The 57,671-nt window shown below is 40.3% G+C and carries 49 protein-coding genes and 1 tRNA gene (2 of these 50 cut by a window edge); 20 read left to right on the top strand and 30 right to left on the bottom strand.

Features of this window, described 5'->3' with window-relative positions; all coding sequences use genetic code 11:
* The 5 genes from CKW03_RS00780 to xseA all read right to left on the bottom strand — a co-directional run.
* On the bottom strand, positions 1 to 903 hold the 5' portion of the coding sequence (locus CKW03_RS00780; RefSeq protein WP_139185538.1) for a DUF6850 family outer membrane beta-barrel protein. Its footprint begins 606 nt before the window's first position; only the first 903 of its 1,509 coding nucleotides appear in the window; the start codon lies at positions 901 to 903; its stop codon lies off the left edge, out of view.
* 1 nt (position 904) lies between these two features.
* Positions 905 to 2,110, bottom strand: a complete 1,206-nt coding sequence (locus tag CKW03_RS00775) for a DUF4876 domain-containing protein (protein ID WP_093101283.1) — start codon at positions 2,108 to 2,110, stop codon at positions 905 to 907.
* A 15-nt stretch (positions 2,111 to 2,125) separates the two neighbouring features.
* Positions 2,126 to 4,900, bottom strand: coding sequence for a TonB-dependent receptor (locus tag CKW03_RS00770; RefSeq protein WP_093101281.1), 2,775 nt, complete (start codon positions 4,898 to 4,900; stop codon positions 2,126 to 2,128).
* A 135-nt stretch (positions 4,901 to 5,035) separates the two neighbouring features.
* Complete coding sequence (gene xseB / locus CKW03_RS00765; protein WP_093101279.1) at positions 5,036 to 5,263, bottom strand: exodeoxyribonuclease VII small subunit; 228 nt, start codon at positions 5,261 to 5,263, stop codon at positions 5,036 to 5,038.
* Positions 5,253 to 6,524 carry an exodeoxyribonuclease VII large subunit gene (gene xseA, locus CKW03_RS00760; RefSeq protein WP_093101277.1) on the bottom strand — a complete coding sequence of 424 codons (1,272 nt, stop codon included), beginning with the start codon at positions 6,522 to 6,524 and terminating at the stop codon, positions 5,253 to 5,255. Before xseA ends, xseB begins: the two co-directional genes overlap by 11 nt.
* A gap of 88 nt (positions 6,525 to 6,612) precedes the next feature.
* On the opposite strand from xseA, the gene CKW03_RS00755 reads away from it, so the two are divergent.
* Together CKW03_RS00755 and CKW03_RS00750 are read left to right on the top strand one after the other, a co-directional pair.
* Entirely contained in the window at positions 6,613 to 8,343 is a 1,731-nt protein-coding gene (locus CKW03_RS00755) for a serine hydrolase domain-containing protein (RefSeq protein ID WP_093101275.1), read from the top strand.
* The gene (locus CKW03_RS00750; RefSeq protein ID WP_093101273.1) at positions 8,343 to 9,503 is read left to right on the top strand and encodes a dipeptidase; all 1,161 of its coding nucleotides are present in this window, start codon (positions 8,343 to 8,345) and stop codon (positions 9,501 to 9,503) included. Before CKW03_RS00755 ends, CKW03_RS00750 begins: the two co-directional genes overlap by 1 nt.
* 157 nt (positions 9,504 to 9,660) lie before the next feature.
* Here CKW03_RS00750 and CKW03_RS00745 read toward each other — a convergent pair whose 3' ends face one another.
* Positions 9,661 to 10,200, bottom strand: coding sequence for a hypothetical protein (locus CKW03_RS00745; RefSeq protein ID WP_093101271.1), 540 nt, complete (start codon positions 10,198 to 10,200; stop codon positions 9,661 to 9,663).
* Between the two features lie 96 nt (positions 10,201 to 10,296).
* Here CKW03_RS00745 and ung point away from each other — a divergent pair, with 96 nt between their 5' ends.
* A complete protein-coding gene (ung, locus tag CKW03_RS00740; protein WP_093101269.1) occupies positions 10,297 to 10,968 on the top strand; it encodes a uracil-DNA glycosylase in 672 nt (223 codons plus the stop codon).
* A gap of 5 nt (positions 10,969 to 10,973) precedes the next feature.
* On the opposite strand, the gene CKW03_RS00735 is transcribed toward ung, so the two are convergent.
* Both CKW03_RS00735 and CKW03_RS00730 read right to left on the bottom strand, forming a co-directional pair.
* Positions 10,974 to 12,038 carry a DUF6695 family protein gene (locus CKW03_RS00735; RefSeq protein ID WP_093101267.1) on the bottom strand — a complete coding sequence of 355 codons (1,065 nt, stop codon included), beginning with the start codon at positions 12,036 to 12,038 and terminating at the stop codon, positions 10,974 to 10,976.
* Between the two features lie 9 nt (positions 12,039 to 12,047).
* Entirely contained in the window at positions 12,048 to 12,518 is a 471-nt protein-coding gene (locus tag CKW03_RS00730) for an Lrp/AsnC family transcriptional regulator (protein WP_093101265.1), read from the bottom strand.
* A gap of 327 nt (positions 12,519 to 12,845) precedes the next feature.
* Between CKW03_RS00730 and sufB the strand changes: the two genes are divergently transcribed.
* The 4 genes from sufB to CKW03_RS00710 all read left to right on the top strand — a co-directional run bounded on the left by sufB (position 12,846) and on the right by CKW03_RS00710 (position 17,945).
* On the top strand, positions 12,846 to 14,297 hold the full coding sequence (sufB, locus tag CKW03_RS00725; protein ID WP_093101263.1) for a Fe-S cluster assembly protein SufB: 1,452 nt from the start codon (positions 12,846 to 12,848) through the stop codon (positions 14,295 to 14,297).
* Positions 14,298 to 14,313: 16 nt separating this feature from the next.
* Positions 14,314 to 15,072: a Fe-S cluster assembly ATPase SufC gene (gene sufC, locus CKW03_RS00720; RefSeq protein ID WP_093101261.1), complete on the top strand. Its 759-nt coding sequence runs from the start codon at positions 14,314 to 14,316 to the stop codon at positions 15,070 to 15,072.
* A 48-nt stretch (positions 15,073 to 15,120) separates the two neighbouring features.
* On the top strand, positions 15,121 to 16,428 hold the full coding sequence (gene sufD, locus CKW03_RS00715; RefSeq protein ID WP_093101361.1) for a Fe-S cluster assembly protein SufD: 1,308 nt from the start codon (positions 15,121 to 15,123) through the stop codon (positions 16,426 to 16,428).
* 296 nt (positions 16,429 to 16,724) lie between these two features.
* Positions 16,725 to 17,945: an MFS transporter gene (locus tag CKW03_RS00710; RefSeq protein ID WP_093101259.1), complete on the top strand. Its 1,221-nt coding sequence runs from the start codon at positions 16,725 to 16,727 to the stop codon at positions 17,943 to 17,945.
* 1 nt (position 17,946) lies between these two features.
* Here CKW03_RS00710 and tnpA read toward each other — a convergent pair whose 3' ends face one another.
* The 4 genes from tnpA to CKW03_RS00690 form a co-directional block, all read right to left on the bottom strand.
* Positions 17,947 to 18,408, bottom strand: a complete 462-nt coding sequence (gene tnpA, locus CKW03_RS00705) for an IS200/IS605 family transposase (RefSeq protein WP_093101257.1) — start codon at positions 18,406 to 18,408, stop codon at positions 17,947 to 17,949.
* Between the two features lie 1,881 nt (positions 18,409 to 20,289).
* Positions 20,290 to 20,730, bottom strand: coding sequence for a PH domain-containing protein (locus CKW03_RS00700; RefSeq protein ID WP_093100174.1), 441 nt, complete (start codon positions 20,728 to 20,730; stop codon positions 20,290 to 20,292).
* A 43-nt stretch (positions 20,731 to 20,773) separates the two neighbouring features.
* Positions 20,774 to 20,849: transfer RNA gene (locus CKW03_RS00695), tRNA-Gly, on the bottom strand.
* A 77-nt stretch (positions 20,850 to 20,926) separates the two neighbouring features.
* Complete coding sequence (locus CKW03_RS00690) at positions 20,927 to 22,474, bottom strand: NAD(P)/FAD-dependent oxidoreductase (protein ID WP_093100172.1); 1,548 nt, start codon at positions 22,472 to 22,474, stop codon at positions 20,927 to 20,929.
* A gap of 150 nt (positions 22,475 to 22,624) precedes the next feature.
* On the opposite strand from CKW03_RS00690, the gene CKW03_RS00685 reads away from it, so the two are divergent.
* The 4 genes from CKW03_RS00685 to CKW03_RS00670 all read left to right on the top strand — a co-directional run bounded on the left by CKW03_RS00685 (position 22,625) and on the right by CKW03_RS00670 (position 25,727).
* The gene (locus CKW03_RS00685; protein WP_093100170.1) at positions 22,625 to 23,203 is read left to right on the top strand and encodes a LemA family protein; all 579 of its coding nucleotides are present in this window, start codon (positions 22,625 to 22,627) and stop codon (positions 23,201 to 23,203) included.
* Positions 23,204 to 23,288: 85 nt separating this feature from the next.
* Positions 23,289 to 23,723 carry a TPM domain-containing protein gene (locus tag CKW03_RS00680; RefSeq protein ID WP_093100169.1) on the top strand — a complete coding sequence of 145 codons (435 nt, stop codon included), beginning with the start codon at positions 23,289 to 23,291 and terminating at the stop codon, positions 23,721 to 23,723.
* A gap of 4 nt (positions 23,724 to 23,727) precedes the next feature.
* Entirely contained in the window at positions 23,728 to 24,555 is an 828-nt protein-coding gene (locus tag CKW03_RS00675; protein WP_093100168.1) for a TPM domain-containing protein, read from the top strand.
* Between the two features lie 44 nt (positions 24,556 to 24,599).
* Positions 24,600 to 25,727, top strand: coding sequence for a TlpA disulfide reductase family protein (locus CKW03_RS00670; protein WP_093100202.1), 1,128 nt, complete (start codon positions 24,600 to 24,602; stop codon positions 25,725 to 25,727).
* Between the two features lie 61 nt (positions 25,728 to 25,788).
* On the opposite strand, the gene radA is transcribed toward CKW03_RS00670, so the two are convergent.
* Positions 25,789 to 27,177, bottom strand: coding sequence for a DNA repair protein RadA (radA, locus tag CKW03_RS00665; protein WP_093100166.1), 1,389 nt, complete (start codon positions 27,175 to 27,177; stop codon positions 25,789 to 25,791).
* Between the two features lie 69 nt (positions 27,178 to 27,246).
* Between radA and CKW03_RS00660 the strand changes: the two genes are divergently transcribed.
* Together CKW03_RS00660 and CKW03_RS00655 are read left to right on the top strand one after the other, a co-directional pair.
* A complete protein-coding gene (locus tag CKW03_RS00660; RefSeq protein WP_093100165.1) occupies positions 27,247 to 27,753 on the top strand; it encodes an RNA polymerase sigma factor in 507 nt (168 codons plus the stop codon).
* Complete coding sequence (locus CKW03_RS00655; protein ID WP_093100164.1) at positions 27,753 to 28,382, top strand: DUF8845 family protein; 630 nt, start codon at positions 27,753 to 27,755, stop codon at positions 28,380 to 28,382. The genes CKW03_RS00660 and CKW03_RS00655 overlap by 1 nt, the downstream gene beginning before the upstream one ends.
* Positions 28,383 to 28,664: 282 nt before the next feature.
* Here CKW03_RS00655 and CKW03_RS00650 read toward each other — a convergent pair whose 3' ends face one another.
* From CKW03_RS00650 to CKW03_RS00635, 4 genes are all read right to left on the bottom strand, one after another.
* Positions 28,665 to 29,138 carry a hypothetical protein gene (locus CKW03_RS00650; RefSeq protein WP_093100163.1) on the bottom strand — a complete coding sequence of 158 codons (474 nt, stop codon included), beginning with the start codon at positions 29,136 to 29,138 and terminating at the stop codon, positions 28,665 to 28,667.
* 9 nt (positions 29,139 to 29,147) lie between these two features.
* Positions 29,148 to 29,621: a DUF4293 domain-containing protein gene (locus CKW03_RS00645; RefSeq protein WP_093100161.1), complete on the bottom strand. Its 474-nt coding sequence runs from the start codon at positions 29,619 to 29,621 to the stop codon at positions 29,148 to 29,150.
* 99 nt (positions 29,622 to 29,720) lie between these two features.
* Positions 29,721 to 31,718 (bottom strand): ATP-binding protein, encoded by a 1,998-nt coding sequence (locus CKW03_RS00640; RefSeq protein ID WP_093100160.1) that lies wholly within the window; start codon positions 31,716 to 31,718, stop codon positions 29,721 to 29,723.
* Between the two features lie 82 nt (positions 31,719 to 31,800).
* Complete coding sequence (locus CKW03_RS00635) at positions 31,801 to 32,256, bottom strand: hypothetical protein (protein WP_093100158.1); 456 nt, start codon at positions 32,254 to 32,256, stop codon at positions 31,801 to 31,803.
* Between the two features lie 196 nt (positions 32,257 to 32,452).
* On the opposite strand from CKW03_RS00635, the gene truA reads away from it, so the two are divergent.
* Both truA and CKW03_RS00625 read left to right on the top strand, forming a co-directional pair.
* Positions 32,453 to 33,214, top strand: coding sequence for a tRNA pseudouridine(38-40) synthase TruA (gene truA, locus CKW03_RS00630; protein WP_175486339.1), 762 nt, complete (start codon positions 32,453 to 32,455; stop codon positions 33,212 to 33,214).
* An 88-nt stretch (positions 33,215 to 33,302) separates the two neighbouring features.
* Complete coding sequence (locus tag CKW03_RS00625; RefSeq protein ID WP_373865674.1) at positions 33,303 to 34,988, top strand: ABC transporter ATP-binding protein; 1,686 nt, start codon at positions 33,303 to 33,305, stop codon at positions 34,986 to 34,988.
* Between the two features lie 804 nt (positions 34,989 to 35,792).
* On the opposite strand, the gene CKW03_RS00620 is transcribed toward CKW03_RS00625, so the two are convergent.
* The gene (locus CKW03_RS00620) at positions 35,793 to 36,536 is read right to left on the bottom strand and encodes a DUF6562 domain-containing protein (protein ID WP_139185514.1); all 744 of its coding nucleotides are present in this window, start codon (positions 36,534 to 36,536) and stop codon (positions 35,793 to 35,795) included.
* Between the two features lie 603 nt (positions 36,537 to 37,139).
* On the opposite strand from CKW03_RS00620, the gene typA reads away from it, so the two are divergent.
* Together typA and CKW03_RS00610 are read left to right on the top strand one after the other, a co-directional pair.
* Positions 37,140 to 38,945 (top strand): translational GTPase TypA, encoded by a 1,806-nt coding sequence (typA, locus tag CKW03_RS00615; protein ID WP_093100154.1) that lies wholly within the window; start codon positions 37,140 to 37,142, stop codon positions 38,943 to 38,945.
* A gap of 100 nt (positions 38,946 to 39,045) precedes the next feature.
* Entirely contained in the window at positions 39,046 to 39,402 is a 357-nt protein-coding gene (locus CKW03_RS00610) for a Rieske (2Fe-2S) protein (RefSeq protein ID WP_093100153.1), read from the top strand.
* On the opposite strand, the gene CKW03_RS00605 is transcribed toward CKW03_RS00610, so the two are convergent.
* The 6 genes from CKW03_RS00605 to CKW03_RS00580 form a co-directional block, all read right to left on the bottom strand.
* Positions 39,399 to 40,808 carry an aldehyde dehydrogenase family protein gene (locus CKW03_RS00605; RefSeq protein WP_093100151.1) on the bottom strand — a complete coding sequence of 470 codons (1,410 nt, stop codon included), beginning with the start codon at positions 40,806 to 40,808 and terminating at the stop codon, positions 39,399 to 39,401. The two genes, CKW03_RS00610 and CKW03_RS00605, sit on opposite strands and share 4 nt — an antisense overlap.
* Before the next feature lie 90 nt (positions 40,809 to 40,898).
* Complete coding sequence (locus CKW03_RS00600; RefSeq protein ID WP_236736545.1) at positions 40,899 to 41,408, bottom strand: ecotin family protein; 510 nt, start codon at positions 41,406 to 41,408, stop codon at positions 40,899 to 40,901.
* Between the two features lie 37 nt (positions 41,409 to 41,445).
* The gene (locus tag CKW03_RS00595; protein WP_093100150.1) at positions 41,446 to 42,204 is read right to left on the bottom strand and encodes an aspartate/glutamate racemase family protein; all 759 of its coding nucleotides are present in this window, start codon (positions 42,202 to 42,204) and stop codon (positions 41,446 to 41,448) included.
* Between the two features lie 13 nt (positions 42,205 to 42,217).
* The gene (locus CKW03_RS00590; protein ID WP_093100148.1) at positions 42,218 to 43,330 is read right to left on the bottom strand and encodes a serine hydrolase domain-containing protein; all 1,113 of its coding nucleotides are present in this window, start codon (positions 43,328 to 43,330) and stop codon (positions 42,218 to 42,220) included.
* Positions 43,299 to 44,474, bottom strand: coding sequence for a DmpA family aminopeptidase (locus tag CKW03_RS00585; protein WP_093100196.1), 1,176 nt, complete (start codon positions 44,472 to 44,474; stop codon positions 43,299 to 43,301). Before CKW03_RS00585 ends, CKW03_RS00590 begins: the two co-directional genes overlap by 32 nt.
* Before the next feature lie 129 nt (positions 44,475 to 44,603).
* The gene (locus CKW03_RS00580) at positions 44,604 to 45,692 is read right to left on the bottom strand and encodes a DUF4407 domain-containing protein (protein ID WP_093100146.1); all 1,089 of its coding nucleotides are present in this window, start codon (positions 45,690 to 45,692) and stop codon (positions 44,604 to 44,606) included.
* A 160-nt stretch (positions 45,693 to 45,852) separates the two neighbouring features.
* Here CKW03_RS00580 and CKW03_RS00575 point away from each other — a divergent pair, with 160 nt between their 5' ends.
* Complete coding sequence (locus CKW03_RS00575) at positions 45,853 to 47,979, top strand: M3 family metallopeptidase (RefSeq protein ID WP_093100144.1); 2,127 nt, start codon at positions 45,853 to 45,855, stop codon at positions 47,977 to 47,979.
* Positions 47,980 to 48,036: 57 nt separating this feature from the next.
* On the opposite strand, the gene kbl is transcribed toward CKW03_RS00575, so the two are convergent.
* Both kbl and CKW03_RS00565 read right to left on the bottom strand, forming a co-directional pair.
* A complete protein-coding gene (kbl, locus tag CKW03_RS00570; RefSeq protein ID WP_093100143.1) occupies positions 48,037 to 49,227 on the bottom strand; it encodes a glycine C-acetyltransferase in 1,191 nt (396 codons plus the stop codon).
* Positions 49,228 to 49,404: 177 nt separating this feature from the next.
* A complete protein-coding gene (locus CKW03_RS00565; protein WP_093100194.1) occupies positions 49,405 to 49,818 on the bottom strand; it encodes a DUF2147 domain-containing protein in 414 nt (137 codons plus the stop codon).
* Between the two features lie 151 nt (positions 49,819 to 49,969).
* On the opposite strand from CKW03_RS00565, the gene CKW03_RS00560 reads away from it, so the two are divergent.
* Positions 49,970 to 50,317, top strand: coding sequence for a phage holin family protein (locus tag CKW03_RS00560; RefSeq protein WP_093100141.1), 348 nt, complete (start codon positions 49,970 to 49,972; stop codon positions 50,315 to 50,317).
* A 131-nt stretch (positions 50,318 to 50,448) separates the two neighbouring features.
* Here the strand turns inward: CKW03_RS00560 and CKW03_RS00555 are convergent, their stop codons facing one another.
* From CKW03_RS00555 to CKW03_RS00545, 3 genes are all read right to left on the bottom strand, one after another.
* Positions 50,449 to 51,831, bottom strand: a complete 1,383-nt coding sequence (locus tag CKW03_RS00555; protein WP_093100140.1) for a PepSY-associated TM helix domain-containing protein — start codon at positions 51,829 to 51,831, stop codon at positions 50,449 to 50,451.
* 78 nt (positions 51,832 to 51,909) lie between these two features.
* Positions 51,910 to 53,256, bottom strand: a complete 1,347-nt coding sequence (locus CKW03_RS00550) for a hypothetical protein (RefSeq protein ID WP_093100138.1) — start codon at positions 53,254 to 53,256, stop codon at positions 51,910 to 51,912.
* 21 nt (positions 53,257 to 53,277) lie between these two features.
* The gene (locus CKW03_RS00545) at positions 53,278 to 55,701 is read right to left on the bottom strand and encodes a TonB-dependent receptor (RefSeq protein ID WP_093100137.1); all 2,424 of its coding nucleotides are present in this window, start codon (positions 55,699 to 55,701) and stop codon (positions 53,278 to 53,280) included.
* Positions 55,702 to 55,790: 89 nt separating this feature from the next.
* Here CKW03_RS00545 and CKW03_RS00540 point away from each other — a divergent pair, with 89 nt between their 5' ends.
* Positions 55,791 to 56,735, top strand: coding sequence for a helix-turn-helix transcriptional regulator (locus tag CKW03_RS00540; RefSeq protein ID WP_093100135.1), 945 nt, complete (start codon positions 55,791 to 55,793; stop codon positions 56,733 to 56,735).
* Positions 56,736 to 56,812: 77 nt separating this feature from the next.
* On the opposite strand, the gene CKW03_RS00535 is transcribed toward CKW03_RS00540, so the two are convergent.
* Positions 56,813 to 57,671, bottom strand: the end of a protein-coding gene (locus tag CKW03_RS00535; RefSeq protein ID WP_093100133.1) for a TonB-dependent siderophore receptor. It continues 1,559 nt past the right edge of the window; 859 of the gene's 2,418 nt are visible here — the last part of the coding sequence; its start codon lies off the right edge, out of view; its stop codon occupies positions 56,813 to 56,815.

The raw sequence follows: 57,671 nt of genomic DNA, 5'->3' as shown, positions 1-57,671 counted from the left end.
TTGATCCGTCCAATCATTGGCACTGGATCTAGAAGAGGATAAAGTGCGGGAACCGGTCTGTTGGGACAGACCTGCTTCAAAAAGAAATCCAGAATCTCCTTTGGGCAGAAATGAAATCTTTCCATCGAAACCATTCATCTCATAGAGAATCACATCACTTTCGCTGGATAAGCCTGAAAGCAGTGAATTATATGCCCCTAAACCGTTCATATAAAAAACGGGAGGTTTGCCCAATTGCCTAAGAAAGGTCAGTTTATTCCTATGCTTATAGAATTGGTATCCCAGGTTTGCACTGATGATATATTGAGGCAAGATTTGGTAAGATGCCCCAAAGCCAAGCTGCAGCGTGCTACTGTTGTTCTCTGGTCTTGGGTCAACCTTTCGATGGGAAAGATTGGCTTTATAGCCAGCTTCTCCCCCGATGACCCATTTTCCGATTTCTTTGGCTATACCTCCCGAGAACTGATAGCGCTCTGAATTTAAATCTCCGCCAACAGAATCTGCGGTGAAATAAGGAAACACAACCTCGAAATCAGAGTTTTCAATGAACTTAAGGTCTTGGATTTTCTTGTTCTCGTATTTTGCTTTTCCCCATAAGGTGATATTGGGGAAGGCGTCTTTTTGGTAAGACTCGGTATTGAATCTAAACCCTTGGTCTCCAGCGCCTCTTTGCAAGGTATAGCTATCCTTATTGTCGGAAAAATAGGATAGCTCAACAGGAGTTAACGATTGCTGGTATTGGAATGGTCTCAAAGCAGGACTTTCGTACATGGAATTACGGAAAGTCCTACTGATATCCATACGCTCTTTGACCCCCATAGCATTTACGCTTAGGGAATCCTGTGCTCTGCCTAAAGTGACAAAACAGCAGCAAACAACAACCGTGGATAAGAATCTTAACATGTTATGGTAGCAACAATGCCTTGGAAGAAGGTATAAAATCTTCAGTAGAGTTATTGGTATCCTTTAAATATGGCTTTCCATTCTCCAAGTTTCCGATTGATTTTCTAATCACAGACTTGCCGAAACGCGTGTCATCGCCAAGAGCTTGGCTTGCATAAGTCCAGCCCATATCCAATGAACTATCGGTTACCAACCATGCAAAGGTGGTTTTAGCAGAAACATTGACCGCATCCGTGATGTAAGAATTTGGGATTTTAAAGGAGTCAAATTTCATTTCTCTACCCGACTCCGCGATATAGCTATAGGAATAAGCATTTTCTGCTTTGAATTTCTCAATGGTTACTCCTTCTGGGAATCTTCCCATAACATAGGATTGATGACCATTGTTATGCATCAATAAGTTTCCTGAAACATTGATCGCATTTGGAACACTCGGGTTATCGATGTTGATGGTACCGATCAGCTCGATCTCAAAATCTGCTTTGGATAGATCGAATGATTTTGGATTGACCTGCGTATGGTCGATGGCATTGTTGGCAATGATCAAATCATCTCCAGGAGCTACTGGATGTTGTCTTCCTGTTCCTGGGATCATGATAATCTGCTTAGAAGTGAAAGCATCCTTCATCACATCAGGGGTATAATTCCTTCTATTAACAGTAAGAAAATCAGACTGGGCTATAAACAAGCCATCAGCATATAGCGTATCGGATGAGTTGTTGTGGAGTATGAAATACTTATCTCCATTGTATAGTTTGCCTGCTTCAGTAGAAGTTCCGGTGAAGAAAATCTCTTTGAAAACAAAGTTTGCAGTTGGATCTGAAAGGAAGGTTTCCAAGCTAATGCTAGTATTCGCAGCATTGACTACGATACCTTCTTTACGGGCCTTGATTTTCATGGCCTTATCCTTATCGCCAACTTTAATGACGATGTCACCATCCAAAGTAGCGGTATAAGTACCGTAAGCCAAGGTAGTCTTTGCCGTATCTGCTCCTTCCACTAATGTTGCTGCTGTAGTGACTTCCGTGTTGGTTTCTTGCAAAGTAATCCGCACATTGTTAAGCTTATATTCTCCTTGCAAACTGGACTTGTTGACTGCGATTAAAACTTCTGACCTAGACTCTAAAAAATCATCTTTCATGCAAGAGCTCATGCCTAAAAGCATCAAGCATAAAATCATCATTTTCAACTTTGTTAAATTTCTCATCGTTTATTCTATCTATTATATTTTAATATTTACTTCCATTCCAAAATAAGGACTGTCCTCTGCCCTATTCCTTCTGATAAATTGATTGCCGTACTGCGTATAATCAGGCTTGTAAATAAAGAGCCTGTTAACAAACATCGCTACCCTAACTCTATTTTTGATAACCTTGGTCGCCTTGAAATTGACAAGCAGATCAATAGGTTCTTTGAATTCATTGTATAAATAAGGGTCAATTTTCCGGTCAAAAAGACGCAGGACTGGATCAGTTCGGTCCGCCTCGGTATATTGGTGATAGGTTTGACTGATATCGTAATAGCCAATCGGAAGGTTATCCCTAAATAGTCGCTGGTTTGATTTGTACCAAAAACTTTGTACCGTCATGGATAGGTTCAAACCCAGTTTTGGCAGAAATGAATCGGCCGTAAGATTGGTATTGAAACTCTCATAATGCCCCCCAGTATTGCCATTGGCATAAACTCCAACATATTGCCTAACCTTGCCGTCAGTAATTTCCAGTGGACTGATTACCTCCGCTATGGGTTGGTTATTGGCATTGAATGTCTTAAACCAAGCCCCATTTACCGTAAATCTGGTGTTGATCCCTTGGATACGCCTGGAGCTAAAGTTGTATTCCAGCCCTGTTTTTTCGGTGATGCTTCCGTTTGAATTCTGATTGTAGGCATGGAATTCGGCTTGATCGACATAGCTGAAGTCCTCAATTGACGGCTTGGCGGTCAGGGTATTGGGATCGACAGAGGTCACATTGTATTTCCTTAAGGGAACGGCATTGAATAGGGATATATTCCTAAATCCATTATCCATCTTCTCATTGAAGTAGTTGATAGAGAAGGTATTTCCTTCAAAGTCCAACTGGGTTCCGATTTCCCATTTAATATTTTTCGCCGCCTGCAATTCATAATTAACAGGGTTGACAATGCTTGTTTTTGCCCATGCTAACCTGTATTCGGGGTTATTATGGTAATAGACCAGTTCCGGGATATCCCTATAAAAGTTTTCTGGGTATAGGAGATTCTGGTTAGGAGTAAGGGTTTGGATACCATAACCCGCAAAGATGTTGGATTTCAACTGCTTCCCAAAGACCTTCGTTTGCGGCAGGTGCAATCTTCCATTGTATCTCGGATCTACAAATACTTTGCCTGCAAGCGCATATTCCTTGTCTAGATTCGTCAAGCTAAAGGCTCTGACCCCTAAGCTATTCTCAAAAAGGAAATCTCCCATATTGATAAAGAATCTGTCTTCCGCAAAAATGGAGAGATTACTCATCGCAGGAATAGATCGCAAGGATCTCGGTCTGGAGTTGATCGAAGTGCTAATTGGGAAATCCAGGTCGTACTGTGGCCCTAAGCCTAGGTTCTTGGCATAGGCATATTCAATACCTGCTTTGAGCTGTTGCTTGAATAGCTTATGAAAGTTCCAGTTTCCAATTAGTTTCAGGTTAATATCCAAAGGTCTGCTATCAGACTTAAAGTCAGCAACATAAGTGGGCGTAAGAAATGTCGCTTCATGGCTTCCATCAACCAAGGAATTCATCAAAATGCTGGCAGATCTAGCCTGCACTAGCTTTTGCATATCGATCTGATTGGAAGATAGCCTAGCATTAATGCCTAGGGAAACACTCCTAAAGGTAGATTTAGGATTGGAAGAGAATAATTTGAAGGTATTATTGACTCCAAAGAACTGCACATTGTTTTTGTAATTGTCATTGAGTTTATAGTCATTATCAGGATCGAACCTTTCATTGTCGATCGTAGTATTGAAGTCCAAGCCATGGTTCCAAATGAACCTATATTTGGTTAAGCTATAAGTCTTTTCTCCTCTTATGGATGTGTTTACTCTCTTGAAAGTATTATAGATATCTGTGACGTTGCTTCTAGAGTTTAGATAACCAGCATCAATATTCAGTTTATAAGAGCCAAATTCAAAGCCTTTACCAAGTCCTACTAGTTTACTGAATCCATCAGCTTTAATTCGAGCGGTCCAAGGCTCATAGCCTTTTATTCTATCGATCAGCACTACCCCCGAAGTTAGGTTTCCATACTCCACAGATGGAATACCGCGGATGATTTCTACTTTTTCGATATTATCCGTGGCAATGGTTCGCATATCCACTCCTATATTGGAGCTAATGCGGCCATCATTCATACTCCCCTGACCTAATCCAAAGCCAGCGGTCGGATCAATCATGGACTGTGAATTCAGCTGCATGCCATCCACTGAAAACATGGTTCCTAAAGAACCGGTGGAATAGGCAGACATGGATGCACCATTGGCTGTCCTCAGATTGATTCCGTTGACCTGATCAAGATCGGGATTCTTGGTTTGACCTCCCGGTAATAATTCCAACAGGTCTGTAAAGCTCGAAGGTTGCAGATGCTGCATGGCATCTCGGGTGATAATCGAACTCGTTCCTATGTTTTTGGACTCCTTGGCTGTCACATATACTTCATCGATATTGACCTCATCTTGATTGAAAACAATATGGGTTTCACGGTTATTATCGAGTTTGATGGTCCTAGTAATCGGTTTGAAACCAATATGGGAAAACTTAAGTTGATAGGTGCCTTGGGGTAGATTTTGAATGATAAACAAACCTTGTTCATCACTTAAACTATTAAAATTAGGCTTCTCTGCGATCTCAATGTTTACATTGCTCAATGCCTGCCCTTTGCTGTCCCTCACGGAACCAGAAATAGAGAATAACTGAGCAGATGATACAAATGGAAGGCTCAGGAAGACTAGTAATATATAGATGTTTTTGAGCAAGGGCAATTAAGACTAATTCTAAACAGCGCAAAATAACGCAAAAATATTTGCTTTTAGAAATAGCTTTTCCTTTAACTCCAAGAAGTTATATGCTGATTGATTTAATTTAGATGGCGAAAAACCTAAAAAAGGTTACTGGGATTATTCAAAATCTGCTTCTCCAGCTTTGTTTTCATTCTCCAGTTTCTGCAATAGTTTTTCTACTTCTGCTTCTGAAGCTGTTAGTTTAGCCTTGCAGATAGTCAATAGTTCAGACGCCCTGTTGATCTTGGCAGTCAGTTCATCGACCGCAATATCTCCTGATTCAATATCGGAGACAATAAGCTGAAGCTCCTCGAATGCATCTTTATAGCTGTATTTATTTTCCATGCTTTGATTCTTTGTTAATTACTTTAGAAATGACCTTTCCGTCTTCCAATTGGATTTCCAATTCGGCCCCTATTTCGACCTGATCCAATTTATGAACAGATTTACCATCTATTCTAACGATGCTGAAGCCTCTTTTTAAAATATGGATGGGATTCACGATTCCCAGCATCCGTTCCAAATGCTGCAATTGCGCTTGATTTTCCTTGATGTTTTGCCTACTGAACCTGATTAGATGGGTTTGTAGGCCATTTAATTCTGACTTATCTTTTAATAATAAGGTCTTAGAGTTCCAGGAAATGGATGAAACGATATGTTTTAATTTGAGGTTTTCCTCTTCAAAGTTCCTTCTAACCGCCCTTAGCATTCTTTCCAGCGCATTATCTACAGGAATGGCAAAGTTGTGGAACTTCTGTAGCAGGAAGTCCGCCAATTCACTCGGTGTAATGGCATTCTTATAAGCAACCATCTCACTGACGGTTTCATTTGTCGAGTGACCAATTCCAGTAAGTACGGGAATCGGGAAAATGGCGATAGCTTTCGAAAGGAAATAATTATTATAGGAGCTCAATCCGACATCACCTCCACCACCACGAATGATCGCAACGGCATCAAAATCTTCCAGTTTATTGGCTATGACCTCCAATTGTTTAATAATGGAACTGATGGATTTATCCCCTTGCAACAAGGCGGGGAACAGTGTGCATTCTATTTTATAACCCCAAGGATTGCCATTGATGATCTTAAAGAAATCGGATAAGCCCTTGCTGGTTTCTACGGAGATAATCGCCAAGCGCTTTGGAATAAGGGGAAAAGGCAGTCTTTTATTGGCATCAAAAACACCTTCTTCTGTGAGTTTCTTAATGCTTTCTCGTTTCTCTTTCTCGAGTTCGCCAAGAACGAAAGTCGGGTCAATATCCACAATCTTAAGGCTGAACCCATAAAGTGGGTCGTAGGAAATACCAGCTTGGAAGAGCATGGTAATGCCTTCCCTTAAGGGTTCGCCAAGGACTTCCAAGAACTGCCTGTTTATGCGTTGGTAGTCCATCTTCCATAAAATAGACCGCATCTCAGCAACCACCTTACCTTCTTTTTTCTCTAATAATTCGGGATAGCAATGCCCTGAATGGGAATAATGGTTCAATTTATTCATCTCCGCCTTAATCCAATAAAGACTCTTGTATCGCTCAGCAATAGTCTTTTGAATGCTTCGAGATACCTCTAGGAGTGTGAAAACGGTTTTATTGTCCATCAATTCGGGCATTCTCAAATATACAGAATTATTACACGTCGGGAATGCGTGTTTGTGCGTTTTATTAGTACATTTACAATAAGAAATCCTAAAAACAATTATGATTCGTTTTTTTAACCTCCTTACAATATTCCTGTTATGCGGGTATTCCATCAGTCAAGCGCAGTATAAACAGGTCATCACTAATCAAACCGTTCTTCTAAACAACCAAAGGAACATCCTGCCTTTTAAGCGCTTGGATGAACGTAGGATTGCTGTGATCAGTGCAGACAGCGTAAAATATGGGCCTTTCATTCAGCAATTACAACGCTATGGAGAAGTGAAAAGCTTTGGTTTTGACCAATATGATGAGCATACAAAATACTACAATACCATCATCGTTGCAGGAACGGAAGAAGAGTTTAGACCAGGACAATTGGCTATGGTCATCCAATCAGCAGTTAATCGGAAGGATGTCATTCTTTGTAAATTCGGTAAGGATATCAATTACATCAATATTGGCTTGTCTGCTGCCAACTTAGGTCGCTTTGCAAGCATATTGACAGCGCCTAGTCTGGAAGAAGAAGCCCAAGAGAACGCAGCGATGTCGATCTTCGGGGGTTTAGGCATCACCGCAGGAACGAATAAAACGACCCAAACAAGATTACAGTACAGCAAAGGAAGACAATCGGGTCTAGATATAGCAAAAATGACCAACCAGATTGATGCCATCGCCAAAGATGCCGTTGAACAGCATGCCGCACCGGGCATGATGGTCATGGCTATAAAAGATGGACAGGTAATCTTTGAAAAGGCTTACGGTTATCATACGTACGAGAAAAAGCAGGCCAATAGCATATATGACATCTACGACCTAGCCTCTATCAGTAAGATAGCAGGAACAACGCCGGTCGTGATGCATCTGCAAGAAAACAATATTATCAACCTGGACAGTACCATGGGCCATTACCTGTGGCAAGCCAAACAGAGCAATAAAGCTAATATCACCCTGCGTACCGTCCTGTTGCATGAAGCAGGTTTCACTCCGTTTATCCCGTTTTATAAAAATCTAAAACCAGGCGATCTACAGAGCACAAAAGATGAAAACCATCAAGTCAAAGTTGCTGACAATGCTTATCTAAAAAATAACTACTACAGGGATGTCATGTGGCCAGAGATGTTGAATTCTCCGGTAAAACCGATTGGTAATTATGTCTATTCAGACATCAGCATGTATGTCATGAAGGAGGTTTCGGAACATGAGACCTCAACCCCGATGCAAGACTATGTACAAGATCTATTGTACAGACCAATTGGGATGAAAACCGCTGGCTATCTACCAAGAGATCGTTTCAGAAAAGATCAAATTATTCCTACCCAACAGGATACCGCCTTCCGAAAGGTTCTATTGCAAGGTTATGTGCATGATGAAGGCGCAGCAATGGCGGGCGGAGTGGCAGGACATGCGGGTTTGTTTGCCTCTGCGAACGACCTGGCTATCTACGGACAGCTCTTGCTGAATCGAGGCGAATACGGTGGTGTGAGATACTACAAACCGGAGACTATTGATTTATTTACTTCAAAGCAGTCCAAAACAAGCCGCAGAGGCTTGGGATTTGACCGATATGACCCTAAGAAAGGAGCAGACTATCCATCTAAACTGGCGAACCCCTCTGTATACGGCCATACCGGATACACAGGAACTTGTATATGGGTAGACCCGAATAACCAATTGATTTATATATTTTTGTCAAACAGAGTACATCCGCAAGTATCTACAAAAATCTATGATCTAAACGTACGAAGCCGTATACAGGATGTGATCTACGAAACCATTTTTAACGCTAAATAATGAAAAAGAAGTTTTTATTGACCATCCTTTTTGGAGGAGCTATTTTTGCCAGTATGGGGCAAGACTATAAACAGATACACCAAGACCTGATCGTTGTTGATGGCCACAATGACGTTATCGTGGAAAGCATATTGCCCGGCAAAGACATCGGCAAACGAATCAAAACCGGCCACACAGACTTACCAAGACTGAAGGAAGGTGGGGTGGATGTGCAGGTATTTGCCGTTTGGTCTGATGACAAGAAATGGAAGAAGAATGCCTATAAACATGCCAATGACCAAATAGACGCTTTGGAGAAATTGATTGCCAATAATCCCGACAAGATTGAACTGGCAAAAAGTTCAGCTGATATCGAACGAATCAACAAAAACGGAAAGATCGTTGCCCTGATCGGCATAGAAGGAGGTAATATGATCGAGGAGCGCTTGGACTATCTTGAAACGCTTTACAACCGTGGAGCCCGTTATTTAACCCTTACCTGGAACTATAACCTGCCTTGGGTCACTGCCGCAGCGATGGAGGTAAAGTCCAAGGACAAAAAAGGAAAGGGATTGACCGAACACGGAAAAGAAATCATTCGCAAGATGAATGAGCTCGGCATGATGGTCGACCTTTCCCATGCCGGCGAACAAACATTTTATGATGTATTAAGCATCACAAGCAAACCAGTGTTGGTGTCCCATAGCAATGCAGCAGCATTGACTCCGCATTACCGTAATTTGAAAGATGCCCAATTGGAAGCCCTAAAGAAGAATGGTGGAGTGGTTGGTGTTAATTTCTATTCGGAATTCCTGGATTCCAACTACCCGAAAAGAGTCAAAAAACTCTACTACAAAACTCACAAGAAAGATAGCACAAACAAAGAAATATCGGTAGGCAAGATGTACGGAGCACTTTCAGCAAAGCAAAAACATGAAGCCAACGCCCCATTTGAGAATGTGCTAAAGCATATTGACCATTTGGTCGCCAAGGCAGGCATTGATCATGTAGCGATTGGATCTGACTTTGATGGTATTGAATCCCCTCCCCAAGAACTAGAAGATGTAACGAAATTCCCAGTCCTGACCAAGGCTCTTTTAGAAAGAGGCTATAGCAAAGAAGATGTAGCCAAAATCATGGGATTAAACTTTCTGAGAGTCCTTAAGGAGAATGAGAAATAGGTTATAGATATAAGACAATACACAATAGACCTTTCTTGCTTCTTATTAGAAATAGTTTGAAATAGTTGGCAGTCCTACCCAATCTAATGACTGCTGTCTAAAAAAGAGAAGGGTGGATTTTTATAAAAATCCACCCTTCTCTTTTTTAGATATTTTGTTATCTCGAGTAACGGAACTGTTGTTTGTCCATCATACCCATTTGATTCTTCATCAATTTGATCTGCTCTTCCAGCAATTTGTTCTTATCGGCCTTCTTAGCTTCAGCCAGAAGCTTCTCAGCTTCGCGCTTATTACGTTTCGCCATGGCGATACCAGCTAAGCTTAACTTTGCTAATGCAACGTTATGGTCCATATGCAAGCCCATTGCCAAGGCTTTCTTGAAAAATTTCTCTGATTGTAAAGGTGCTCTTTGCGATTCGATCAAGCCCAAAAGCATGTGGTAGTAACCATATTGAGCAGAGATCAATTCAGTCTCGTAGTTCTTGATTTTCTTAAGCCAAACCTCAGCCTTGTCCATGCGTTCTTTGCGCAAGAACCATTGTGCGATAAGCATCTTCTCGTTGAAGAAAACGGTTACCCAAGCTAAAATAGTAATCAGGATTGCTAAAATCCCCCAGCCCCATTGACCAATCCAGAACAATGCAACCGTTCCGACTACCAACAAACTACAAATTATAATGCGAACTAGATTTGACATAATTATGCTTAATACTGTAAGTTTGCAAATATCCGTTAAATTGCTGTAGTATACAACTTGTTTACAGCAAAATAATGTAAAATTTTATATAAACATATGTCTGATCGTTTTGATTCATCTTGGGAACCTATCATTAAGCCCTTATTCAATAGCACTGTTTTACAGGACTTATCTGATTTTGTAATAAAGGAAAGAAGCTTGCACAAAGTGTTTCCCCCGAAAGATTTGGTTTTTAATGCTTTTAAGTTGACCCCTTTTCAAGATCTTAAGGTAGTGATCCTTGGCCAAGATCCTTACCACAACGATGGACAGGCGCATGGACTTTCTTTTTCTGTCCCAGCAGGAATTGCGATCCCGCCAAGTTTAAGGAATATCTATACCGAATTGGTCACCGACATCCCTGGCTTTACCTATCCTAGCCATGGAGACTTGACCAAATGGGCAAAACAGGGCGTATTGCTCCTGAACGCCACCTTAACGGTCAGAGCACATGAAGCCGGTTCGCACCAGAAGAAAGGTTGGGAATACTTTACGGATGAAATCATCAAGGCAATCTCAGATCAAAGTGAACATGTGGTCTTTGTATTATGGGGAAGCTATGCCATTAAAAAATCAGCGCTGATCGACAGCAGTAAGCACCTCATATTGACAGCAGTACACCCTTCACCACTATCGGTTTACCGGGGATTCTTTGGATGCGCACATTTCTCCCAAGCCAACAGCTACCTGCAACAACATGGTAAACAAGCTATTGACTGGCAGGTGTAAAGACCTTACGCATATCTCTCTAACAAATTCTTGAACTTATAGTCCTCTGTAGAAAGGACTTCAATATGATTGATCCGAATCTTTTGATTGTTCTGCAAGATATGGGTGAACTTCAGGTGGCTATCATAGGTTATTTCCCAATCCTCATGGAAATCCACCGGTTGAGTCGCTTCACCTAGCACCACGTATTCCAAATTTCCCAAAGTAGAATATCGGCTGATCTCGATCTGCGAATCTGGTCTTTCATAAAGATAATACCAAGCACCATCGCCCACACCACCAAGATATTTCGCATGCTTAGGAACAGAGATAGGCTTAGAGCCAAAATTCACCGCACCAATGATCAGATCGTTGGGTAATAAGTTCGCCTTGTTCCTGAACACATTATCCCCTAACTGCTTCACCAAGAAAAAGAAAGACTTCCAACGGTCCATCTTAAACGACTGAAAACCATCAGAAGGACTATAGCTGTTCACGACCCTGGTCTTGCTTACATTAACAATATTGCTGATTGGGCTCGCTTTTATGGTCTCCGGAAGATTGATTCCATGCCAGAAATGATATTTCTTGGAAGCCTTCATCAACATCCTGGTAATGAACCGCGAACAGTTGTTGTTGTTCTTTGCCACTGCGCCATAGGGGTAAGTACCCTCTTCTACGCATTTGTCACCATAATCTTTCGCGATTTCAAAATTGATATCGTTGGCCACACTAAAAAAGAGCCTTCCTTCGCCATACATCGCGCCTTTCAGGGGTTCGATGGCAGCAATGATCTCTTGGATGTTTTCGATATGGCCATGCTTGAACTTGGCCTTCACCTTGATCTCCAACATGGGGTCAGAATCCTTGGATCGCGCTCGTCCATAGCCGCGAGGGGTAATATATCGGCCAAAATCATAGAAAAGCAACTCGCCCGTCTGGTGATTGACCAGCACGACGCCCGTATGCCCAACCTTGAAGTTTAAATTTTTGACAATACCAATCTTTTTGAAAAACATCATCCATTTTTCATCCCCACGTATGGTAGCATCTGGCCATGTCAATATGATTGCAGAATCTTGATATGCCATCTTTAAATATTAATATTCTAATGGTACAATTGGTTCCTTTTTACTGGTGGACATGATCATCATGGTTTGGAAAGTCTTCACAAATGGGATCTTTGAAATCTTTTCCATAATCACAGCCTCGTATGCCTTAATGTCTTTAACATACACTTTCAGCATAAAGTCGCAATTCCCCGTAACGTGGTGGCATTCGGTCACTTCTGGAATGGCACGAACGGCTTCAACAAATTCCGGAATAGCATTATGGGTATGGAAATCAAGAGAGATCTGGATGAATGATTTTATCCCTAATCCTAGCTTCTCCTCATCAACAAAAGCATGGTAACTTTTGATGAAACCAGAGTTCTCCAATTTACGAACACGCTCCAATGTAGGGGCAGGCGAGAGACCAATATTGGTCGCCAATTGTAAATTAGTTATCCTTCCGTTCTCCTGAAGAAGCTTTAGGATCTTCAAGTCCGTTTTATCTGGTTGGTAAGACATAGGCTTTTCAATAAAATTAAAGAATAGTAAATATACAAAATAATATTTGGTTTAACACAAAATGTATTTCTGATTTATTGGCTAGGTTTAATATAGATTGACTCAATCTGAAAAGAGATATTCAATTGATTTTATTTATATCAATCATTCTATTGTCATAATATAATCATTCTAAATAGCCTTTAATGCAGAAGAAATGACATTTGTCATTTTTTTTGCGGTTTACTGTGTAGGTTGAACACAAAACAAGCTTTTTTCTGCATTATAAACCGTAACTTTGCAATTCAAAACCAATGGGAAAGAACCCATCATTAAAGTGAAAGAGATATGAGCACAAAAGACGACGATTTACTAAAAGAGTTAGAGCTCGAAGAATATAAGTACGGTTTTACCACCGACATTGAGATGGAGATCGCTCCAAAAGGTCTTAATGAAGATACCATCCGTTTGATTTCCAAGAAGAAAAACGAACCGGAATGGTTATTGGAATGGAGACTGAAAGCCTTCCAACATTTCTTGAAAATGAGCATGCCGACTTGGCAAAACTTCAAAAACCCTGAAGTAGATTTCCAGGACATTTCTTATTACGCTGCCCCTAAACCCAAAAAACAACTTGATAGTTTAGACGAAGTGGATCCCGAATTATTGGCAACCTTTGCCAAATTGGGCATTCCTTTGGACGAACAAAAGGTACTTGCCGGGGTAGTAGCCGTTGATGCAGTATTTGACTCTGTTTCAGTAAAAACCACATTCCGTGAAAAACTGAAAGAACAAGGGGTTATCTTCTGCTCTTTCGGGGAGGCAGTTCAAGAACATCCTGAACTTGTAAAACAATATTTAGGAACTGTAGTTCCACAAACCGACAACGTATATGCCGCCCTGAATTCCGCAGTTTTCTCGGACGGATCTTTCGTATACATTCCAAAAGGCGTTCGTTGCCCAATGGAACTTTCCACGTACTTCCGTATCAACGCAGAAAACACGGGGCAGTTCGAACGTACCTTGATCATTGCCGATGAGGATGCTTATGTATCTTACCTAGAGGGTTGTACAGCTCCAATGCGTGATGAGAACCAATTGCACGCTGCAGTGGTTGAACTAATTGCAATGCGCAATGCGGAGATCAAATACTCAACTGTACAAAACTGGTACCCTGGAGATAAAGACGGTAAAGGCGGAATCTACAATTTCGTAACCAAGCGTGGTATCTGTAAAGGCGACTACTCCAAGATCTCTTGGACCCAAGTGGAAACCGGATCTGCCATCACTTGGAAATACCCAGGGGTAATCCTGAAAGGTGACCACTCCGTAGGCGAGTTCTACTCGGTGGCGATGACCCGTAATATGCAACTTGCAGATACAGGCACAAAAATGATCCACCTAGGAAAAAACACCCGTTCTAAAATCATCTCCAAAGGTATCTCTGCTGGCAAGAGCCACAACAGTTACCGTGGATTGGTTAAGATCGGACCAAATGCAGACAACTCAAGGAACTTCACCCAATGTGACAGTTTGTTGATTGGCGACAGATGTGGAGCCCACACTTTCCCATATATCGAGAGCAAGAACAAAACAGCTACCCTAGAGCACGAAGCGACCACTTCTAAAATCGGGGAAGACCAAGTGTTCTACTTAAACCAACGCGGTATTGACTCTGAGAAAGCCGTAGGATTAATCGTAAACGGTTATGCGAAAGAAGTATTAAATCAATTACCAATGGAATTTGCCGTAGAGGCACAAAAATTATTAGCGATCTCATTAGAAGGATCGGTAGGATAGAAATATAGAATAGAATATGTTAAGCATTAAGAATTTGCATGCGTCTATCGACGACAAACAAATATTAAAAGGACTGAATTTAGAAGTTAAGGCCGGCGAAGTGCATGCCATCATGGGCCCTAACGGTGCTGGAAAGAGTACATTAGGAAATGTATTGGCAGGACGTGACTCCTACGAAGTGACCGAAGGCGAAGCTTTCCTTGACGGAGTAGATCTATTGGAGCTTTCTCCGGAAGACCGTGCTCGCGAAGGTTTGTTCTTGGCTTTTCAATATCCTGTTGAAATCCCAGGAGTTTCAAACATCAACTTCTTGAAGACAGCAGTAAATGATATCCGAGAATATAAAGGATTACCTCCGATGGAAGCCAAAGACTTCTTGAAGATGGTAAAAGAAAAACAACAATTGGTAGAGTTCTCCGCTAACTTGGCAAACCGTTCCTTGAACGAAGGTTTCTCAGGTGGTGAGAAAAAACGTAACGAGATCTTCCAACTGGCGATGTTGAACCCTAAGCTTTCCATCTTAGACGAAACAGATTCAGGTTTAGATATTGACGCATTGAGAATCGTGGCGAATGGTGTAAACCAATTACGCACAAAAGACAATGCATTCATCGTGATTACACACTACCAACGTTTGTTGGATTATATCGTGCCAGATTTTGTACACGTATTGCACAATGGCCGCATTGTAAAATCAGGCACAAAAGAATTAGCACTTGAATTAGAAGAAAAAGGTTACGACTGGTTAAAAGAATTAGATACGCAAAATGCCTAATCAGTTGTATTAAGAAACGAGGTAATGAGCGGATTGACAACAAATAACATGAGTACATTAGTAGCAAACTCCTTATTCCAACAGTTGACTTCAACTTTTCAGGAATTGGAAACAAGCAATGATACACCAGCGGTAAAGGCTCTTCGCGAAGAGGCTTATACCCGTTTTCATGAACTTGGATTCCCTACTGTAAAGAATGAGGACTGGAAATACACAAATATCCATTCGCTGATCAACAGAAACTATCTGTTGAACGAGGATGTGGATGTTTCAAATTTAGATCTTAGCGCTGCGGACATCCCCGGATTGGATGCTCACCGCATCGTATTGATCAATGGTCAATATGTATTGGCCTTCTCTTCCTTGGAAGATGAAATCGGCTTGATCGTAAAACCTATCGAAGAAGCTCAAAATGAGCCTAAATTCCAACAGCACTTTGCAAAACATGCAGATGCTACTGGAAGCACCACGGTAGCCCTGAACACGGCTTTTCACACTTCGGGAATATTCCTGCAGGTGAACCGCAATAAGGTGGTCTCAAAGCCTATCCAAATCGTACATGTCGCTACTGGAGATCAGGACTTCTTTGCACAAACTCGTAATCTATATATCCTTGAGCAGAACGCTGAGGCTGAAATCATCGAATCCTTTATCACATTGGATGGTTCGGCTTTCAACCTGAACAACAAGGTTACCGAGATTGTAGTAGAAGAAAACGCGAAGATGCAACACTATTATTTGCAGTTAGCTTCAAATAACAGCCATTACATCAATCATACCGAGGTCTACCAAACGAAACACAGCTTGTACAACAACTACAACTGTAATTTCCCTGGTGTAGCTTTTGTACGCAATGACTTGAACGTTCGTTTGGACGCTGAGCAGGTTGAATCACACCTTTACGGAATCAACCTATTGGCCGACAATCAATTTGTAGACAACCATACTATCGTAGATCACATGAAACCTCATTGTGAATCTTATGAATGGTACAAAAATATTCCACAGGACGAATCTACAGCTGTTTTCAACGGTAAGATTTTCGTTCGCGAAGATGCGCAGAAAACAAATGCCTTTCAACAGAACAACAATATGTTGATCGGTGACAAAGCTACCATCTATACCAAGCCACAGCTTGAGATCTTTGCAGATGATGTAAAATGTTCACATGGTTGTACCATGGGACAATTTGATGATGATGCATTGTTCTACTTACGCGCTCGTGGTATCGGCGAAGAGAGCGCACGTATCCTGTTGGTTCACGCCTTTGCTTTTGACGTTACATCCAGATTCTCAGATGAAAACGTAAGGAACTTTGTTGAAGCCTTAGTAGCAAAAGGATTAGAAAGAAAATAATAGTAGTGTAGTTTTAGTATAAAGGCGTCTTGGCGAAAGCTAAGACGCTTTTCTTTTATGTTCTTTCGTTTTCGAGAAGACCTCAGCCCTCATCCATTTCGCTCTCATAAGAAAGTATTTTTCTCAAAACATTTGAACTTCAAGCTCTTTGGTTTATATTTGCCCTATGAGCGCTCGCCAATTTGCACAATTCTTTATGGACCCTTGGATTTACTGAGTTAAGTAAATCTTCTGCGGTTTAATGAATCAGCTAAATTTCTTTTTAGCTGCAAGTACAAACAATTCAATTTTATTTCATGGAAAAGAAACATTGGTTTAAAACCTATATCTATATATGGGTAGGGCAATTTGTCTCCTTGATAAGTAGCTCTGCCGTCAACTTCGCAATGATTATCTGGCTAAGCCTTGAATTTCGGTCGGCTGAGGTCTTAGCCTTTGCTGCCATTTCGGGTCTATTGCCCCAGGCCATAATTGGCCCATTCGCCGGCGTGTATATCGACCGCTGGGACAGAAAGAAGGTCATGATTTTTGCAGATGCCTTCATTGCCTGCTGTACCCTGATGATGACTTTCGCTCTGCAGGATGGTCATATTAACCTCTCGCTGATCTATCTGTTGATGGTCTGCCGCTCCATAGGTTCCGCCTTCCATCAACCCGCCATGCAGGCCATTGCTCCACTACTGGTTCCAGAAGATCAGCTATTGCGCGTTTCAGGAGTCAACCAGATCTTGCATTCTGTGAGTGCCATAGCCGGCCCAGCATTAGGTGCATTGGCCATTGCCAACCTTCCGATCAATCAGGTATTATACCTTGATGTTATCGGTGCGGCATTCGCGATCAGCAGCCTAATGTTTATCAGCATTCCTTATTTTAAATCCGAAAGCAAAGCCTCCCTGAGGCAAGTCTGGGGTGATCTAAAACTGGGATTCTTGGCTATTCACAAGAACAAAGGCTTGAACAGGATGTTTCTTTACTCCATTATTGCCATGATGGGCATCCTCCCTGTTGCCATTATGTTCCCTTTATTGACCATCGAACATTTCAAAGGCGATAAATTTGAGATGAGCGTCATTGAGGTAATCTGGGGCGTAGGCATGTTGGTTGGAGGATCCGCATTAAGTGCATTTAAGCTGTCATTCAGAAAGATACTTTTGATCAATTACATGCATATCCTATTGGGCTTGACCTTTGTGTTTTCAGGGGTGCTGCCCGCGAATATGTTTATCATTTTTGTGGTATTGACAGGAATTGGCGGAGCGTCCATGTCCATCTTCAATGCGGTATTTATGACCATTATCCAGGAAGAGATCGCACCTGAGATGTTAGGCAGGGTATTTTCCCTGTATTTCAGTTTTGCGATCATCCCGAGTTTAATTGGACTGTTATTCGCCGGAAACATTGCAGACCATATTGGCGTAGCCAATGCCTTTATTATTGCAGGGGTGTTATGTGTGCTGTTGGGGATAGTTTCATTTATGACGCCTAGTTTAATGCGGTTGGGGATCAAGGAGGAGTAGGTTAGTCAATCCATTTGAATAGAAATTCATCACGATATTCTACATTGAATTTATTTAAAAATTCAGTGTATTCCTTTTGAAATGTTCTATTTAAATGGATTTTATCTTGGTTTTTGATATAATTATATACTTTATCAACTTGAGAATAAGAATAGGAAAAGGCGCCAAAACCACTTTGCCACGAGAATTTATATGAAAGCCAATTTTGTTTATTGATAAAAATAGTAGAGTGTTTTTTAATATCCCTAACCAAATCAGACAATGAACTTTCTGGTTTTAATTCTATTAGGATATGGATATGATCTTCCATTCCATTAATAATGATCGGTTTTATACCTTTGTTTTTTATTATTCCAGAAATGTATTTATAAACCTCTAGCCTCCAAGGCATTTTCAACAGAGTTTCTCTATTTTGAACCGAAAAAACAATTTGAATATAAATTTGCGAATAAGTGTTTGCCATTAATTATTGTTATGAGTTATCTATTGGCAAATTACATTTTGGGTTGTATTGATATCATTATTTTTGTATTAATTAATTTGATTAATAAATGTTTCCATAACCACGTGCCACAGGGACAAAATCGATATATTCACCAACATCAATAGCACTTAGATAACCCCGTTAGGGGTTCAATTATTTTAGCAATATCGGGACACATAGGATTACCCCTTTAGGGGTTTAAGAATTGAACGTTAACATTTTTGCAATTCAACATACTGCAACCCCTAAAGGGGTAGCACCGTTCTAATAACCAATCCTAAAATAATTTCACCCTTCTAGGGTGACATGGCGATCAGCCCCATATGTCCACCAACATCAATGGTACGCAGAAAATCCCTTTAAGGGTCCAATTATTTTAGCAATTACGGATTACATAGGATTATCCCTTTAGGGTGGCGTGACAATCAATACCTTTTATCCCTCAATATCAATGGCGCGTAGAAAACCCCGTTAGGGGTTCAATTATTTTAGCAATATCGGGACACATAGGATTACCCCTTTAGGGGTTTAAGAATTGAACGTTAACATTTTTGCAATTCAACATACTGCAACCCCTAAAGGGGTAGCACCGTTCTAATAACCAATCCTAAAATAATTTCACCCTTCTAGGGTGACATGGCGATCAGCCCCATATGTCCACCAACATCAATGGTACGCAGAAAATCCCTTTAAGGGTCCAATTATTTTAGCAATTACGGATTACATAGGATTATCCCTTTAGGGTGGCGTGACAATCAATACCTTTTATCCCTCAATATCAATGGCGCGTAGAAAACCCCGTTAGGGGTTCAATTATTTTAGCAATATCGGGACACCTAGGATTACCCCTTTAGGGGTTTTAGAATTGAACGTTAACATTTTTGCGATTCAACATACTGCAACCCCTAAAGGGGTAGCGCCGTTCTAATAACCAATCCTAAAATAATTTCACCCTTCTAGGGTGACATGGCGATCAGCCCCATATGTCCACCAACATCAATGGTACGCAGAAAATCCCTTTAAGGGTCCAATTATTTTAGCAATTACGGATTACATTGGATTATCCCTTTAGGGTGGCGTGACAATCAATACCTTTATCCCTCAATATCAATGGCGCGTAGAAAACCCCGTTAGGGGTTCAATTATTTTAGCAATATCGGGACACATAGGATTACCCCTTTAGGGGTTTAAGAATTGAACGTTAACATTTTTGCAATTTAACATACTGCAACCCCTAAAGGGGTAGCGCCGTTCTAATAACCAATCCTAAAATAATTTCACCCTTCTAGGGTGACATGGCGATCAGCCCCATATGTCCACCAACATCAATGGTACGCAGAAAATCCCTTCAGGGGTTAAATTATTTTAACAATTACGGATTACATAGGATTATCCCTTTAGGGTGGCGTGACAATCAATACCTTTTATCCCTCAATATCAATGGCGCGTAGAAAACCCCGTTAGGGGTTCAATTATTTTAGCAATATCGGGACACATAGGATTACCCCTTTAGGGGTTTAAGAATTGAACGTTAACATTTTTGCGATTCAACATACTGCAACCCCTAAAGGGGTAGTGCCATTCTAATAACCAATCCTAAAATAATTTCACCCTTCTAGGGTGACATGGCGATCAACCCCATATGTCCACCAACATCAATGGCACGCAGAAAATCCCTTTAAGGGTCCAATTATTTTAGCCAAAATTCCAACCATTCCTCCCACCCATCTTTTGCCCTTGTTCGAGGCATGTTCGGGAATTACCCAACTATCCATTCAATAAAATACTGACCACTTCGGGATTTTCCGAATGTGTCTCGAATAAGACCCAATAAAAACCGCCAAACTCTAGCTTCTATTTTTACTTTTTGTTATGATAGCTAACTTCAATCTCGGGGTTGATTTTCTGGAGGGCATTGATAACTTCCTCATTATCTACCGGCGAGATATAAACCTCTTCGTATTTATCATAATAGATAATCAGACCTTTCATGGCGGTTGCTGGTCGCATTCCGCTATATAAATTTTTGCCAACCTCAATCCTCCTTATCGATTCGATCTTGACCTTGCCAAAAAATATTAAGCAACGATATCTTAAATATTCCGAATTGATTTTATAGGAAGTTGTGAAATAAGTAATCAGATAAAAAACGAGAATACAGGCTACTAAGGTGGAAAGGACTGTCAAATACTTTGATAAAGGCGCTTTCGATATGGCCAAAATCCCCGTAAACACTGGTATTAAGATCGCATAAAGAATCAGGAGGTAAAAATTATCCCATTTGGATTTATAATTTGGCATACCCTAAAATAACAAAAGCTTCCAATATTTGGAAGCTTTTGCTTGGAGCGAAAGACGAGATTCGAACTCGCGACCCCAACCTTGGCAAGGTTGTGCTCTACCAACTGAGCTACTTTCGCTTGAAGTGCTACAAAAATACAATAATACTTGGTTCTTGTCAACCTTAAGCGTGATATTTTTGCAAATAATTGTGAAATTATAGCGTAGCCTTAATGGCATCCACACAATTCATTCCATCGATCGCCGCAGACACGATTCCACCCGCATAACCTGCTCCTTCTGCACAGGGGTATAAACCAGCAACTTGCGGATGTTGCAAGCTATCTTTATCTCTTGGGATACGTATCGGTGAGGAGGTCCTAGACTCCACTCCTACCAAAATTGCTTCATTGCTATAATAACCTTTCATCTTCTTTCCAAAGATCGGCAAGGCTCCTTGCAATGCAGAATACACGAATTTCGGCAATACTTCGCGCAGATCGACCGAACGGGTCCCTGGCTTATAGGAATTCTCAGGTAGATCGAAAGATACTTTATTCTGAACGAAATCTACCATTCGTTGTGCTGGAGCAACTAAATTACCACCGCCCAATTGAAAGGCCTTTTGTTCGATCTGTCGCTGAAATTCCAATAAGGCAAATGGATCTTGGTCCGAGCCTACTACATCTTCCAAGTTAATCTGGATTACGGTACCTGAATTGGCATGCGGATTATTTCTTTTTGATGGTGACCAACCATTCACCACGATCTCATCCTGATCGGTGGCACAAGGAGCGATAATCCCTCCGGGGCACATGCAGAAGGAAAAAACACCACGACCATCAACCTGTTCGACCAAACTATAATATGCTGGCGGCAGGTTCTCCGGACGAATGGAACAATGGTATTGCGCAGAGTCGATTACGGCTTGGGGATGCTCGATCCTAACACCTAAGGCGAAAGGTTTTGCTTCCAACAACCAATTTTTGGAACGGAACAGCTCAAAAATATCACGAGCGGAATGCCCCGTTGCCACGATCACATGATCGGCCTTTATGATTCCTTCACTTTCCGTCTTAACCCCTTCTACCTTTCCAAACTGCTCTAATATATCCGTAACCTTACAATCGAAATGCACTTCGCCGCCCATTTCGATTATCCTTTCACGGATACTTTCAATGATATGGGGCAATTTATTGGTTCCAATATGTGGTCTGGCATCTACTAGGATATCTTCCGTAGCGCCATGTTCCACAAAGATGGAAAGGACCTGTTGTACATCGCCACGTTTATTAGAGCGCGTATACAACTTACCATCCGAATAAGTCCCAGCACCCCCTTCTCCAAAACAATAATTGGATTCTGGGTTGACGAAGCCTTCTCTATTGATCTTGGCAAGATCCCTTCTTCTGTCCTGCACTTTCTTTCCACGTTCTAAAACGATGGGCTTCAATCCCAATTCTATGCATCGATATGCAGCAAACAATCCTGCAGGACCGGCACCGATGATAATCACGGGCTTAGCATCCTTGACATTTTTAAGAGCGGTATGGTAATCTGGGAGCTGTACAGGTTCGTCGATAAAGAAGACGACCCGCATCCGGAAGAGGACTTGTTTTCCACGAGCGTCAATAGAACGCTTACGGATATGGAAACCATTGATTTTACTTGTTGGAACACGGAGTTTCTTGGCTCCTTCAGCAAGGATTCGCTTATCATCCTGAACAAAATCAGGACTGATGGCAATTTCAATTTCTTTTTGCATAGTCTGTTGGGGATTTATCCCAAAAATCTTGGCAAAGATACCAAAAACTGACAGAATTTCGTGTTTAGCTAGTATTGGTATGTCATTTGATATTGCTTTTTTGTGAAAACAAATTCTTACTTTTAAATATTACTTGTAAAAACATTACACATGAAAAGATTATTAATCGTATTTGTAGGTTTATTAACTGCTCTTTCTTTCAGTTCTTGTGGGTATAACACCATGGTATCCAAGGACGAAAATGTAAAAGGAAAATGGGCACAAGTTGAAAACGCCTACCAACGTAGAGCGGACTTGATCCCTAACTTAGTAAACACTGTAAAAGGAGCTGCACAGCATGAACAAGGTACATTGACTGCCGTAACAGAAGCTCGTGCAAAGGCGACTTCAGTACAAGTAGACCCAAACAATTTGAGCGAGGAAGCGATCGCTAATTTCCAACAAAACCAAGATGGACTTTCACAAGCCATCGGACGATTATTGGTGAGTGTAGAAGCCTATCCAGACTTAAAAGCGAATTCGAATTTCCAGGAGTTACAGGCCCAGTTGGAAGGTACCGAAAACCGTATTTCAGTAGAGCGTAGAGCCTTCAACGAAGCGGTTCAGGATTATAATACCACTGTTCGTAGCTTCCCGAACAACATTATGGCAGGAATCTTCGGATTCAAGGCAAAAGGAACTTTTAAAGCTACTGAAGGATCTGACAAAGCGCCTACAGTTCAGTTTTAATGAATTTTTATTGTTGTTGACATAACGTAAAGATGAATGTTGGGGGCTTTCACTTCTGCATTCATCTTTTCTATTTTTAGACCCCATGGAGATATTCAATCAAGAAGAACAAGAGAAAATTGAGCATGCCATCAGCCTAGCGGAGAACCTGACATCCGGGGAGATCCGTTTGGTAGTAGAACGCAGGGTTCATGATAAGGAAGCGATTGATCTGGCAAAAGATTATTTTGAGAAACTCAAGATGCATCAGACGGCATTGCGCAATGGGGTATTGATATACCTGGCGACAGATGACCATCAATTTGCCATTATTGGCGATGCTGGGATTGACAGCAAAGTTCCAGAGGACTTTTGGGAATCGACCAAAGATCTGATGTTGGGTTCTTTTAGAAAGGGAGATTATGTTAGTGGATTGATTGCTGGAATTGAAAAAGCCGGTGAACAATTGGGCAGATATTTCCCGAGGAGATCGGATGATGTGAACGAACTTCCGAATGATATTTATTTCGGTAAATCTTAATTTTATGCAGAAAACATCACAAATTGTGAAATTTTCAACCCGTATATTATTCAGCTTTTTTATAGGCTTAATATTTCATTTACAAGCCTTTGCTCAGGATTTTCCGCCTGTGGCGAAGGATTTAGTAACTGATTATACCAACACCCTGAATTCCAGCCAAAAGCAAGAACTTGAACGTAAGTTATTGGCCTTTGAGGATTCAACCAGTATTCAAATTGCGGTCGTGGTCATGAATAGCACTGGCGACTATGACATTGCCGATTATGGCGATCGTCTAGCCAAGCAGTGGGGTGTGGGAAACAAGAAATTCGATAATGGCATTTTGTTCCTGGTAGCCCTTGGAGACCGTGCAGTCACGATCCGTACCGGTTATGGTTTAGAAGGAGCGGTTCCAGATGTTATTGCTTACCGCATCATTGAAAACGAGGTAAAACCCGCTTTCCGTCAAGGAGATTATTTTAAAGGGATCGATGATGGAACTAGCGCATTGATATCCTATTCCAAAGGAGAGTATAAAGCCGACCCTAAGGATGGCTATTCGACAGAAGGAGGCGGCGGAATACCTGTCATATTCATTGTGATTGGTATCATCATTTTAATTTCCATTATCTCCAAATCTGGAGGTGGCGGCAAAAATGGCGGTGGTAAGGTAATGGGTGGACGTGGATCATCGGACTTGTTCTGGTGGACATTATTGAACTCATTGGGCCGTGGTGGCGGTGACAATGATGGCGGAGGATTTGGTGGCGGCTTCGGCGGCGGTGGAGGCGGCGGCTTCGGAGGTTTCGGAGGCGGTGGCTTCGGCGGTGGTGGTGCCAGCGGAAGATGGTAATGGAACGATTAATGTACTATAGTAAAAAACGTAAAACAATAGATATGAAAAAAACAATGTTAGCTGTACTGGCAGCAGTCCCTACTTTGCTTTTTGCCCAAGAGGACTTTTCCATCAAAGGAAATATAAAGAATGTGAATGCGCCAGCGAAAGTGTATTTGATGTATGTAGATGGCGGACAACGCCATATTGATTCTGCTAATGTTGATAAAGGACAGTTTACCTATAACGGAATTGTTTCAGAACCTACGCAAGCACAGATCATTTTATCTGCTGATGGCAAACCATTGAACCAGATTGAAACTCCAGATATGACCATGCTTTACCTTTCTAAAGGTGTAATCAAGGTTACCGGTGATAATATGGCAAATGCTGAAATCTCAGGAAATGAGATCAATACTGATTTTAGCAAATACAAAGCAGCAATTAAAGCTGTAACCGATCAATTTGAGACTTTAAACAAGGAATATCAAGCAGCAAGTCCAGACCAACAACAGGATGAAGAATTCCTGAAAACGTTGCAAGGGAAGGCTGAAGGATTATTCAAGCAACAGACTCAACTCAATGAGCAATTCATCAAGGACAATCCAAACAGTTATGTGACTTTAGGATTGTTGGACGAGATGGTAAGTGCCCAAACGGTTAATAATGTGGTAGGCCCTGCTTATGAAAAGCTTTCTGCGGCATTGAAAAACTCTACCCGTGGAAAAGCATTGGCAGCAAAGATCGAGAAACTACAAAAAGTTGCTATCGGTTCCGTAGCGCCAGAAATCGCATTGCCTGATACAACAGGTAAAGTGGTTGCTTTGTCTTCATTACGTGGTAAATACGTATTGATTGACTTCTGGGCGAGCTGGTGTGGACCATGTCGTCATGAAAACCCGAATGTGGTAGCAGCCTTCAATAAATTCAAAGACAAGAACTTTACGGTATATGGTGTTTCCTTAGACCGTGAGAATGGTAAAACAGATTGGTTAGAGGCTATTAAAGCAGACAATCTTTCTGGATGGACCCAAGTGTCTGACCTTAAGTTCTGGCATTCACCAGTAGTAGAACTTTATGGTATTGAAGGTATTCCTCAGAATTTCCTATTAGATCCTGAAGGTAAGATTATTGCAGTTAACCTTCGCGGTGAAGCTTTAGAAGCTAAACTAGCTGAAGTAATCAAATAAGCAAAAAGATCATTAAAAAACTCCGAGAGAATTTCTCGGAGTTTTTTGTTTAGGCCTATTCTTAACCAAATAATATCCTGAAGACATCTTCTAAGGTAGCCACTGGCCGGACCAAGATCTGATATCTTTTCACATCCAATCCTTTGGTATTATATTTTGAAATAAAGATCTGTTCAAATCCTAATTTTTCAGCTTCTTGGATTCGCTGTTCGATACGATTTACGGCCCTGATTTCGCCTGATAGACCTACTTCACCAGCAAAGGTGATATTGGAAGGCAGAGCGATATCCTGTTGAGATGAAATAAGCGCTGCAATAACGGCCAAATCAATAGCGGGATCTTCCACCCTTAGTCCGCCAGCAATATTGAGGAATACATCCTGCGCGCTTAAGCGAAATCCAAAGCGTTTTTCAAGGACAGCCAAGAGCATGTTCAACCTTTTCGTATCAAAACCCGTAGAGCTCCTCTGCGGCGTTCCATATGCGGAGTTGGACACCAAGGCCTGCACCTCGATCATCAATGGCCTCATGCCCTCTAACATGGCTGCTACGGCAATTCCACTGACCTGCTCCTCCCTTTGCGAAAGCATGATTTCCGATGGGTTGGAAACTTCCCTTAAACCGGACCCCTGCATTTCATAGATACCGAGTTCAGAAGAAGATCCAAATCTATTTTTAACCGCTCTAAGTATGCGATAAACGTGGTTTCTATCGCCTTCAAATTGCAAAACGGTATCCACCATATGTTCCAATACCTTTGGTCCCGCAATGGAACCATCTTTGGTAATATGCCCTACAATAAAGACCGGTGTATTAGTCTCTTTGGCAAACCGTAGCAACTCAGCCGTACATTCCCGCACTTGAGAGACCGAACCGGGAGCCGATTCTATCTGAGCAGAATGTAAGGTCTGTATGGAGTCGATGACCACCACATTGGGTTCTACTTGATCAATCTGCTTGAAGATGTTCTGCATGGAGGTCTCCGTAAGGATATAGCAATTCGCATTGGAGTTCTGGGACAATCTTTCCGCTCGCATCTTGATCTGCTGTTCACTTTCCTCACCCGAAATATAAAGGGTTTTCACCTTGGGAATAGATAACGCCAGTTGCAACATCAGGGTAGATTTTCCAATACCTGGTTCACCACCGATCAAAACCAAGGAGCCCGGAACAATCCCACCCCCTAATACGCGGTTGAACTCCTTATCCGGAGATAAGATCCGTTGCTCTTCGGAGTACACGATCTCATGGATGACCGCAGCTTTGTTAGTTCTTTTCTGTATGCTTGGGCCAGCGCTCGTGCTACGCCATTCAGGCACGCGGCTAGAAGCCTTTTCCACCACTTCTTCAACAAAGGTATTCCATTGTTTACAAGAAGGACATTGCCCCAACCACTTTGGAGATTCATATCCACATGATTGACAGAAATATGCTGATTTTGTTTTTGCCATTGAGCGAATTTAAAAAAATGTATCTACATGTTGTAACAATACCTTACTATTGTCGACAAATACCAATAAATGACTGAGAACCTAGAGCAAGAATTTGTAAATCTTTTGGAGGATAATCAAAATATCCTACATAAGATCTGCAAGCTGTATACAACAGATCTTGCATCTCACCAGGACTTGTTCCAAGAGATGGTTATTCAGTTATGGAAATCCTATCCAAAGTTCAAGGGCGAGTCAAAGTTTTCAACTTGGGCATATAGAGTTTCCTTGAATACAGCAATATCATTATACCGAGGCAAAAAGACAAAAATAGCGACCGTTGATTGGGATCAATCCCTAGCCAACATCCGCTATGAGGAATACAATTCAGAGACTGAAGACCAACTAAAACACCTATATGATGCCGTACGCCAATTGAATGATATCGACAAAGCTTTGGTTTATATGTACCTCGAAGACAAGGACTATACCGAGATCGCTGAGACTTTGGGGATTAGCGAAGTAAATGCCCGAGTCAAAATGAATAGAATCAAGAACAAACTGAAAGAAATGCTAACAAAGAAAGGAGTGGTTTAATGGATGAACTAGATTTTCTAAAACAACATTGGCAAAAGGACCAGGGATTTCCTAAGGTAAACAAGGAAGAAATCCGCAATATGTTGCATAAGAGTTCATCCTCCCTTGTGAAATGGATTTTTATTATCAGCATCATCGAATTATTCCTTGGCATCATATTAAATGTGTTCGTATTTCTTTTTGATACGGATCCCGAAAAATTACCTTATGCATTGGAACTGCTCACCAATTTTATTGATGTAGCTTCCTATATCATCATTCTCTATTTTATCTATGCCTTTTTCAATTCCTATAGAAAAATAAAGAACACCAATAATACCAAGGAACTCCTATCCAATATTTTGGTGACCAGAAAAACTGTTGCCCATTATATCCGGTTCAATATTTACCTGATCATGATCGCTTTGGGAATAACTGCCATGAGCCTTATTTGGGAGGAAGATGTATTCCATAAATCCATAGGTCATAATATCCTATTTATTAGTCTTCTAGGCTTTATAATTTTTGTGATAGGCTGGGCGATGATATCCTTGGTAAAATGGATCTATAAGCTAATCTATATCAGGTTGGTCAAAAAGCTGGAGAAGAATTACGAGGAATTGGAAAGACTGGAAAGAGAAGAAGGATAGGTTTATCCAATAAGTCAAACCGAGTAGTAAAAATTTGGACTAAATTTATCGGAAGATGATGACAGCAAAGTGGAAGGCAAAAAAATATATTTTTAATTTTGGTGATATAACCCCATAGGGGTTCCATTATTTTAGCTGGCATGGCACGTTAGCCTGGAAGTAGCGCAAAAAAGAGTTTTTTCTAGAAAATAAATATAAGTCTAAATACCTATTAACACAGATTTAGCAACCATGTCATTATTAAAAGGTTATTACAACAATCCATAAACAAGAAAAGGAGCATTACTGCTCCTTTTCTTGTTCAAGGTCTATAAACGCATCGAGGAATTGACCTTCCTCTTCGAGGGCATTGAAAACGATCTTTACCATTTTCGCGTTCTTAATCTCTTCTGTCATGGGTGTCAATTTCAATTTGATATTGACAGGTTTGTCTTGCTGTAAAAGATAATTCAGGTAATTTTCTCTGTCAGAAAGCTGAACGATCACTCTATCGATCTGCACGGAGGTCAACATATGTGATTCCTCTTGTGCATCGATCAATGCCGTAGCGAAAACATTCAATCTGAATTCCCTAGGGTTCTTATCGTAAGATATGGCAAATAAGTCGACCACCAAAGTATCTCCAGATGCCGTTACCGACTTTAGATCAAACTGAATATCATCAACCACATTTAAATTAGGATCTTCTTGGGCTTGCGACATTTTAGGCAATAAAAATGCAATAGCAAGTCCAAGAATGTATAAAAATTGTTTCATACGTTCGTATTAACGAAGCCTCTCGGCTGATTTAATTAATTTATTGTCGTTTCTGATTCCACGAATAGCAAAGGATAAACATAGAATAGAAACCGGTAAAAGGAAGAATCCGATACCGATATTGTTCGCTCCAATATGCTGATTGATCAGATCCAGGATATTGTTCGCTGTAATAAACATCCAAATGGCAAATAAACAGATCAATACTACTTGAGCGAGGATCAGGTTCAATTGAAGTTTCCGGTTTTTATATTGGAATATGATAAAGATGGGGATCAAAGCCAGGACTACGGTGGCAATGGTCATCAATAAAAAGCCAGTTTCTTTAGTTGTCACATTGTTTGCTGAGGAATATACGCCAGTTACATAGATGTTTTTTCCAAGTCCTACCAAATCAATGTAGCCAACAAAAGGGAACATGAAAAGAGCAAATAAAACTAGGCTTGAAAGCAATAACCAAACGGTTTGAATACGCTGTATCATATTTATAGATTATTTATATCGCAAATATAATACAAACAACTTAAATAGGTTTTGGTTTCTGCTTTGTAAATCGTTCAAGGGAGGGGATTTCCGTTTTATTTATACCATAATTTCAATATCGATGCTCGTTCCTTTTCCTACTTCGGAGCGGATATCCAATTTACCGTGCAGGTAATTTACCCTGATCTTCACATTGGTCAACCCAACTCCATCTTTAGGATCATCCTTCAATTGATTAGCCCGGAAACCCTTGCCATCATCTTCAACAGTAATAAAGACCACATTATCTTCGACACTGCACTGGACCAAGATGTGTTTGGCCTCGGAATGTTTCAAGGAGTTATAGATCAATTCTTGGATGATGCGGTAAATATGGGTTTGTTGCTCTTGGCTCAGGATATTAAATTGGCCATACAATTGCAATTCGATCTTAGTCTGGGAGTTTTGCAGACTTTTACATAAGTCGCCTAAAGAAATCTCAAGACCGAAACGGCGCAGGGATTCGGGCATAAGGTTATGGGAAATCCTACGCATTTCGGAAATCGCATAGTCCATATCAACGAGAATGGAATCGACCTTATCATTCGGATTGGACAGTTGGCTGTCCAAGATCTTATATTTAATAGAAGCTAGTACACTCCCCAGACCATCGTGCAGGTCTCTGGAAAGCCTGTTCCTTTCTTTTTCTTCTCCATGCAACATGGCATCCAGCGACATGAGCTTTTGCTTTTGTTTTTCCTCTAAGAGCTTTTGGTTATTGTTGATTTCTTGCTGCTGAAGCAATCTTTTGTTTTTCTGATGGTTTTTGAACAGAAAATAACCAATCAACAGAAGGATGATCGCCACCAAGGCAATGATGATGCGGGTATTTTTAATATCACTTTCGGTTTTCTCCCTTTCTGTTTTCAGGGAAAGGATCTCACTTTCCTTTTCGAGAGTTTGATATTTAACCTCATAATCCATGATTGACTCCCGGATCCGCCTATTGTACATGGTATCTTGAAGGATATCCTTCTTTTTTACCCACTCCATGGCCTTTTTGTAATCCTTTAACCCTTCATAGATCTTGACATAAGCGATAGCAATATTCAAACTGTCCTGAAAGAAAGAATAGCCCACATCCATCCTTCTTTCTACATATACATTCAAATCCCTGAATGCAGCTTGAAAATCCTCTTTATTAAGGTTTATCAATGCCCTTTGGTAATATAAACTAGTCAAAGTCCTTGGATTGTCTACCCCTTCTTTCTTGAGATTTTCGATGGCTTTGTCCATGTGGGACAGGGATAGATCATAGTTCTGTTTAAATCGGTTATATACCGCATACACAAAATGATAGTCGCTTAAGGGCAATTCTCCTTTATGTTTCTTGATAAATTTTTCATACCCTGACATGACCTCTTCCGACTTCTTACCGTCATCCATGGCATTTAGGGAAACGACCAAAAGCTTATACACCTCATTCATGGTCAATGGGTCGTATTTTCCCTTATTCAGGTATTCCAAAGATTCTATCAGGTATTTATTGGCCTCTCCATATTGCAGGTTATTCCAGAAATTAAGTCCAATTTTATAGAGGATGTTTCCCGTAATCACATCATCTTTGGCTTCTTTGGCCATTGGAAGCGCCTTATTGACCAAGATTTCCAACATTCTGATGTGCTTGTCCTGCCACTGATACGCCGAAGCCAGATTATTCAATAATTTAGCCCTTAACCATTTGGCTTTAATGCCATCAAATTTGGCCAGCTCAGCATCTGCTTCTTCAAATAGGCTGATGGCTTTGGGAAGATCATAATCCATATAAAACAAACCCTCATAAACTTTCCCCATACCATGGGCGATAGGAAATTCATTTTTATATAGGAGTCCTTGTTTTAGATAATTATGGGCTGCAGCGGAATCTGAAAAGGAATAGTAAAAGGAAAGTTCAAAGATATTAAAGGCTTTATCTTCGACCGTAATATTGGTTTTTATGAGTTTTTCTAGGCTGTCAATTTCTGTTTGATAAGGCCTTTTGACTTGTTCTCCTTTTGCAGAGAAAACAAGCAGGCAGCAAAGCAGAAGGAATGGCAATATTTTGCACCTAGCTAGCATATTTGATGTTTAACTAAAGGTTTTATTAAATAGAAATAGGCAGTGAAAATCACTGCCTATGCATGATATGTATAAAGATAAACTATTTTTCGATTTTTATGGCAATGCCCTCCTCTTCGATGGCTTGCACCGTTTCGTCGGTAATCAAAGGACTAGTTTTCTTAAGTGCCTCGAAAAGTTGTTCAGCATCTCCCTTGAACTGTACATTCAATGTCGAACCTGATGCTTTGTATTTCATTTTTACATCTGAAACTTTCTTGTTGGATTCCAAGCCTGTAGAAATGGTCTTTAACTCAGCAAGATTTACACCTTCAATTAAGACTACCAGTTCGCCTGCCGCATCCTTATCGCCTTTTTTCCCTAAAAGCCCGCCTAATTTCCCACCAATGCGACCAGCCTTATTCGAGGCATTGTCTACCTTATTGGAAGTGTTTTCAACCTTGTTCAATGCTCTGTCGATTTTATCCAAAAATCCTTGAGCAGAGGCTGCATAGGTACAGCCAAAAAATAATGTTAGTATGATCAATAACTTTTTCATGAGCTATGTTTTTAATATAGGACTAAGTTAGAGCTAATTGCAGCTCTAAAACATACCCAGATAAGTGGTAAATTTTGTACTTGAATTCAAGTACAAGGCATTCATCTGGAACAGGTACAACCTAGGTTGTCTGTTAATTTTTTACCTGATCTTTATAATTGCAGGTATGAGCTAAATTGATATTAATTACATTTGCATGGTGGAAGAACAAATACCTAAATACTTTTTGGAAATAGCATACAATGGAACTGCTTACCATGGTTGGCAGATCCAGGACAATGCTGTCTCTGTTCAGGAAAAACTGAACCAAGCCCTTTCCATTTTACTTCGCGAGGAAGTGGAAACGATTGGTGCGGGTCGTACAGACAGCGGTGTGCATGCAAAGCAGTTATTTGTTCATTTCTCCAGTAAGGCTAAGGTTTTGGAGAACAAGGATCGATTTGTTCACTCCCTGAATGCTTTAATGCCATTTGATATATCGGCAAAGCGCCTAATTGAGGTAGATGCGAAAGCCCATGCCCGATTCGACGCAACGCAAAGAAGCTATGAATATCATGTACATTTTCAGAAGGATCCTTTCTTGCATGAATTTTCTTGGCAGTTGCGCGATAAACCCGATGTGGAAAAAATGAACATTGCAGCTTTAGATTTGTTAGGTAGGCAAGATTTTTCTTGTTTCAGCAAATCGAACACCCAAGTATTCACCAATTATTGCGATATTAAACGTGCGGAATGGTTGTGGGATGGTGATAGATTGGTATTCCATATCTCAGCAGATCGTTTTCTGCGGAACATGGTTCGGGCAATCGTTGGAACCTTGATGGAAATTGGCCTAGGCAAGAAACCTATAGAACATATTAAAGAGGTAATTCAAAGTATGGATCGCTCCAAAGCTGGCACTTCGGTCCCTGCCTGTGGGCTTTACCTAACAGAGGTTAATTATCCATATATTGATTAAAACTAAGATTTTGGAAAAAGACAAGATTTCAGGAAATGCATACGACAGTAAACTGCTGGGTAGGTTAGCCAAATATATCCGTCCCTACATGCCTGTTTTCTGGGTTTCCGTTATACTCACGATTTTACTCGCAGCGGTAGCTCCTGCCCTTCCGTTATTGGTGGAATATACCTTGGACCACTACATATTATCCGGAAAAAGTGAAGGGTTGACCACAATGCTCTTACTGATGTTTGCCCTGTTAATTGCGCAAACCATCATCCGTTATTTCCATACCTTGATGACCAATACCTTGGGGCAGTCGGTAATCCGCGATATCCGGATTCAAGTATTCAACCATATTACCAACCTCAGGTTAAAATATTTTGATAATACCCCTATCGGAAGATTGATCACCAGGACCATCTCCGACTTGGAAACCATAGCCAATATCTTCTCTGAAGGTCTGATCCAGATTATTGGGGATCTATTGCAATTGGTGGTTATCCTAGGGGTCATGTTCTATACCGATTGGAAATTGACCTTGGTGGTATTGATCCCAATGCCTTTGATGATCGCAGCGACCTATATCTTTAAGGAGGCCATGAAATCAGCTTTCCAAAGTGTCCGTTTATGGGTTTCTAATTTGAACACCTTCCTTCAGGAACATATCTCGGGGATGAGCGTCATCCAATATTTTGCTCGTGAAGATCAAGAGATGCGCAAATTCAAAGCTATAAATGCGGAACATAGGAATGCGCATATCCGCGCGAACTGGTATTTTTCGATCTTCTTTCCAGTTTTGGAAATCATCGTAGCCATCGCCACGGGTCTATTGGTATGGTATGGTTCCAAGCAGATCTTGGCAGATGTGATTTCTCCGGGGGTGGTAGTCGCCTTTATCATGTATATCAACATGATCTTTAGACCTATCCGCGAGTTGATCGATAAGTTCAATACCCTTCAGATGGGTATGGTTTCCGCAGAACGCATCTTTGATGTGCTGGATACCGACGAATTCACTCCAAATGAAGGAAAATATAAACCAGAACATGTTAAGGGTGAGATTACCTTTAAAAATGTATGGTTTGCTTATAACGAGGAGAAGTGGGTATTGAAAGATGTAAGCTTCCATGTCGAGCAGGGTGAAACCTTAGCATTGGTAGGTGCTACTGGTGCTGGAAAATCATCTATCATCAATATCCTGAGCCGCTTCTATGAAATCCAAAAAGGAGAGATCTTATTGGACGGTGTAAACATCAAGGAATATGATCTGACCTTCCTGCGTCAGACCATTGCTACCGTGCTGCAAGATGTCTTTTTGTTCTCGGACACGGTATTGAACAATATCAATCTGAATAACCCCAAAATATCCTTTGAATCTATCGAGGATGCCGCGAAAAAAGTTGGAGCTTATGATTTTATCATGCGTCTTCCAGGTAACTTCAACTACCAGGTCCAAGAGCGGGGTTCGACGCTGTCTGCTGGTCAGGCACAGTTAATATCCTTTATCCGTGCCCTGGTTCATGACCCTAAAATCTTGATCCTTGATGAAGCAACTTCTTCCATCGATACTGAAACGGAGGAATTGATTCAAAATGCCATTGAAAACCTGATGGAAGGCCGTACTTCTATCGTAATTGCCCATAGGCTGTCCACCATCCAGAAAGCGGATAAGATTATTGTTCTGGATAAGGGTGAGATCAAGGAAATCGGCACGCACCATGAGCTATTGGAAATGGAAGGTTATTATAGGAAATTATATGACTTGCAGTTTAATTCGGCTGGGATATAGGTGAGGGAGATATGAGATGTGAGATTTGAGATGTGAGATTTGAGATGTGAGATATGAGATATGAGAAATGAGACATTTTTCAGGGCGCTAAATTTTTTGCCTTTTAATTCCATAGGCCTGTCATGTTGAGGAACGAAACATCTCGGAATATTGCAATCCTAAAAAATAAATCAACGAAGATTATAGTAGATTATATTGGAGTACGGTTCCTCAATCGTAGATTGAGGATGACACGATTGTATGGACGGGAGCCATACAGATTCTTCACTTACCGTTCAGAATTGGCAATGCCCTAAGGAGGGATTCAGAGTGCCAACGAAGAATCTATTTTTTTATTTTTTTTTAAGTATTGCTGTCATGCGAAATCGTAAGATGAGCAAACTATTTTTTAATGATTTGACCCTGTAAAGTGGATTTGTTGAAAAATATTTCACCCCCGCTAGGGGTTATCCCCAAAACACATCTTTTTTCTATAAAGATTCCACCCCCACTGGGGGTTGTATTGCCCAAATGTATCCCTTATGCTGTCATGTTGAGGAACGAAACATCTCGGAATATTGCATACCTAAAAAAACAAATTAACCTAGATTATTTTGGCGTACAGTTCCTGCACCTTCGGTGCAGAATGACAGATCGTATAGTGGAGAACCGTACAGATTCTTTTCTGGAGGAATATACTGCGCAAAAGAATTCCCTAAAACCAATAATTTGAAAAATAAGATAGAAAAAACTCTAATGTTAAATACATAAAAAGGGAAAGCTCAGCTTGAGCTTTCCCTTTGACTTCAGTTATAATAGCCCAATTTAGAACTTTTGGGTTATTATGTTTTTTGCATAGTTCCCATCGACAGTTATCGCAAAAGAGCTGGATTTATCTTTGGTTAAATTCTCGAAAAGATTTCCAGAAAGCCTAGTTATTGTATTAGGTTTAATTTTTACATCAAGGATATCCCGAGTTAAAATTACTTTACCATTAAAATCATAAACATTGATTTTAACAGGGGTGAATACCTCTTTAAAGTTAAACCATTCTTGATCAGGAGGTAGGATATTTGTGGATATGGTTTGATTAGATTGCCCCCTAAGAGAATAGATTGTAGATACAGTGGATAATAATGATGAATTTGTGGATGTGATACGAGAGGGGGAATTGTCGTTATAAAAACTATAAGCAGCGGATACTCCATATGTTGCAATTTCAATATGGTTAGCACTTGCTGGAATTTTATCCATAATATTAATTTCCAGTTTTGCATTCAATCTTTTTAGAGTTAGGCCAGCAAATGCAGTATCTCTTGAAACTTGGAATTTCTTTTCAAGAATAAAAGTATCACCAATTTCAGTGGATTCAATATTGTTAAAAGCAATTGAGCTAAATCCCAAGTTTGCATCATTATATTTAATATAGCCTTTAGATACATTACCTTGATCCTTATAGCCTATAGCTCTAAGGGTATACTCTCCATTCTGTAAGTTTAGGTCAAGCTTAGATTTTGAATCAACTATCTTACTTGAGAAAGTATCTATGGGTAAGTTTTGGTTATCCAATAAAACATAAAAGATATTGTCGATTGGATTTGACTTGTTGGTCTGGGTCTTTGTGGAAGCTTTGGTTTCGAATGGTCTGTAGGTTTGGGAAAAGCCTTGGACGGTAAATTTTACCTGGTGGAGTTCTGTTTCTTTAATGGGATTGGGTTTGGTTTGGGGAGTAGTTTCATTTTTAGAACAACTGAAAAGGGTTAGCAAGGAAAGACTTGCGAGGGATAATTTTAATAAATTCATTATACTTTGAGTTAATATATTTTCAAATATATTTTATATTTATTGAGAAACAATAATATTCAAGGTTAGCTTTTTATTAAATAGCCATGTACGGGAAATTGTTGGCAAGAATTATTGCCATATATGGTACTTCCGATCAATTACTGTTGGCCTTAAAAGTTAGATTGATTTATTCTGGCAATAATCAGAAAAAAAGGAATCAGGAGGACAGGTCGGGAAAGCCAAAATATCTCTGCTTTTGACCCAACTGTTTGAGAATTAATCATAAATAAACGACATGCTAATAAAATATTAATAGCAATTAGTAAAAAATGAGGTGCAAAATGTATATCTTTGCACCTCTTATTTTTAATAACACATTATTGCTCAATGCAGAATATCAGAAACATAGCGATCATCGCGCACGTTGACCACGGTAAAACTACCCTAGTTGACAAGATCTTACACTTCACCAATCAATTCAGGGACAATGAAACTTCAGGGGAATTAATCCTGGATAACAACGACTTGGAGCGTGAGCGTGGTATTACCATCGTGTCTAAAAACGTATCTGTTAAATACAAAGACACCAAGATCAACATTATTGATACTCCAGGTCACGCCGATTTCGGTGGTGAGGTTGAGCGTGTATTGAAAATGGCTGACGGTGTTGTTCTTTTGGTGGATGCTTTTGAAGGTCCGATGCCTCAAACAAGATTTGTTACAGGTAAGGCTTTGGCTTTAGGTATCAAACCTATTGTTGTGGTAAACAAAGTAGACAAAGAGAACTGTCGTCCAGAAGAGGTTTACGAAAATGTATTTGATTTGTTCTTTAGCTTAGGTGCTACTGAAGATCAATTAGATTTCCCTGTATTATACGGTTCTTCAAAACAAGGCTGGATGTCAACCGATTGGACTAAACCAACGACTGACTTCACAGAATTGCTAGAAGCAATCATTGCACATATTCCTGCTCCAAAAATATCTGAAGGTACTTTGCAGATGCAAGTAACTTCATTGGACTACTCTACATTCGTGGGTCGTATCGCGATCGGTCGTGTGGTAAGAGGAACAATCAAAGAGAACCAACCGGTATCATTGGTAAAACGTGATGGCAAGATTGTAAAATCTCGCGTAAAGGAACTTCAATTGTTTGAAGGACTTGGCCGTGTTAAAGTTTCAGAAGTACATGCAGGTGATATCGTAGCTGTAGTAGGTATCGATGGTTTTGAAATCGGTGATACCATTGCAGACTTCGAAAACCCAGAGCAATTAGAAGTAATGCACATTGATGAGCCAACAATGAACATGTTGTTCACCATCAATAACTCACCATTCTTTGGTAAAGAAGGTAAATTCGTTACATCACGTCACATTTATGACCGTCTTCAAAAAGAATTAGAAAAGAACTTAGCTTTACGCGTTGTTCCTACGGATTCTCCAGATGCATGGTTAGTATATGGTCGTGGTATTCTTCACTTGTCGGTATTGATCGAAACAATGCGTCGTGAAGGTTATGAATTACAAGTAGGACAACCACAAGTAATCGTTAAGGAAATCAATGGTCAGAAACATGAGCCAATCGAAGAATTGGTAGTTGATGTACCTGCTGAAGTTTCTGGTAAAGTAATCGAATTGGTAACTCAACGTAAAGGTGAGTTGTTGATTATGGAAACTAAAGGCGAGATGCAACACCTTGAATTCTCTATCCCTTCTCGTGGTATCATCGGATTGCGTAACAACGTATTGACAGCTACTGCTGGTGAAGCTGTAATGGCGCACCGTCTGAAAGGATACGAGCCTTGGAAAGGAACAATCCCTGGTCGTATGGCTGGTGTATTGATCTCTTTGGATACTGGTTCTACAACAGCTTATTCAATCGATAAATTACAAGACCGCGGTCGTTTCTTCGTTGATCCAGGAGTTGAGATCTATGAAGGACAGGTATTGGGTGAGCATATCCGTGACAACGATTTAACAATCAACGTAACTAAAGGAAAACAGTTGACAAACATGCGTGCATCAGGCTCTGATGACAACACACGTATTGCTCCTGCTATTAAATTCTCTTTAGAAGAATGTATGGAATATATCCAAGCTGACGAATATATCGAGGTTACTCCTCAAAGTATCCGTTTGCGTAAGATCTACCTTACTGAAAACGAACGTAAAGTAAACGCTAAGAGATTCGTTTAGAATTTAGTTTAGCTGAAAATATAAGAGGCAATCCAACAGGTTGCCTCTTTTTTGTTGAAGGCATTTCTTAACTTGCTATAAATATTAAACCTAGCAGCTGATGGAGAATTTTGAAGATGATGATCTGGAATGGCATAAGGTGCCTGTGAAAATAGATGAGAGCCGAAATTACGTCAAGGCATTACATGTTGCCGGCAAAAAGCTCTGCCTAATCAAGGAGGGTGATGTATTATCAGTGACCTCAAGCCGTTGCCCCCATGCAGGAGCAGATTTGACTAAGGGCTGGTGTGAAGAGGGGAAATTGGTCTGTCCTTTCCATCGTCATCGATTCAATCTGGAAAGTGGCAAAGGGGATGAACCTCAACATAATTTTATCCGAATCTATCCTTTGAAAAAAGAAGATGGTGATTTTTATGTAGGGATCAAAAAGAGTCTTTGGAATAAAATATTTGGCTAAAATAATCGCCTAATCCATTGCAGCATTTTATGGGTCTTTTCGGTATATGGATACCAGAACATAGACGATACAGGTATAATCTTAACATCTGCGATTGCTCTCTCATGAGAGAAAGCCTTGAACCCATACCATCCTGTGGACTGCCCCAATCCTGAGTTATTTATTCCTCCAAAAGGAAGGTTGGGCTGCATAATCTGAATAACAGCATCATTAATACAGGTAGATCCTGCGCTGGTATGTCGGATAATGTGTTTATTGAAATTGGAGTCCTTACTGAACACATATAAGGCCAGTGGCTTTTCCTTTGAATTGATAAAATCGACAGCTTCTTGGATTTGAGCATAATATACTATTGGCAATATCGGACCAAAAATTTCGTCCGTCATCAGCGGATTATTTGTGGCCACATTGCTGACTACTGTTGGGGCAATATACTTAAGCCGTTCATCGGTCTGTCCCCCAGCAATGACGTTGGCTCCTAACTGTTTTGCAGAGACTAAGGCATCATTTAACCTTTCAAATTGCTTTCCATTAATAATTCGCGCATAATCCGGAGAATTCAGGGCGTCCATGCCGAAAGCCTCTTCGATTTCGGATTTAAACATTTCTTCAATCTGTTGCTTTTGATGTCTATGGGCAAGAACATAATCTGGTGCAATACAGGTCTGACCTGCATTGATAAACTTTGCCCAGATCAAGTTTCTGACTACTTGCCTCAAATTGACATTTTTATCGATTACGGCTGGGGATTTCCCGCCCAGTTCCAGAGTAATATCCGAAAGGTTCTTGCTGGCTGCTTCCATCACGATCTTCCCTACCTTAGACGATCCTGTAAAATGGATATGGTCAAACTTCAGGTTCAGTAGATGCGTCGTTTCTTCAACGGCGCCTTCAACTACAGCGATATGATCTTTTGGGAATACCTCTTCAATAATCTTCCTGAGAACCTGGTTACTATTCGGAGAAAACTCAGACAGCTTTAAGATTGCAGTATTACCCGCTGCAATACAAGCCGCCAGATGGATTAAAGGAAGTTGAAAGGGGTAATTCCAAGGTGTGATGATTAAAGCGTTTCCTTTGGGCTCATAATGCAGATAGGCACTGACATTAGGCATCATCAATGAGCGTCCAACCTTCTTGTCCTTCATCCAACGTCTCAGTTTCTTGGCAATATTTTTCAATTCCATTTGGACCACCAAGATTTCAGTAATGGCGGTTTCAATTCCCGATTTATGGAAATCTTGATATAGTGCTTGTTCAATGGCTTTTTCTTCCCTGTTAATGGTTTCCAACAGTTTCTTAATCCAGCCTATCCTAATATAGGCGGTACTATGTTTAATAGCCGATTTGTTTTTGAGTTGGGATTGGTAAATGTTGTCTATTTCCGAAAGCGTAGTGTATGCCATATTGTTGCCTGAAGAATAAAAATAAGCAATAAAACAAAAACCCAGGTCATATTCATGTCTGGGTTTTTAAGTCTTTTATAGAAAGGGGTATTACTTTTTGCTCGGTTTGTCTTCTAGCGCACGGTAAACCTCGTCTGTACTGGTAAAGATCTTGAATCGTACATCATATTCCTCAGGAACATAGACAACGATTGGCATTTTGCCGTTATATGGTACCAAGGTAGGCTGTGCAGAAACGAATAAGTTTCTTCCAGGCGCACCAGGACAAGCCATCTGCGTAGAGATTACATCTCCATTGGTTTTAAAAACATAATATTGATATCCCCAACCTTCCAAGTCTTTGGTTTCGATGGTTCCATTTAATCCAAAATGATTACAACCATCTACTTCCATCATCTTACCTACGCTGAATTCGATTTTCTTATTGTTATCAGCATCAGAATAAGGGACTTCAATGACCATTCTTTTAAAGCCTTTTTCAGGAGCAGGGAATATTTCCGTATTGATTTTCATTAACATTTCTTGTGCTTTAGATGCATTTGGCATTAAAAATAAACCTAGCATTAAAATTAAAAGAGCTGGTACTTTGCTTTGTTTCATGTTTTTCAAATTTTATTATGTCTACATAATACGTAAGCTAGCCTAAATCCGCTACAGGGTTTAATTTTGAAGGGTTTATAGCTTGGATCAAAGCCCTGGCTAAGATGCGATTTGGGTCGATGACCGGCAGGCCATAATAGGATTTCTCTCGTAAAGCAAGAGGCAATTCCGTGCAGCCCAGGATAATCACTTGGGCACCCTGAGCTTTGAGTTCATGAATAGCAGCCACAAGCTGATCGTGGGCCCGATTGGTAACCGGTGAAGAAAAGGCTTTGATACCATAAGCTTCATCATAAATGGCTGCATGCACTTTGTTTTGCAGCACATCATTCGGTTCAATACATTTTAGGTTATAGCCTTCGATCACCTGTTTGTATAAGCCGGTGTTTCGGGTACCTATGGTTGAAAGCACACCTACGGTTGATCCGGGGAATTTTTCCTGGATGAATTTGGCTGTTTCAGCAACCATGTGCAATAGTTGAATTTTTGAATTGTTCCTGGCCAATTCTTCTTGGACCACTTCAAAGATCCGAGGGGAATGGGCAGTATTGCAGGGAATCCCAATTACAGTAGCTCCTGCTTTTTCAAGTTCTAAAGCTATTTCAGAAATCGCAAGTCCTGGATTGATGGGCTCTTTACCCAAAAGATAGTCAGTTCTATCAGGTATTCTATGCGATTGTGAAGATAATAACACCGGTAAATGATCTTGATCCTTCCTAGCATTGGTCTCTTCAATTATTTTCTTCAGGATGTCGACACCAGCTAATGGACCGACACCTCCAACAATTCCAATCATAATTTTATCCTTTTTAGTCTAACTCACCCTGGCGCCATTTGTACATCCAGAATGTCTGATTATTGTTCAAAAATAACGCCAATATATCGGGAATCGCTACAAATCCATTATCGGTATTGGTAAAAGCAACTACAATTTCTTTGCTTTTTGGATAGGCCAAAAAGAAACAACGAAAGCCGGGATTGGATCCCGTATGCCAATAAGCTGTCCCTAATTCATTGATCTGCATCCTCATGCCTAAGGCACAAGGGACATGTTTATCATCCGGACTGATTTCCTTTGCTTTCTTAGCCTCTGCCAGATGGCTTAAGGCTAATCGATGCGTCTTTTTCTTCAAACCAAAGCCATCAAAGATGTAATTCTTGATAAACCTGCTATAATCCTCAGCGGTCGTATATAGGGTATAGGCCGCATTGCTCTTTCTATATTTTCCTAGCCTTCTAGGTTTGTTATCTTCATAATGTCCGTAAGCGGCATTTTGCTCCAGATCATCTTTCCATATAATGGCCGAATTCTTCATCTTCATCGGAATCAGCACTTCCTCTTCAACCAGTTGTTGGAAAGTCTTTCCCGTGACATGCTCCATGGTCTCCTGCAAAAAATAAAACCCTTCACCAGAATACATATAATCAGTACCTGGCTCAAATTGGGAGGTCAGGCCGGACTTTCTCCATGCATCCGAAGGAACATCTCCTTCCCAGTTTAGGAAGCCTGTGCGATGGGTTAACACCATCCTCGCCGTGATTTTCTCTCTATTTGGGTTGTTTCCTAGGCGATCGTATTGGTAATAGCTCCAAAGAGGTTTATCCAATTCGATCAATCCCTTATCCATCAAACGCAGAAAGGTATAGGCCGCAACCACCTTGGTCAAGGAAGCCGCCTGAAAAACAGTGTTTTGATCAATAGGCTTTTCAGTTTCCAGGTTCTTTAATCCGTACTGGTAAAGATGGTTTTGTCCATTTTTTTGATAGTTGACCTGAATTGCAGGAATATGATATTCTTTGGCAATATTTTCGACTGCCATGGACTTATCTTGTGCCGAACTCGTAAAACCCATAGAAACAAAAACAGCACATAAAGTGATGGTCTTTGCCTTATTTCTGAACAGCTTTAGGAAGTTTATCATAATCTAGCGCCTTATACTTTTTCAAAATATTTATAGTTTCCTTGATTGGGATTGCCTTTACCGTTCGACCTCTAATTCCTTTCATATCCTCTGCCATAAACATGGAGTTTAAGATCGCTTCTTCGGTTGCTTCCCAAACTGCCATAAACAAAGGAGACATATAATCGTTGCCGACTTCAGTAGTTTCTAATGTAATGTTTTTGCTTTCGTGGGGAATTAAGTTTGATGGACTTGTGGAGAAAGCGATGGAATAATCGCCACTTCCGTTAGAAGAGAATGAACCAACATTTCCGAAGGCGATATAGGAACGCTTGGCTAATCTTTCTAGATTTCTTGCAGAAAGTGGTGCATCTGTGGCAATAACGATCATACATGAGCCATCCACCTTATGGGCTTCCTTAGGTTCTTGCATGTAATAATTGTGCAGTTCACGACCGACAGGAGCACCATTGATGTTCAATACTCCCCCAAAATTGGTTTGCACCAATACGCCTACCGTATAGCCTCCTCGTGATGCCGGAAGTTTTCTAGATGCTGTTCCAATTCCGCCTTTATAGCCTAAGCATTCCGTTCCAGTACCTGCTCCCACATTCCCTTCGGATACTTTTCCTGAGCTAGCGCTATTTATGGCTTCTAGTACATCTGCCGCTTCCACATGTCGACCACGGATATCGTTGAGTCCGCCATCATTGGTCTCTCCCACAACGGAGTTAACTGATCTTACGTTTTCATTTCCTGGCAAGGAAAGCATATAATCGATAAGACCATTGGCTACCTTAGGCGCATTCAGGGTATTGGTCAACAAGATTGGGGTTTCGATATTTCCCAATTCTTCAATCTGGGAGATCCCCATCATTTTTCCAAAACCATTGCCAACAAATACAGCAGCAGGGACTTTTTGCTGAAAGATATTGCCTTGATGTGGAATGATTGCTGTAACTCCGGTGCGTACCGAGTCTCCCTTGATAATAGTTTTCTGACCCACGGTAACACCAGCGACATCGGTGATGGCATTATTGCTGCCCGTTGGGAGTATCCCGATCTGAATGCCGAAGTCCCTGATCCTACCTCTTTTTTCTTGTGCTTGTCCTAGGTTAAAAATGGTCATTAACGCGAGCGTCAATAGCAGATTTCTCTTGCTCATATCAATTGTTGGTTTTATTGATGGTTTATGTTTCATAGACCAATCAGAACTTTCATAATCCAATTTATTTATTGAATTATGAAAGTTTTAATTGAATGGCAAGTATACTGAAATCTTTAGATAGGCGGTTTATTCTTCGACAAATTCTTTTTGGAGTTTGTCCATTCTACGCTTGATGGAGGCGTCTATTCGAAAATCTTCGATCTTATCGATTGCTGTTTTCTCCACGGTTACACCTGTGTTGGATTCATAATTATGAATCTCTTTTTGATTTTTGAGTGCGTTGTCATAAGCATCACGACCACTCATCAATTTCACGAACACGGGCAAACATTCGAAGAAGATAAATAACAGTGCAATAAAGATGACAGCGTTTTCAGTGGATTTATTTACTGTACCATCTGGTTTTATGTGAAGATTGCTCAAGGCAGCGTTCCTATCTGCAAATCCAGCGACATTTACTGCGCTGTCAAGGGATTTATCGGATAGAATCCTTTGGTTCATTAACCCTTCAGATGCCTTACGCTGCAATAATTCGGATTCTTTGGTCTGTAACCTTCCTCTCAAACTATCTAAATAGACCTGTTGCTTATTGAGGTTCTCTTCCTTCATTTTGGCATAAGGGCCATAACCCATTACGCCAGAGGTTTCATCGGTTTTGGTTCCGAAGATCTCATGGTTCAATTGCTGCCTAGCAGTTTTGATGCTGGCTTCAAGGGAATCGGCATGGGTAGTCAAACTCTTAAGCTGTCCATATTCCACGCGGTACTTGTTCTCAAAGGTCTTGTTTAGGGTATCGATTTTGGCATTTTGCTGTACGAGGTATTCTGCGCGGAGGTATTCTTTAATTTCTTTGTCAAATATCTTCAGCTCCAAAGGCCTGGAAATAATCATACCGATCAGGATAGCCAATAAGATTCGGGGTAGGGCCTGTAAAAATTGCATCCATCCACTACGGCTCTTATCGATACTCAATACGATATATCGGTCCAGATTGAAGATGGCCAATCCCCAAATCATTCCAAAAAACAGGGCAAAGAATATTGCAAATGAACTCCCGCTAAATACAAAATACAGGGCATAGCCACCTGCCAATGCTGCAAACAGTCCAGTGAAAAAAATCGTCGCACCAATGCTTATATATTTATTCTGCTCCTCAGGGAAGCGGTCCAAGGTTTCCTTATGTACCCCAGCACACCAGAAAAAGAAATCCTTCATATGTTAAAGCTTTAGTAATTAGACGCAAAGGACTCAGTTTTGTTACAGCTAATTAAACAAATATTTTAGAAATTCTTAGTAGTTTGTCAGCTACAAAGAATGGGATTGTTAAGCAAAGAATTAGTACCTTTGCACAAAATTTGAAACAAACTAGAAGAGAATGAATAGAAAAGGTTTTTTACCTTACTGCATGGTGATAGCCAGCTTGTTAGTAGGGTGTAACAACGAAACTAAAAAAGAGGAAGCTGTAGATTTGAAAAATCCATTATTAGCCAAGTACGAAACAAACTTTGAAGTCCCTCCCTTTGACCTGATCAAAGATGAACACTTCAGACCTGCTTTTAAAGAGGCTTTGAAAGTACATGAGGCAGAAATTGACTCGATATTGAAGATCGATGAACCTGCTACTTTCGCAAATACTATCCTTGCATTAGAGAATGCAGGACAATTATTGAACCGTGTATCCACTGTGTTTTACAACTTGAACAGTGCAAATACCAATGATACGATTCAAGCAATCGCTAAGGACCTTGCTCCGGTAATGTCTGCGCACAGAGATGAGATCAATCTTAACCCAGAGCTTTTCAAACGTGTGAAAACCGTTTATGACCAAAGAGCGAATGCGGGTTTGGATGCTGAAGATCAAAAATTATTAGAAGAAACATACAAGGGATTTGTTCGTTCTGGAGCAAACCTGAAAGATGAGGATAAAGAGAAGTTAAAGAAGATCAATGCTGAACTTTCTGTTTTATCAACTCAATATGGTCAAAACCTATTGGCAGAGACCAATGCCTTTGAAATGGTTGTTGACAAAGAAGAAGATTTGGCGGGATTGCCAAAGGAATTAAAAGCGGCAGCTGCTGCTGAGGCTAAAACCAAAGGAAAAGAGGGCAAATGGGTATTTACCTTACAAAACCCATCTGTAATGCCTTTCTTGCAATATGCGGACAACCGTGAATTGCGCAAAAAGATTTGGGATGCTTACCAATTGCGCGGTAACAATAACAATGATTTTGACACTAAAGAAATCTTGGTTAAGATTGCTAACCTACGTTTAGATAAAGCGAAATTATTGGGTTATTCTTCACATGCGGCTTATATCCTTGAGGAATCCATGGCGGAAAATCCAGCAAACGTGAATGCCTTGTTGAATAAAATCTGGACTCCTGCTTTAGCAAAAGCTAAAACGGAGGCTGCTGACATTCAAAAAGAAATCGATGCTGCAAAAGATACATTCAATGTAGCACCATACGATTGGAGATATTACCAAGAGAAAATCCGTCAGAAACGTTATGCTCTGAATGAGGAAGAAATCAAACCTTATTTCAGCTTAACGGATGTTCGTGAAGGCGCTTTTGCTACAGCAAATAAGCTTTGGGGCATTTCTTTTGTTGCTTTGAACAATGTTCCTGTATACCACCCAGAAGTTGAGGTTTATGAGGTTCGTGATAAGGATGGTTCTCATTTAGGCTTGTTATATGCAGATTTCTTCCCGCGCGCTTCTAAGCGTTCTGGAGCATGGATGACTTCATACAGATCACAAGGCCGTGAGAATGGAAAACGCGTTGCTCCTGTAATCTCTATCGTATGTAACTTCACAAAACCTGTTGGTGATAGCCCAGCATTGTTGACTTTTGATGAAGCGACTACTTTATTCCACGAATTTGGCCATGCCCTTCATGGTTTATTCTCAAACGTTAAATACAAAAGCTTAGCCGGAACATCAGTTCCTCGTGACTTCGTAGAACTTCCTTCGCAGATCATGGAAAATTGGGCTGCTGATCCGGAAGTTTTGAAAACTTATGCTAAGCATTTCCAAACAAAAGAAGCTATCCCTGATGCATTGATCGAGAAAATGCAAAAAGCTGGTACCTTCGATCAAGGTTTTGCAACAGTAGAATATTTAGCAGCATCTATGTTGGACATGAACTACCATAGTGCAACTGCTCCAATCAAAGCCAAAGCGAATGAATTCGAAAAATCGGCAATGGATAAAATCGGATTAATTGATGCGATTATCCCTCGTTATAGAAGTTCTTATTTCCAACATATCTTCAGTGGAGGATATTCTGCGGGCTACTATAGCTATATCTGGTCTGAGGTATTAGATTCAGATGCATTTGCAGCATTTAAAGAGAAAGGTCTTTACGATCAAAATACAGCAGCATCCTTCCGTAGCAATATCCTTGAAAGAGGTGGCACAGGAAACCCTGCTGAAATGTACCGCAAATTCCGCGGTGCGGATCCAGATCCAATCCACTTGATGAAAAAGAGAGGATTGAACTAACAAAAAATCCCCTCGGCTAGCCGAGGGGATTTTTTTTATGCTATAAAAAGTAATGGGTTATTTAATCACGCCCAATTCCTTGCCTACTTTTGTAAAGGCTGCGATAGCTTTATCTAAATGCTCTTTTTCATGTCCTGCGGAGATCTGCACACGGATACGTGCTTTTCCTTGAGGAACTACCGGATAGTAGAATCCGATAACATAAATACCTTCATCCAACATCTTGGCAGCAAACTCTTGCGCTAATTTAGCATCATAAAGCATTACTGGAACAATAGGATGGAAGCCAGGCTTGATATCAAAACCTGCTTCAGTCATTTTATCACGGAAGTATTTGGTGTTTTCCTCTAACTTATCACGAAGCTCAGTAGTTTCGCTCAACATATCCAAGACCGCAACAGATGCTCCGGCAATAGCAGGTGCTAAAGTATTGGAGAAAAGATATGGGCGAGAACGCTGGCGCAGCATATCGACGATTTCCTTGCGTCCAGAAGTGAAACCTCCAGATGCACCGCCTAAGGCTTTTCCAAGGGTTCCGGTGATAATATCAACACGATCGATCACATTGAACAGTTCATGGGTTCCGCGACCAGTTTTACCAATAAATCCCGAACAGTGTGACTCATCGATCATCACCAAAGCTTCGTACTTATCAGCAAGGTCACAGATCTTATCCAAAGGCGCTACAGAGCCGTCCATGGAGAAAGCTCCATCCGTTACGATAATCTTATGTCTTGCATTAGAAGCAGCTTTTAATTGTGCTTCTAGATCTTCCATATCACAGTTTTTGTAGCGGAATCTTTGAGCCTTACACAAACGAACGCCATCGATGATGGAAGCATGGTTCAGTTCATCAGAGATGATAGCATCTTCAGGACCTAACAATGGTTCAAAAACACCACCATTGGCATCAAATGCTGCAGCATATAAAATGGTATCTTCTGTTCCCAAGAATTTGGAAATCTTAGCTTCCAATTCTTTGTGGACATCTTGAGTACCGCAAATAAAACGAACCGAAGACATTCCATAGCCATGGCTATCGATTGCGGCTTTTGCAGCTGCCACTACTTTGGGATGCGAAGAAAGTCCCAAATAGTTGTTCGCACAGAAGTTGATTACTTCTTGTCCCGTGCTGATCTTGATATCTGCTCCTTGAGGAGTAACAATAATGCGTTCTTCTTTGTACAAACCTGCATCCTTAATTTCTGCAAGTTCTTTTTCAAGGGCTGGTTTTAGAGTCTTATACATAGTATTTCAATTAATCCGCAATAAATATAACCTTTTTTTATATCACCCCCTTACGAAAACGTTTGCCCTAAATTCATTATCCCATGAAAGCCAGAACTATAGCTCTAGGATTAAAGGGAAATGCCCCCAATAGTTGGACTATTGGAGGCATTTCCCTTTTTTAAGCTCTTCTTGTGATTACTTTACTCTTTTCCAGGTTTCAGTACGTCCGATAAGACTAATTCCGATGTAGCCACGGATATCCAGCTGGTCATCCCCTTTTAGGGTCATCTTACAGCTATAGGTTTTTCCTGATTTAGGGTCATAGATTTGACCGTCTACATAGGTTTTACTTTCTTTACTGAAATCGGTTAAGATTTCTAAGCCTTGGATATTCCTGCTCCTCAATTTGGGGTCAGGATTTTTCACATCTTTTTTAGAGGCATCTTTAACCCAATAAAGCTTGCCAAAAAACTTGTCGTTCTTCTTGTAGATTTCGATTCTTCCCTCCCCACTTGGATTTTGCCATTTCCCAATAATTGGGTCATTATTTTGTGCGAATAATACCATGGAGAATAATAGGGCGCAGAATGTTGCAACTATTTGTCTCATAACCTTGATGTTTAAAATTGTTGGTTGAATATACATATATTTTTCTATGTTAGCATAATATTATTTTTGTTACCCCTAAAAAAACCATTGAATAAACCGCTTTATTGGCATTAATTTTGAACAATTTTTAACTACACAAATTATTTAAGTTATGAGGTTCATAATTAGTCTCTTAGTTACAGGTTTAGTAGTTGCAATCGCATCATGGATTATCCCTGGAGTAACTGTTGCTGGTTTTGGATGGGCTATCCTAACGGGTTTAGTTATTGGATTGGTGAATGCGATTGTAGGTGGAATCCTACGATTATTTACATTCCCATTGAATTGGTTAACCTTTGGTCTGGTTTCATTTATCATCACCGTTTTGATGATTATGCTATCGGATAAGATCATGGGGTCGAAATTTGATGTTGCAGGCTTTTGGCCAGCATTCTTCTTTGCCATCATCGTGGCAATTATCGAAATGTTGATCGGTAGAATGGGCAGCGATAACAAATAAATAACTCAAAAAACCGCTAATTTTAAAACAAACGGAATGCTCGGCTATTTAGCTGGGCATTGCTGTTTTTATATAAAAATGGGTTTGACCATGACAGCCAAACCCATTCGATATAAAGAGAAATTGTACTATTACTTTTTCGTTTTCTTCATTTTATTGATCCAGATCATCACGCCTGTTACCGGCAAGGAGGTTGCGATAAGACAGGAAATAAAATAAAGCAATTTTGTAAATGGACCATAGATATCGCCGATATGCAAGGCCTTAATAGAAGCCGAGGCTCTTTGATTAAATGGTTTTTCGCGGAAAACATCTCTCTCAAGCACCTCTCCACTGTATTGATCCAAGGTTAATCTATCTCCTGCTGAAGGAGCAAAGAAACCTGTTCTATTTTTACTGATAGAAACCGTCCCAACGCTATCTTTTGCAAAGTTGATGGTGACATCGCCTTCATAAGGAAGCACTTTATTGACTGCTAAAATAGTCTCTTCAATGCTCATCGGCTTTCTTCCATCCGCAGGCAATGTAGATAGGAGTGCAGCTTTCTCTTCTTTGGGAGCATCTGGAGATTTATAGGTTCCCCAAGTTTTTTGCCATCCAGCACGATACCAATCAAACGACCAAAATGGTCCGGTAACTGCCATCAAAAACAGAATGATACAGCTGTAGAATCCCAAGGTATTGTGAAGATCATGATTAAGCCTTTTCCAATTCGCTGACCAACGGATGTTTAACCCGTTCTTCCAGGCTCTCATTTTATTAGGAAACCAGATGACAATTCCTGTGATAACGCCAAACAAAAACAATAATGTTGCTGATCCAGTAATCCAAGAACCAAGCTTCCTGTTTTCAACGCCTTCAATGATTGGCTCTTCAATTTCATTCAATAATAACCAACGGTGCAAACTGAACATCTTTTGCATAAACTCTGCAGTCTTGGTTTTCACATCCGAAGGATCGCCGATAATTTGCCCTGTATATGGATTTACTGCCAATTGATTGGCTCGAGGTCCTCGACCTCCACCTGGTCCAGCAGGGGCGGCTTTTTTAGGACCTTTCTCTTCAGCCAATTTAGCTTCTTCTGCTTTTTGAGGTTTCTCTGAATTCTTCTCTTCTTTTAACTCTTTAGTACTTTCAGGTTTTTGGCCTTCTTGTGCTTTGGCTGTCTCAGGTTTTCTTTCATTCCCTTCTTCGTCCTTTTCTTTTTTATTATACATGAAGAAAGTAGGTGAATTATCTGCATAAGGCACTTTTACCCCCACCACTTTACCCTTGACCTCTGCTGTAATTGCCGTTAGCAATTGATCTGCACTTTTCTTTTCTCCTTCAACCTTCACTTTATTAAACTCGGGCATCGCCAAGGCCCTAAGTTCAGTATTGTAGGTGTAGATAGTTCCGGTAATACAAACTATAAAAACTACGATTCCGGAAATCAATCCTCCCCACAAATGGATGTCGTTGAAAAACTTTCTTACTTTCATCCATGTTGTTCTTTTTTGCACTCTTTTACTCATTTTTCTCTTTATACTACTTTAATGAAAAAATCAGGTGAGCAAGATTTTGCACACCTGATAGGATATATTATTGATATGTTAATAAACACCGATATATTGATTACCCGGTTTATTCACGAGTTTGGCCCCTACGGCCATCTCGCCTGATTTTCTGTTGAACACATAGATGTTTCCATCTTTACCAACTGGGGCGATGGCGATAAACACATCGTCTCCATCCAATGCAATGTTTTGGATCTGACGGAAGTTCAATTCATCTTGGTTTGGTATGGTATATTTTTTAGCGGTATTGTTTTTTAGATCAATACGAGCAATGTATCCCCCCTTGCCTGCGACATTGTACACTACGTAGCCGATTCCATCACCTACATATCGCCAGGTTTCGATGTAAGAGTCTTTCACTCCAAGAGCTTGATCTAAACTGAAAGCGAAAGAAGCATCATATTCATTGCTCGCACCATCGATTCTCAGGATTTTTGAGCCACCAGTCCCTGCAGCTTCACCTGAAGTTGCTTGGTAGATATGTCCATCGGTACCAACATATTGAAGGGTACTACGATATCCATTAGTATTTCCTCTAGTTTTGTTTGAGGTAAGGATTTTAGGATTGGTCAATGAAGGATAGTCTAAAACCAATGTTTTTGCCCAGCTTTTTTGTCCATTTCTATCATTTTCCCAAGTTGGTTTCCCATCCGTTCCAAGGGTGAATTTTGAAGTATTGTGTTTTGAAACGGCTGCTCCGATAAATACCTTATTTCCTGCTTTATTGATTACTGGAACATCGATACGACTTACGTAATAACCAGCAGCAACTTCTTCAGCAGTTAATTTCAAATCGAATTTGGTGGTTTTAGTAATCTTAGGATCATTTAAATCCAATGTAATCACATCAGTCTTTGCAGTTCTTTCTTTATAGACAAAGTTTGGAGCTTCACCTTCATGTACAACATCATTCGCTGCTGCTCTAACCGCAACACCAACGCCTTCTGCTGCTTTTAACCAACGTGGAGCCGTACTTACATAAGTTGCAGTTTCTACTTCTGGTCCTTCAGAAATATAATTCTTTCCACCACGCACTCTATATTTATTGAAATTACCTCCATCATCACCTGTATATTGGATATTGTATAAATACTTTCCATCGGCAGATGCCTGCAAACGTGCAGTTCTGGAAGATTTCACATGCTGTCCATTCGCAAATACATCAACCGCAAAAGCCGGACTCTTTGCCTCTTCAGGCTTCATACTGAATACCATGGTCCCAGCATTTCCATCACCTGGTTCCGCGTCCATCAATGCTCCTGAAACAGTAATCCAACGGATATCGTCATCAGTTCCTTCTTTCGGACCCTCTACTTCATTTGTACAACTAGTAAAAATTAAGCCTGTAGCAAGTATTGCAAACTTTAAAAACTTCGTTTTCATCGTAATTAATTTTAAGAGTAATTATATATTGTTAATTGAGTAGTTCAGTTTTAAATAAAACCCTCTTCCTGGTTTCTGGACGCCAAAATTATCATAAAGCTCAGCATTGAACACGTTCTTGACATCCAGTGCCAGAATGATCTTCTTGCTAGGAAAAACATAGCTCACACCTAGATTCTGCGCATATTGGGCCGGTGTTACAAACCAATCCGATTCTGGCCATACAGTGCTGAAAGGCGCTACATAACCAATATTGTAGAAAAGGTTTAATTGAGAGGATTTTTGAATTATATTATCTAATCGGTAATGAACATTTCCATTCATGGTATAAAAAGGTTCATTGGGAATCTGCTTGTTATAGTAGGTCATTTGTTGACCTGAAGTAGGGTCAAATTGTTGTTTGAATAAGGAATTGAATTTAGAAAAATTGAATAGTAAAGTTAATTTATCCTTATGCGCATAGGTCAATTCTCCTTCAAATCCCAAGGATTGTGAAAGTCCCAGATTGATATATTGGGTAAGCTCAATCTCTTGGCTGTTGATCAACTCATTGGCTCTTGGCATAATCCTGTCTTTAGTATTTCTCCAGAAAACATTGGTTCCAATTGAGAATCTATGATCACCGAAATCATAGGTACCTAATCTAAAACCTGCATTATAGTTATCACTGATCTCAGGAGAGATACCCGGATTTGCCAACACATTATCTTCCGGACTTCCAAAGGTCTCAACATCAACTGGCATCCTTACTGCTCTTTCTCCAGAAGCCAATAGGATCAGACGATTGAATAATTTGTAAGATGCCGCTAAGCCATAACCATAATTCACACGATTATCCTTATTAACATTTTCCACGATCTTCGTTTGGCCATTCTCTATCACCCCGGTAAACGTTTTACTGGCAATAGATTGTTGGTAAATCTTATAAAAAAGGTTTGTTGTCAACTTATTGCTGAAAGTTTGAGCTTCATAATTAAAGGAAACCACATTCTTTGCGAGGTCGTTCGAACTATTTATTCCGGTATTACCATCCTTTATCAATAAGTTTTTGTCTTTTCTATCCACGGTATAAAACACATGGTTTACAGAGAATCTATGTCCAGAAAGGATATCATAACTAAGGTTAGTCCTGATATTGGTTACTTGACGATCAATATCCGTCATCGCGGGCTTACCCTGCTGTGCCCCATCCAATCGACGAATAGGATCTCCATTTAAATCAAGACGAATCTGTCCGTCCCAATTATAAGCCCATGGAATGGTATCAAGGATATTGGTGCTCCGAAAACTATGGACAGCGTTGGTATTTAAAGATAGGCCTGGAACAAATAGGTTCTTCTTATTATAGGTCAAGCTCAACACATTAGCTGTGGCATCCGATGTTCTACCCATATATGGAGTCCCCATTGTCTGTCCATGCTGGATCTCTTTATGAGAATCAGATATATTATACCCTAAGAAGAAAGCGTCTGCCCATTTAACATCAGTAAATCCAAATTCAAACCTTCCAGATAAAGCTCTATAGCCATCAAAGAAGCGTTTGGTTCTATAATTACGACGCACAACACCATTGGGTTCAATGTATTTGGAGAATTTACCCCAGATTTCATAGTCATTGTCTGAATTCAAGAAACTTCCAGAAACCCTAGTTGTAAATCCTGTTTTTGAATTTCTATAAAGTCCAGAGATATCCGATTGCGTCGTATTAAAGGAACCATAAGAAACCGAAGCAGAAAGGTTATTGCTAGAAGTCCCTTTTTTCAGCACGATATTGATTGCTCCACCAAGAAGATCGCCGGTTAAATGCGCAGGAAGAACCCCTTTATACACCTCAATACGATCAATCATGGAAGGCGGAATATTATTTAGATTAAAGGAAGAACCATAAGTTGAGATTTCGATTCCATCGATAAAAATACCAACCGATCTGCCCGTCATTCCATTCAAATTATACTGCACTTCTGAACCTAACCCACCGCTTTGGCGAACTCTCACCCCAACGGTGCGATCCAACAGTTCATTGGTTTGGATATTTCTCGTAGAAGCTTCCTTCGTTTCAATTACATTGACTGCAAACCCCTTGGTCTCTATTTCTCTCTTCACTGAATTGCCCTGCACTCGCACTTCATCAAGACTTATTTCTCCTCGAGGATCAATATGGATATGAAGATCATAGCTGGGTTTATTAACTTCTATAGGAAGTCTTTTGGATTTTATTTCGATGGAGGTCACCAAAATCGTTTGCTTACCATAAGGAACTTGATCCAGTTTATATAAGCCCTCATCATCCGAAACACAAACAATCGGAGTTCCTTCAATTCTAACCGTAGCTTTTGAAACAGGTGTCCCATCCAGCAAATGGACTTTACCGGTAATGGTTGAATTTTGGGCAAATCCTACAAAACAGATAAATAAAAATAAAGTGCTGAGGTAAAATTGTTTCATTATTCCAGATTAATACAGTAACTTCGACTTTCTTTAGAACAAGTCTAAATAAATACTGCTGCAAATGTAGAATTATTCTAAATAGCAAAATGACGCAATCAGAAAAAAATACTACGCAATCGGAAATTTTACCTGAAACAACCAACGGAATTTCAGCAAATATGCTGGAATTAGGTACATTAATGTACTTTACTGTTTTAAAAGGCAGACAAAAATTCAGTTTCATTTCTCCTATTGATGGGTATTTAAATCTATTGTTACTTGAAGATTCTGCAACCTGTAGCATTCAAATCCAACAAAACAACTACCTACTTCAGGCTGGTGACAATATGTTGATCCACATGAACAAAGGTGACCTGTTCGATTTAAAAAGTATCTGCTTAGACAATCGCATCCTCCTCATGTTGATCCCGAGTGATAAGTTATTGGTCTTCCATGACAAGTACATTGCCGATCAAGAACGCTTTCAGCATGGATTGTTGACCAAAGCAGATAGTAGGATTGCACTCTCCCTTCAACAGATTTTCGAACTTTATGAAGCAGACTCTTATATCAATCAGTTAAAGATCCAGTCATTGTTGTTGGAAGTCATTATCCATCAAGTGGAGAGTCTTTATGTGGAAAATGAAAACAAGGAAATTATTGCTAATAAAAACCATTATGAAAAGATTCAAATGGCCAAAAAGCTAATTGATGAAGATCTTTCAAAAAACCATACCATTTCAGAATTGGCAAAAACGGTGGGTACCAATGAACAATACCTGAAGAAGCATTTCAAGCAGTTCTATGGCAAGACCATCATGAACTACATCACTGAAATGAAAATGGAACATGCGAAGAAGCTGATCTTGATGGGTAAATACCGAATTTCTGATGTAGCAAGAATGACAGGATATAAGCATTCCACCCATTTCACCACAGCCTTTAAAAAGTATTTCGGGATTATCCCTAACTCCCTTCGATACACCTTTTTAGTGGCTCATGAAGGCGTTCAAGCCCTTCCAGAGCTGTTGAGCAACTTACCTATATTCTAAGAACTACTCCATCTATTTTATTAAATAAAAAAGCTGTTTACCAGATGGTAAACAGCTTTACTTTTTATAAGGTGTTATTAAAACTTATAACTCAATGTCCCTGTAAAACTTCTTGGAGGAATAGGGTTTACACTATAATTCTCATGTACATAATAGTTAAAGGCATTTCCGATATTGCTAACCTTTCCTAAAATGCTCCAGTTTCTATAGGTATATCCCGCTGAGAAATCAAAGGTTGTAAATGGATCAACTGCGATCAATCTATTGACACCATCTTTTTCGTTCAACTTGGTGTTGTTCCAGCCAGCATTTCTCTTACCGGTATAGAAAGTTGAGAAACCAAGTTTCAATCCTCTCAAGCTTCCATTCTGAAGGGTATAGAATATAGTACCATTGGCAGAATGTGCAGTCGTACCAACCAAGCGAACACCTTCCACATTTCCATTATCATTGGTTTCCAAATAGCGCATAAAGTTGTAGCTGTATCCGGCCATAACATTCAAACCTTCAGCCAGTTTCCCTGTCAAGTCGAGTTCAACGCCATCCGAAGCGGTCTTACCGGTAAACTCTTTCATGTTAGGATCTTTTACTGTTCCGTCGGCCTCAATGATGGTTTGAGCAAATTTATTGTTTTGTATCCTGTACCAAGTCAAATTAGCCGATAGCCTTCCATTGAAGAAATCATTCTTAATACCAGCTTCATATTGATCGATCAATGAAGGTCCCATTGGTTGGAAGTTCACATCATAACCTGTATTGGAAGTAAAGTTATTGGCATAACTAGCATAGACGCTCATGGTTGGGATTGGCTGATAGATCAATGCCAATTTCGGTGACCAAGCCTTATCCACTTTACTGCCCATATCTTCACCATCTTTTCCTTTGTTTGGGGTTATTGTAGTTTCGCCAGTTGCATAGTCATAAACCTCTGCATTT

It is taken from the genome of Sphingobacterium mizutaii, from assembly GCF_900187125.1.
GTDB classification, from domain to species: Bacteria; Bacteroidota; Bacteroidia; order Sphingobacteriales; family Sphingobacteriaceae; genus Sphingobacterium; species Sphingobacterium mizutaii.
The sequence above is the reverse complement of the archived record's forward strand: the minus strand, read 5'-3'. Positions and strand labels throughout refer to the sequence as shown.

Bases quoted from the DNA above. Each gene is read 5' to 3' on its own strand.
- CKW03_RS00775 (WP_093101283.1), bottom strand. From the start codon at position 2,110: ATGAGAAATTTAACAAAGTTGAAAATGATGATTTTATGCTTGATGCTT.
- xseB (WP_093101279.1), bottom strand. From the start codon at position 5,263: ATGGAAAATAAATACAGCTATAAAGATGCATTCGAGGAGCTTCAGCTT.
- xseA (WP_093101277.1), bottom strand. From the start codon at position 6,524: ATGCCCGAATTGATGGACAATAAAACCGTTTTCACACTCCTAGAGGTA.
- CKW03_RS00755 (WP_093101275.1), top strand. From the start codon at position 6,613: ATGATTCGTTTTTTTAACCTCCTTACAATATTCCTGTTATGCGGGTAT.
- CKW03_RS00750 (WP_093101273.1), top strand. From the start codon at position 8,343: ATGAAAAAGAAGTTTTTATTGACCATCCTTTTTGGAGGAGCTATTTTT.
- CKW03_RS00745 (WP_093101271.1), bottom strand. From the start codon at position 10,200: ATGTCAAATCTAGTTCGCATTATAATTTGTAGTTTGTTGGTAGTCGGA.
- ung (WP_093101269.1), top strand. From the start codon at position 10,297: ATGTCTGATCGTTTTGATTCATCTTGGGAACCTATCATTAAGCCCTTA.
- CKW03_RS00735 (WP_093101267.1), bottom strand. From the start codon at position 12,038: ATGGCATATCAAGATTCTGCAATCATATTGACATGGCCAGATGCTACC.
- CKW03_RS00730 (WP_093101265.1), bottom strand. From the start codon at position 12,518: ATGTCTTACCAACCAGATAAAACGGACTTGAAGATCCTAAAGCTTCTT.
- sufB (WP_093101263.1), top strand. From the start codon at position 12,846: ATGAGCACAAAAGACGACGATTTACTAAAAGAGTTAGAGCTCGAAGAA.
- sufC (WP_093101261.1), top strand. From the start codon at position 14,314: ATGTTAAGCATTAAGAATTTGCATGCGTCTATCGACGACAAACAAATA.
- sufD (WP_093101361.1), top strand. From the start codon at position 15,121: ATGAGTACATTAGTAGCAAACTCCTTATTCCAACAGTTGACTTCAACT.
- CKW03_RS00710 (WP_093101259.1), top strand. From the start codon at position 16,725: ATGGAAAAGAAACATTGGTTTAAAACCTATATCTATATATGGGTAGGG.
- tnpA (WP_093101257.1), bottom strand. From the start codon at position 18,408: ATGGCAAACACTTATTCGCAAATTTATATTCAAATTGTTTTTTCGGTT.
- CKW03_RS00700 (WP_093100174.1), bottom strand. From the start codon at position 20,730: ATGCCAAATTATAAATCCAAATGGGATAATTTTTACCTCCTGATTCTT.
- CKW03_RS00690 (WP_093100172.1), bottom strand. From the start codon at position 22,474: ATGCAAAAAGAAATTGAAATTGCCATCAGTCCTGATTTTGTTCAGGAT.
- CKW03_RS00685 (WP_093100170.1), top strand. From the start codon at position 22,625: ATGAAAAGATTATTAATCGTATTTGTAGGTTTATTAACTGCTCTTTCT.
- CKW03_RS00680 (WP_093100169.1), top strand. From the start codon at position 23,289: ATGGAGATATTCAATCAAGAAGAACAAGAGAAAATTGAGCATGCCATC.
- CKW03_RS00675 (WP_093100168.1), top strand. From the start codon at position 23,728: ATGCAGAAAACATCACAAATTGTGAAATTTTCAACCCGTATATTATTC.
- CKW03_RS00670 (WP_093100202.1), top strand. From the start codon at position 24,600: ATGAAAAAAACAATGTTAGCTGTACTGGCAGCAGTCCCTACTTTGCTT.
- radA (WP_093100166.1), bottom strand. From the start codon at position 27,177: ATGGCAAAAACAAAATCAGCATATTTCTGTCAATCATGTGGATATGAA.
- CKW03_RS00660 (WP_093100165.1), top strand. From the start codon at position 27,247: ATGACTGAGAACCTAGAGCAAGAATTTGTAAATCTTTTGGAGGATAAT.
- CKW03_RS00655 (WP_093100164.1), top strand. From the start codon at position 27,753: ATGGATGAACTAGATTTTCTAAAACAACATTGGCAAAAGGACCAGGGA.
- CKW03_RS00650 (WP_093100163.1), bottom strand. From the start codon at position 29,138: ATGAAACAATTTTTATACATTCTTGGACTTGCTATTGCATTTTTATTG.
- CKW03_RS00645 (WP_093100161.1), bottom strand. From the start codon at position 29,621: ATGATACAGCGTATTCAAACCGTTTGGTTATTGCTTTCAAGCCTAGTT.
- CKW03_RS00640 (WP_093100160.1), bottom strand. From the start codon at position 31,718: ATGCTAGCTAGGTGCAAAATATTGCCATTCCTTCTGCTTTGCTGCCTG.
- CKW03_RS00635 (WP_093100158.1), bottom strand. From the start codon at position 32,256: ATGAAAAAGTTATTGATCATACTAACATTATTTTTTGGCTGTACCTAT.
- truA (WP_175486339.1), top strand. From the start codon at position 32,453: ATGGTGGAAGAACAAATACCTAAATACTTTTTGGAAATAGCATACAAT.
- CKW03_RS00625 (WP_373865674.1), top strand. From the start codon at position 33,303: ATGCCTGTTTTCTGGGTTTCCGTTATACTCACGATTTTACTCGCAGCG.
- typA (WP_093100154.1), top strand. From the start codon at position 37,140: ATGCAGAATATCAGAAACATAGCGATCATCGCGCACGTTGACCACGGT.
- CKW03_RS00610 (WP_093100153.1), top strand. From the start codon at position 39,046: ATGGAGAATTTTGAAGATGATGATCTGGAATGGCATAAGGTGCCTGTG.
- CKW03_RS00605 (WP_093100151.1), bottom strand. From the start codon at position 40,808: ATGGCATACACTACGCTTTCGGAAATAGACAACATTTACCAATCCCAA.
- CKW03_RS00600 (WP_236736545.1), bottom strand. From the start codon at position 41,408: ATGAAACAAAGCAAAGTACCAGCTCTTTTAATTTTAATGCTAGGTTTA.
- CKW03_RS00595 (WP_093100150.1), bottom strand. From the start codon at position 42,204: ATGATTGGAATTGTTGGAGGTGTCGGTCCATTAGCTGGTGTCGACATC.
- CKW03_RS00590 (WP_093100148.1), bottom strand. From the start codon at position 43,330: ATGATAAACTTCCTAAAGCTGTTCAGAAATAAGGCAAAGACCATCACT.
- CKW03_RS00585 (WP_093100196.1), bottom strand. From the start codon at position 44,474: ATGAGCAAGAGAAATCTGCTATTGACGCTCGCGTTAATGACCATTTTT.
- CKW03_RS00580 (WP_093100146.1), bottom strand. From the start codon at position 45,692: ATGAAGGATTTCTTTTTCTGGTGTGCTGGGGTACATAAGGAAACCTTG.
- CKW03_RS00575 (WP_093100144.1), top strand. From the start codon at position 45,853: ATGAATAGAAAAGGTTTTTTACCTTACTGCATGGTGATAGCCAGCTTG.
- kbl (WP_093100143.1), bottom strand. From the start codon at position 49,227: ATGTATAAGACTCTAAAACCAGCCCTTGAAAAAGAACTTGCAGAAATT.
- CKW03_RS00565 (WP_093100194.1), bottom strand. From the start codon at position 49,818: ATGAGACAAATAGTTGCAACATTCTGCGCCCTATTATTCTCCATGGTA.
- CKW03_RS00560 (WP_093100141.1), top strand. From the start codon at position 49,970: ATGAGGTTCATAATTAGTCTCTTAGTTACAGGTTTAGTAGTTGCAATC.
- CKW03_RS00555 (WP_093100140.1), bottom strand. From the start codon at position 51,831: ATGAGTAAAAGAGTGCAAAAAAGAACAACATGGATGAAAGTAAGAAAG.
- CKW03_RS00550 (WP_093100138.1), bottom strand. From the start codon at position 53,256: ATGAAAACGAAGTTTTTAAAGTTTGCAATACTTGCTACAGGCTTAATT.
- CKW03_RS00545 (WP_093100137.1), bottom strand. From the start codon at position 55,701: ATGAAACAATTTTACCTCAGCACTTTATTTTTATTTATCTGTTTTGTA.
- CKW03_RS00540 (WP_093100135.1), top strand. From the start codon at position 55,791: ATGACGCAATCAGAAAAAAATACTACGCAATCGGAAATTTTACCTGAA.